Annotated in this window: 56 protein-coding genes (2 of these 56 running past the window's edge); 25 read left to right on the forward strand and 31 right to left on the reverse strand. The window is 50.8% G+C overall.

Features of this window, described 5'->3' with window-relative positions:
- Both gltB and gltD read left to right on the forward strand, forming a co-directional pair.
- Positions 1–1,808, forward strand: partial view of a glutamate synthase large subunit gene (gene gltB, locus A7Z06_RS05555; RefSeq protein WP_032226595.1) — the final stretch only. 2,653 nt of this gene lie to the left of the window's left edge; 1,808 of the gene's 4,461 nt are visible here — the last part of the coding sequence; the start codon falls outside the window, past its left edge; its stop codon occupies positions 1,806–1,808.
- A gap of 12 nt (positions 1,809–1,820) precedes the next feature.
- Entirely contained in the window at positions 1,821–3,239 is a 1,419-nt protein-coding gene (gene gltD, locus A7Z06_RS05560) for a glutamate synthase subunit GltD (RefSeq protein ID WP_000081675.1), read from the forward strand.
- Positions 3,240–3,306: 67 nt separating this feature from the next.
- Here the strand turns inward: gltD and nanQ are convergent, their stop codons facing one another.
- The 11 genes from nanQ to zapE all read right to left on the reverse strand — a co-directional run bounded on the left by nanQ (position 3,307) and on the right by zapE (position 12,610).
- Positions 3,307–3,771: an N-acetylneuraminate anomerase gene (gene nanQ / locus A7Z06_RS05565; protein WP_085460266.1), complete on the reverse strand. Its 465-nt coding sequence runs from the start codon at positions 3,769–3,771 to the stop codon at positions 3,307–3,309.
- Positions 3,768–4,643: an N-acetylmannosamine kinase gene (nanK, locus tag A7Z06_RS05570; RefSeq protein ID WP_000209043.1), complete on the reverse strand. Its 876-nt coding sequence runs from the start codon at positions 4,641–4,643 to the stop codon at positions 3,768–3,770. Before nanK ends, nanQ begins: the two co-directional genes overlap by 4 nt.
- Complete coding sequence (locus A7Z06_RS05575; RefSeq protein WP_000054234.1) at positions 4,640–5,329, reverse strand: N-acetylmannosamine-6-phosphate 2-epimerase; 690 nt, start codon at positions 5,327–5,329, stop codon at positions 4,640–4,642. The genes nanK and A7Z06_RS05575 overlap by 4 nt, the downstream gene beginning before the upstream one ends.
- A gap of 47 nt (positions 5,330–5,376) precedes the next feature.
- Positions 5,377–6,867, reverse strand: a complete 1,491-nt coding sequence (nanT, locus tag A7Z06_RS05580) for a sialic acid transporter NanT (RefSeq protein ID WP_000108483.1) — start codon at positions 6,865–6,867, stop codon at positions 5,377–5,379.
- 107 nt (positions 6,868–6,974) lie between these two features.
- Positions 6,975–7,868, reverse strand: a complete 894-nt coding sequence (nanA, locus tag A7Z06_RS05585; RefSeq protein WP_000224714.1) for an N-acetylneuraminate lyase — start codon at positions 7,866–7,868, stop codon at positions 6,975–6,977.
- A 123-nt stretch (positions 7,869–7,991) separates the two neighbouring features.
- Positions 7,992–8,774: a transcriptional regulator NanR gene (gene nanR / locus A7Z06_RS05590; RefSeq protein WP_000990910.1), complete on the reverse strand. Its 783-nt coding sequence runs from the start codon at positions 8,772–8,774 to the stop codon at positions 7,992–7,994.
- A 117-nt stretch (positions 8,775–8,891) separates the two neighbouring features.
- Positions 8,892–9,389: a ClpXP protease specificity-enhancing factor gene (gene sspB / locus A7Z06_RS05595; protein WP_000366123.1), complete on the reverse strand. Its 498-nt coding sequence runs from the start codon at positions 9,387–9,389 to the stop codon at positions 8,892–8,894.
- Between the two features lie 5 nt (positions 9,390–9,394).
- Positions 9,395–10,033: a stringent starvation protein SspA gene (sspA, locus tag A7Z06_RS05600; protein ID WP_000257293.1), complete on the reverse strand. Its 639-nt coding sequence runs from the start codon at positions 10,031–10,033 to the stop codon at positions 9,395–9,397.
- Positions 10,034–10,427: 394 nt separating this feature from the next.
- The gene (gene rpsI / locus A7Z06_RS05610; RefSeq protein ID WP_000829818.1) at positions 10,428–10,820 is read right to left on the reverse strand and encodes a 30S ribosomal protein S9; all 393 of its coding nucleotides are present in this window, start codon (positions 10,818–10,820) and stop codon (positions 10,428–10,430) included.
- Between the two features lie 15 nt (positions 10,821–10,835).
- Positions 10,836–11,264, reverse strand: a complete 429-nt coding sequence (rplM, locus tag A7Z06_RS05615) for a 50S ribosomal protein L13 (protein WP_001517180.1) — start codon at positions 11,262–11,264, stop codon at positions 10,836–10,838.
- Between the two features lie 218 nt (positions 11,265–11,482).
- Entirely contained in the window at positions 11,483–12,610 is a 1,128-nt protein-coding gene (zapE, locus tag A7Z06_RS05620; protein ID WP_001192359.1) for a cell division protein ZapE, read from the reverse strand.
- A 193-nt stretch (positions 12,611–12,803) separates the two neighbouring features.
- On the opposite strand from zapE, the gene zapG reads away from it, so the two are divergent.
- The 3 genes from zapG to degS all read left to right on the forward strand — a co-directional run bounded on the left by zapG (position 12,804) and on the right by degS (position 15,882).
- On the forward strand, positions 12,804–13,202 hold the full coding sequence (zapG, locus tag A7Z06_RS05625; protein WP_010345273.1) for a Z-ring associated protein ZapG: 399 nt from the start codon (positions 12,804–12,806) through the stop codon (positions 13,200–13,202).
- Between the two features lie 155 nt (positions 13,203–13,357).
- Positions 13,358–14,725, forward strand: a complete 1,368-nt coding sequence (gene degQ / locus A7Z06_RS05630; RefSeq protein WP_000745039.1) for a serine endoprotease DegQ — start codon at positions 13,358–13,360, stop codon at positions 14,723–14,725.
- A gap of 89 nt (positions 14,726–14,814) precedes the next feature.
- Positions 14,815–15,882 (forward strand): outer membrane-stress sensor serine endopeptidase DegS, encoded by a 1,068-nt coding sequence (degS, locus tag A7Z06_RS05635; RefSeq protein ID WP_000497715.1) that lies wholly within the window; start codon positions 14,815–14,817, stop codon positions 15,880–15,882.
- A gap of 61 nt (positions 15,883–15,943) precedes the next feature.
- Here degS and mdh read toward each other — a convergent pair whose 3' ends face one another.
- A complete protein-coding gene (gene mdh, locus A7Z06_RS05640) occupies positions 15,944–16,882 on the reverse strand; it encodes a malate dehydrogenase (RefSeq protein WP_001295272.1) in 939 nt (312 codons plus the stop codon).
- A 434-nt stretch (positions 16,883–17,316) separates the two neighbouring features.
- Between mdh and argR the strand changes: the two genes are divergently transcribed.
- Positions 17,317–17,787 carry a transcriptional regulator ArgR gene (gene argR / locus A7Z06_RS05645; protein ID WP_001257843.1) on the forward strand — a complete coding sequence of 157 codons (471 nt, stop codon included), beginning with the start codon at positions 17,317–17,319 and terminating at the stop codon, positions 17,785–17,787.
- Positions 17,788–18,151: 364 nt separating this feature from the next.
- Entirely contained in the window at positions 18,152–18,415 is a 264-nt protein-coding gene (yhcN, locus tag A7Z06_RS05650; RefSeq protein WP_010345287.1) for a peroxide/acid stress response protein YhcN, read from the forward strand.
- A gap of 55 nt (positions 18,416–18,470) precedes the next feature.
- Here the strand turns inward: yhcN and A7Z06_RS05655 are convergent, their stop codons facing one another.
- The 4 genes from A7Z06_RS05655 to aaeX form a co-directional block, all read right to left on the reverse strand.
- Positions 18,471–18,743, reverse strand: a complete 273-nt coding sequence (locus A7Z06_RS05655) for a barstar family protein (RefSeq protein WP_001029011.1) — start codon at positions 18,741–18,743, stop codon at positions 18,471–18,473.
- Positions 18,744–18,834: 91 nt separating this feature from the next.
- Positions 18,835–20,802 carry a p-hydroxybenzoic acid efflux pump subunit AaeB gene (gene aaeB, locus A7Z06_RS05660; RefSeq protein WP_000510937.1) on the reverse strand — a complete coding sequence of 656 codons (1,968 nt, stop codon included), beginning with the start codon at positions 20,800–20,802 and terminating at the stop codon, positions 18,835–18,837.
- A 5-nt stretch (positions 20,803–20,807) separates the two neighbouring features.
- A complete protein-coding gene (aaeA, locus tag A7Z06_RS05665; RefSeq protein ID WP_000854026.1) occupies positions 20,808–21,740 on the reverse strand; it encodes a p-hydroxybenzoic acid efflux pump subunit AaeA in 933 nt (310 codons plus the stop codon).
- Positions 21,741–21,747: 7 nt separating this feature from the next.
- A complete protein-coding gene (aaeX, locus tag A7Z06_RS05670) occupies positions 21,748–21,951 on the reverse strand; it encodes a p-hydroxybenzoic acid efflux pump operon protein AaeX (protein ID WP_000051841.1) in 204 nt (67 codons plus the stop codon).
- A 182-nt stretch (positions 21,952–22,133) separates the two neighbouring features.
- On the opposite strand from aaeX, the gene aaeR reads away from it, so the two are divergent.
- Entirely contained in the window at positions 22,134–23,063 is a 930-nt protein-coding gene (gene aaeR, locus A7Z06_RS05675) for an HTH-type transcriptional activator AaeR (RefSeq protein WP_000440317.1), read from the forward strand.
- A gap of 73 nt (positions 23,064–23,136) precedes the next feature.
- Here aaeR and tldD read toward each other — a convergent pair whose 3' ends face one another.
- The 7 genes from tldD to mreB all read right to left on the reverse strand — a co-directional run bounded on the left by tldD (position 23,137) and on the right by mreB (position 33,367).
- Positions 23,137–24,582, reverse strand: coding sequence for a metalloprotease TldD (tldD, locus tag A7Z06_RS05680; RefSeq protein ID WP_000055925.1), 1,446 nt, complete (start codon positions 24,580–24,582; stop codon positions 23,137–23,139).
- A 155-nt stretch (positions 24,583–24,737) separates the two neighbouring features.
- Positions 24,738–28,538 carry an AsmA2 domain-containing protein YhdP gene (gene yhdP, locus A7Z06_RS05685; protein WP_001253522.1) on the reverse strand — a complete coding sequence of 1,267 codons (3,801 nt, stop codon included), beginning with the start codon at positions 28,536–28,538 and terminating at the stop codon, positions 24,738–24,740.
- A gap of 67 nt (positions 28,539–28,605) precedes the next feature.
- Positions 28,606–30,075 (reverse strand): ribonuclease G, encoded by a 1,470-nt coding sequence (gene rng, locus A7Z06_RS05690; RefSeq protein WP_000123197.1) that lies wholly within the window; start codon positions 30,073–30,075, stop codon positions 28,606–28,608.
- Positions 30,065–30,658, reverse strand: a complete 594-nt coding sequence (yhdE, locus tag A7Z06_RS05695; RefSeq protein ID WP_000203083.1) for a nucleoside triphosphate pyrophosphatase YhdE — start codon at positions 30,656–30,658, stop codon at positions 30,065–30,067. Before yhdE ends, rng begins: the two co-directional genes overlap by 11 nt.
- A gap of 8 nt (positions 30,659–30,666) precedes the next feature.
- The gene (gene mreD, locus A7Z06_RS05700) at positions 30,667–31,155 is read right to left on the reverse strand and encodes a rod shape-determining protein MreD (RefSeq protein ID WP_000135265.1); all 489 of its coding nucleotides are present in this window, start codon (positions 31,153–31,155) and stop codon (positions 30,667–30,669) included.
- Positions 31,155–32,258, reverse strand: a complete 1,104-nt coding sequence (mreC, locus tag A7Z06_RS05705; protein ID WP_000802526.1) for a rod shape-determining protein MreC — start codon at positions 32,256–32,258, stop codon at positions 31,155–31,157. The genes mreD and mreC overlap by 1 nt, the downstream gene beginning before the upstream one ends.
- A gap of 65 nt (positions 32,259–32,323) precedes the next feature.
- The gene (gene mreB / locus A7Z06_RS05710) at positions 32,324–33,367 is read right to left on the reverse strand and encodes a rod shape-determining protein MreB (protein WP_000913396.1); all 1,044 of its coding nucleotides are present in this window, start codon (positions 33,365–33,367) and stop codon (positions 32,324–32,326) included.
- A 159-nt stretch (positions 33,368–33,526) separates the two neighbouring features.
- Between mreB and A7Z06_RS05720 the strand changes: the two genes are divergently transcribed.
- Positions 33,527–33,676, forward strand: a complete 150-nt coding sequence (locus A7Z06_RS05720) for a hypothetical protein (protein ID WP_016159494.1) — start codon at positions 33,527–33,529, stop codon at positions 33,674–33,676.
- Here A7Z06_RS05720 and csrD read toward each other — a convergent pair.
- Complete coding sequence (gene csrD / locus A7Z06_RS05725) at positions 33,673–35,613, reverse strand: RNase E specificity factor CsrD (RefSeq protein ID WP_001241425.1); 1,941 nt, start codon at positions 35,611–35,613, stop codon at positions 33,673–33,675. The two genes, A7Z06_RS05720 and csrD, sit on opposite strands and share 4 nt — an antisense overlap.
- A 151-nt stretch (positions 35,614–35,764) precedes the next feature.
- Here csrD and acuI point away from each other — a divergent pair, with 151 nt between their 5' ends.
- From acuI to accC, 5 genes are all read left to right on the forward strand, one after another.
- A complete protein-coding gene (gene acuI, locus A7Z06_RS05730) occupies positions 35,765–36,739 on the forward strand; it encodes an acrylyl-CoA reductase (NADPH) (protein ID WP_001148446.1) in 975 nt (324 codons plus the stop codon).
- Positions 36,740–36,836: 97 nt separating this feature from the next.
- Positions 36,837–37,841 (forward strand): protein-methionine-sulfoxide reductase catalytic subunit MsrP, encoded by a 1,005-nt coding sequence (msrP, locus tag A7Z06_RS05735; protein ID WP_000723882.1) that lies wholly within the window; start codon positions 36,837–36,839, stop codon positions 37,839–37,841.
- Positions 37,842–38,441, forward strand: coding sequence for a protein-methionine-sulfoxide reductase heme-binding subunit MsrQ (msrQ, locus tag A7Z06_RS05740; protein ID WP_001240072.1), 600 nt, complete (start codon positions 37,842–37,844; stop codon positions 38,439–38,441). It begins immediately after the preceding gene.
- A 395-nt stretch (positions 38,442–38,836) separates the two neighbouring features.
- Positions 38,837–39,307, forward strand: coding sequence for an acetyl-CoA carboxylase biotin carboxyl carrier protein (gene accB / locus A7Z06_RS05745; protein ID WP_000354618.1), 471 nt, complete (start codon positions 38,837–38,839; stop codon positions 39,305–39,307).
- 10 nt (positions 39,308–39,317) lie between these two features.
- Complete coding sequence (gene accC, locus A7Z06_RS05750) at positions 39,318–40,667, forward strand: acetyl-CoA carboxylase biotin carboxylase subunit (protein WP_000884623.1); 1,350 nt, start codon at positions 39,318–39,320, stop codon at positions 40,665–40,667.
- Positions 40,668–40,752: 85 nt separating this feature from the next.
- Here accC and A7Z06_RS05755 read toward each other — a convergent pair whose 3' ends face one another.
- The 6 genes from A7Z06_RS05755 to A7Z06_RS05780 are packed head-to-tail and all read right to left on the reverse strand — an operon-like array spanning position 40,753 to position 47,110.
- Positions 40,753–41,799, reverse strand: coding sequence for an aldose 1-epimerase family protein (locus tag A7Z06_RS05755; protein ID WP_001058382.1), 1,047 nt, complete (start codon positions 41,797–41,799; stop codon positions 40,753–40,755).
- Positions 41,796–42,758: a sugar kinase gene (locus tag A7Z06_RS05760; RefSeq protein ID WP_001045025.1), complete on the reverse strand. Its 963-nt coding sequence runs from the start codon at positions 42,756–42,758 to the stop codon at positions 41,796–41,798. Before A7Z06_RS05760 ends, A7Z06_RS05755 begins: the two co-directional genes overlap by 4 nt.
- A gap of 21 nt (positions 42,759–42,779) precedes the next feature.
- Positions 42,780–43,769, reverse strand: a complete 990-nt coding sequence (locus A7Z06_RS05765) for an ABC transporter permease (protein WP_000137066.1) — start codon at positions 43,767–43,769, stop codon at positions 42,780–42,782.
- The gene (locus A7Z06_RS05770; protein ID WP_085460261.1) at positions 43,770–45,269 is read right to left on the reverse strand and encodes a sugar ABC transporter ATP-binding protein; all 1,500 of its coding nucleotides are present in this window, start codon (positions 45,267–45,269) and stop codon (positions 43,770–43,772) included. It abuts the gene before it with no gap.
- Between the two features lie 60 nt (positions 45,270–45,329).
- Entirely contained in the window at positions 45,330–46,220 is an 891-nt protein-coding gene (locus tag A7Z06_RS05775) for a substrate-binding domain-containing protein (RefSeq protein WP_000789632.1), read from the reverse strand.
- Between the two features lie 35 nt (positions 46,221–46,255).
- Positions 46,256–47,110, reverse strand: coding sequence for a tagatose bisphosphate family class II aldolase (locus tag A7Z06_RS05780; RefSeq protein ID WP_000275527.1), 855 nt, complete (start codon positions 47,108–47,110; stop codon positions 46,256–46,258).
- A gap of 339 nt (positions 47,111–47,449) precedes the next feature.
- Here A7Z06_RS05780 and A7Z06_RS05785 point away from each other — a divergent pair, with 339 nt between their 5' ends.
- From A7Z06_RS05785 to A7Z06_RS05825, 9 genes are all read left to right on the forward strand, one after another.
- The gene (locus A7Z06_RS05785; RefSeq protein WP_000987962.1) at positions 47,450–48,280 is read left to right on the forward strand and encodes a DeoR/GlpR family DNA-binding transcription regulator; all 831 of its coding nucleotides are present in this window, start codon (positions 47,450–47,452) and stop codon (positions 48,278–48,280) included.
- A gap of 31 nt (positions 48,281–48,311) precedes the next feature.
- Positions 48,312–49,247 (forward strand): sugar kinase, encoded by a 936-nt coding sequence (locus tag A7Z06_RS05790; RefSeq protein ID WP_010345314.1) that lies wholly within the window; start codon positions 48,312–48,314, stop codon positions 49,245–49,247.
- 92 nt (positions 49,248–49,339) lie between these two features.
- Complete coding sequence (locus tag A7Z06_RS05795; protein WP_000381170.1) at positions 49,340–49,582, forward strand: YhdT family protein; 243 nt, start codon at positions 49,340–49,342, stop codon at positions 49,580–49,582.
- Positions 49,572–51,023, forward strand: a complete 1,452-nt coding sequence (gene panF, locus A7Z06_RS05800) for a sodium/pantothenate symporter (protein WP_001175702.1) — start codon at positions 49,572–49,574, stop codon at positions 51,021–51,023. The genes A7Z06_RS05795 and panF overlap by 11 nt, the downstream gene beginning before the upstream one ends.
- Positions 51,024–51,034: 11 nt before the next feature.
- Entirely contained in the window at positions 51,035–51,916 is an 882-nt protein-coding gene (prmA, locus tag A7Z06_RS05805; RefSeq protein WP_001145823.1) for a 50S ribosomal protein L11 methyltransferase, read from the forward strand.
- Positions 51,917–52,244: 328 nt separating this feature from the next.
- Positions 52,245–53,210: a tRNA dihydrouridine synthase DusB gene (gene dusB, locus A7Z06_RS05810; RefSeq protein WP_001219652.1), complete on the forward strand. Its 966-nt coding sequence runs from the start codon at positions 52,245–52,247 to the stop codon at positions 53,208–53,210.
- Positions 53,211–53,235: 25 nt separating this feature from the next.
- Positions 53,236–53,532 (forward strand): DNA-binding transcriptional regulator Fis, encoded by a 297-nt coding sequence (gene fis / locus A7Z06_RS05815; protein ID WP_000462905.1) that lies wholly within the window; start codon positions 53,236–53,238, stop codon positions 53,530–53,532.
- Between the two features lie 85 nt (positions 53,533–53,617).
- Positions 53,618–54,502: an adenine-specific DNA-methyltransferase gene (yhdJ, locus tag A7Z06_RS05820; protein WP_001258912.1), complete on the forward strand. Its 885-nt coding sequence runs from the start codon at positions 53,618–53,620 to the stop codon at positions 54,500–54,502.
- Between the two features lie 83 nt (positions 54,503–54,585).
- Positions 54,586–54,765: a DUF2556 family protein gene (locus A7Z06_RS05825; protein ID WP_010345321.1), complete on the forward strand. Its 180-nt coding sequence runs from the start codon at positions 54,586–54,588 to the stop codon at positions 54,763–54,765.
- Between the two features lie 2 nt (positions 54,766–54,767).
- On the opposite strand, the gene acrS is transcribed toward A7Z06_RS05825, so the two are convergent.
- Positions 54,768–55,430: a multidrug efflux transporter transcriptional repressor AcrS gene (acrS, locus tag A7Z06_RS05830; RefSeq protein WP_001129525.1), complete on the reverse strand. Its 663-nt coding sequence runs from the start codon at positions 55,428–55,430 to the stop codon at positions 54,768–54,770.
- 398 nt (positions 55,431–55,828) lie between these two features.
- Here acrS and acrE point away from each other — a divergent pair, with 398 nt between their 5' ends.
- The gene (gene acrE, locus A7Z06_RS05840; protein WP_000160374.1) at positions 55,829–56,986 is read left to right on the forward strand and encodes a multidrug efflux RND transporter periplasmic adaptor subunit AcrE; all 1,158 of its coding nucleotides are present in this window, start codon (positions 55,829–55,831) and stop codon (positions 56,984–56,986) included.
- Between the two features lie 11 nt (positions 56,987–56,997).
- Positions 56,998–57,671 carry the 5' end (the start) of a multidrug efflux RND transporter permease subunit AcrF gene (gene acrF / locus A7Z06_RS05845; protein ID WP_001273229.1) on the forward strand. The gene runs 2,431 nt beyond the window's last position, so only the first 674 of its 3,105 coding nucleotides appear in the window; it begins with the start codon at positions 56,998–57,000; its stop codon lies off the right edge, out of view.

The following is a 57,671-nucleotide window of genomic DNA, read 5'->3' on the forward strand; positions in this document are numbered from 1 at the left end:
GCAACTCCAACTCCGGTGAAGGGGGTGAAGATCCGGCGCGCTACGGCACCAACAAAGTCTCGCGCATTAAACAGGTCGCTTCCGGTCGCTTCGGCGTCACTCCGGCGTATCTGGTCAATGCCGACGTGATTCAGATTAAAGTCGCTCAGGGCGCGAAGCCGGGCGAAGGCGGTCAGTTGCCGGGCGATAAAGTCACTCCTTACATCGCCAAACTGCGCTATTCCGTACCCGGCGTAACGTTGATCTCCCCGCCACCGCACCACGATATCTACTCTATCGAGGACTTAGCGCAGCTTATTTTCGACCTGAAACAGGTTAACCCGAAAGCGATGATCTCCGTGAAGCTGGTGTCTGAGCCGGGCGTTGGCACTATCGCCACCGGCGTGGCGAAAGCCTATGCGGACTTGATCACCATCGCAGGCTATGACGGCGGCACTGGAGCAAGTCCACTTTCGTCGGTGAAATACGCAGGCTGCCCGTGGGAGCTGGGGCTTGTTGAAACCCAACAGGCGCTGGTTGCCAACGGCTTGCGTCATAAGATCCGTTTGCAGGTTGATGGCGGTCTGAAAACCGGCGTCGATATCATCAAAGCAGCCATCCTCGGCGCGGAAAGTTTCGGTTTCGGCACTGGCCCAATGGTGGCGCTCGGCTGTAAATATCTGCGTATTTGCCATCTGAACAACTGCGCCACCGGCGTGGCAACTCAGGACGAAAAACTGCGTAAAAATCACTACCACGGCCTGCCGTTCAAGGTGACGAATTACTTTGAATTTATCGCCCGTGAAACCCGCGAGCTGATGGCACAGCTGGGCGTGACGCGTCTGGTGGATCTGATTGGTCGCACCGACCTGCTGAAAGAGCTGGACGGTTTCACCGCTAAACAGCAAAAACTGGCGCTATCGAAGCTGCTGGAGACTGCCGAGCCGCATCCTGGCAAGGCGCTCTACTGCACCGAAAACAACCCGCCGTTCGATAACGGTCTGCTGAACGCGCAGTTGCTGCAACAGGCGAAACCGTTTGTCGATGAGCGTCAGAGTAAAACCTTCTGGTTCGATATTCGTAACACCGACCGTTCCGTGGGCGCATCGCTTTCAGGTTATATCGCCCAGACGCACGGCGATCAGGGGCTGGCTGCCGATCCGATTAAAGCGTACTTCAACGGCACCGCAGGCCAGAGTTTCGGCGTGTGGAACGCGGGCGGCGTGGAGCTGTATCTGACGGGCGATGCCAACGACTATGTCGGTAAAGGCATGGCGGGCGGCTTAATCGCCATTCGTCCTCCGGTTGGCTCGGCCTTCCGCAGCCACGAGGCGAGCATTATCGGCAACACTTGCCTGTATGGCGCGACCGGCGGTCGTCTGTATGCCGCTGGCCGCGCGGGTGAACGTTTTGGCGTGCGTAACTCCGGTGCGATTACCGTGGTAGAAGGCATTGGCGACAACGGCTGTGAATACATGACGGGTGGTATCGTCTGTATTCTGGGTAAAACCGGTGTTAACTTCGGTGCGGGCATGACCGGCGGCTTCGCTTACGTTCTCGACGAAAGTGGTGATTTCCGCAAACGCGTTAACCCGGAACTGGTCGAGGTCTTAAACGTTGACTCTCTGGCGATCCATGAAGAGCATCTGCGTGGTCTTATCACTGAGCATGTGCAGCATACCGGTTCTCAGCGTGGCGAAGAGATTCTGGCGAACTGGTCAATCTTCGCCACTAAATTTGCGCTGGTTAAACCGAAGTCCAGTGATGTAAAAGCACTGCTGGGGCACCGTAGTCGTAGCGCAGCAGAGTTGCGCGTGCAGGCGCAGTAAGGGGTAGCAACAATGAGTCAGAATGTTTATCAATTTATCGACCTGCAGCGCGTTGATCCGCCAAAGAAACCGCTGAAGATCCGCAAAATTGAGTTTGTTGAAATTTACGAGCCGTTTTCCGAAGGCCAGGCCAAAGCGCAGGCTGACCGCTGCCTGTCGTGCGGCAACCCATACTGCGAGTGGAAATGCCCGGTACACAACTACATCCCGAACTGGCTGAAGCTCGCCAACGAGGGACGTATTTTTGAAGCGGCAGAACTGTCGCATCAAACCAATACCCTGCCGGAAGTGTGTGGACGCGTTTGCCCGCAGGATCGTCTGTGCGAAGGTTCCTGTACCCTGAACGATGAGTTTGGCGCAGTGACCATCGGCAATATTGAGCGTTATATCAATGATAAAGCGTTCGAAATGGGCTGGCGTCCGGATATGTCCGGCGTGAAGCAGACGGGTAAAAAAGTGGCGATTATCGGCGCAGGCCCGGCAGGTCTGGCGTGTGCGGATGTGCTGACACGCAACGGTGTCAAAGCTGTCGTCTTCGACCGTCACCCGGAAATCGGCGGCTTGCTGACCTTCGGTATTCCGGCTTTCAAGCTGGAAAAAGAGGTAATGACGCGCCGCCGTGAAATCTTCACCGGCATGGGTATTGAATTCAAACTCAATACCGAAGTGGGCCGCGACGTACAGCTGGACGATCTGCTGAGTGATTACGATGCCGTGTTCCTTGGCGTCGGGACTTATCAGTCCATGCGCGGCGGATTAGAAAACGAAGATGCCGATGGCGTGTACGCGGCGCTGCCGTTCCTCATCGCCAACACCAAACAGTTGATGGGCTTTGGCGAAACCCGCGATGAACCGTTCGTCAGCATGGAAGGTAAACGCGTGGTGGTACTTGGCGGTGGCGATACCGCGATGGACTGCGTGCGGACTTCCGTGCGCCAGGGTGCTAAGCACGTTACCTGTGCCTATCGTCGTGATGAAGAGAACATGCCGGGTTCCCGCCGCGAAGTGAAAAACGCGCGGGAAGAAGGCGTAGAGTTCAAATTCAACGTCCAGCCGCTGGGTATTGAAGTAAATGGCAACGGTAAAGTCAGCGGCGTGAAAATGGTGCGCACCGAAATGGGCGAACCGGACGCTAAAGGCCGTCGCCGCGCGGAGATCGTGGCAGGTTCCGAACATATCGTTCCGGCAGATGCGGTGATCATGGCGTTTGGTTTCCGCCCGCACAGCATGGAATGGCTGGCAGAACACAGCGTTGAGCTGGATTCACAGGGTCGCATTATCGCTCCGGAAGGTAACGAAAACGCTTTCCAAACCAGCAATCCGAAAATCTTTGCCGGTGGTGACATCGTGCGTGGTTCGGATCTGGTGGTGACCGCCATTGCCGAAGGTCGTAAGGCGGCAGACGGCATTATGAACTGGCTGGAAGTTTAAGCGAGGTAACAATAAATTCGCCAGACAGTGTCTGGCGAATTTATAAAACGAGTTATCCAACTAAATTTTAAGCCATTAACTCGGCCTTAACCTTCACTACCACCTTTTTAATCTCACCAGGTTCGCCGACAACGCATCCCGGTTTATGCGGTTCTCCTGGCATAAACACGGCGAACATTCCCGGTTTCAGGATGATGGCTTGCTCGTTCTCAATGGCGCTGCAAAGCTGGTAATCATCTTCATGGTGGAACTCTTCACACTGGCGCGCAGTACCTGCCATACCAAACAGAATCCGCTCCTCGCCGTTTAATAACAGCTGGATGTCAATGTACTGCTGGTGCAATTCGGCTTTTTTCTCAACGGGCGATTGAGTGTTAAACGTCATGACATTCATAAAGATATTGTCGCCCTGCAATTCGTAACGACCCGGCGCTTTTTCCTGCGGCCTGGCAGCTAATGCCAGCGTTAACGCGTCCAGTAGTGCTGGATGTAAACCGGCAGATGGTAACGACTGTACTTCACCCATCATCATAATTTTTCTCCCTGAGCCAACAACGCAGCCCCAAGTAAACCTGCATCATGGCGGTAGTGCGCCGCCAGTAACTCAACATGAAATGCCGCTGGCTCCTTAGCCAGATTCGTTTCCACCAGCGCCAGATACCCTTCCGCCAGCCCAACACTGCCGCCGAGCACCACACACTGGCAATCAGTCGTGGCTTTAACATCGGCAATCAGTCTTGCCAGCGCATGTGCGGAGCGATGAATCAGTTGCTGCGCCTGCTCGTCACCCTGCCCGGCGCGCGTGAAAATGGTTTTCGCATCCGCGCCAGCCAGCTCACCCTGCGCTGCCGCTGCAATGCCGCGACCAGAAGCAATCGCTTCCACGCAACCTGTGCGTCCACAGCCACAGACTGGCCCCTGCGGATCGGCAAGCGTATGTCCGATGTGCCCCGCCAGACCACCTGGGCCGGTAAGCAGTTTGCCGCCGCTCACTACACCGCCGCCAACACCAGTGGAAACGGTGATAAACACCATATCGGTTATATCGCCTTCCAGCGCCTGATACTCCGCCCACGCTGCGGCCTGCGCATCGTTAATGGCAATGGTCGGCAAATCGGTAAGTTGTTCCAAAGTTTTGACTAACGGAAAATGTAGCAATCCACCGAGATTATGCGGATTCAGCGCCAGCAAGCTGCCATCGCGGATGATCCCGGTTGAAGCGATGGCAACCTGCTGCGCATGAGCTTGCAACGGGGAGACTAACGCGGCCAAGGCTTCACGCAAGGCTTCTGGTGTCTGGCTGGCAGGCGTAGGAAGTTCTCGGCGATCGCGGATCTGCCCATCAGCGCCAATCAGCGCGGCGGCAAGTTTAGTACCGCCGATATCAATCGCCAGTGTGGTCATAGCACCGCCTTTTTCATCGCTGTGTTGTACCACTGACAAATGTGTTCAAGACGCGTAATGGCAGAACCCACCGTTACCGCCCATGCGCCGTGGCGCATCGCATCCGCCGCCTGCGCTGGCGAGTTGTAACGTCCTTCGGCAATTACCCGACATCCGGCGTCGCTCAACGTTTTCACCAGCGCCAGATCCGGCTCTTCTGGCGTTACAGGCGTGGTATAGCCAGAAAGCGTAGTGCCAATAATTTCGGCTCCCAGCTTTTGGCATGCCAGGCCGTCTTCCGGCGTTGAGCAGTCGGTCATCGCCAGTAAACCGTGATGGTGAATACGTGCCAGCAGCGTTTCAACAGGCACCGGACGCGGTCGGTCGGTGCCGTCAATCGCGATAATGTCCGCGCCCGCCTGCGCCAGTGCATCAACATCTTCAATATAAGCTGTGATACGTACCGGAGAATCCTCCAGATCGCGTTTCACAATCCCGATAATCGGCACGCTCACCACCGCACGCGTGGCTTTCAGGTTTGCCACACCTTCTATGCGAATAGCAACCGCACCTGCCTGCTCTGCCGCTAATGCCATGGCAGCAACGATTTCGGGTTTATCGAGCGGGCTGTCCGGAACCGGCTGGCAGGAGACAATCAGTCCACCGTTAGCGGCGATTTTTTGATCCAGTTGTGCAAGTAACGACATACATCTTCCCTTAGCGAAAGACCCGGTACAGAGACCGGGCTACAGAATTAACTTTTGGTTTTGACTAAATCGTTTTTGGCGCTGCCAAACGGTACGGCACCGCTAAATGGTTTGCCGTCGATAGCGTCATGAGTCCGCAACGCTTCCGGGCGCAGCCAACGCTGAACGCGGGATGGCATATCCAGACCAATCAGCAAGATCACCACGAACGTCAGACTGAACGAGAGCGATCCCAGCGCAGTGCCCAGATCCAGACGTTGAGCGATCAACGCGCCGAGGATTGGAGCCAGTGCGCCGCCAAGTGCGCCGACGTTGTAGGTAAAGCCCAGCCCCGCTGCACGCTGGTCGGTATCGAAATAACCGCCGATCAGTTTCGGTAAGATCCCGGAGATGCCCTGACCAAGCATTTGCTGGAAGAACAGTAACAGACCGAGTACCCAGACGTTTGCGCCGCCAATCGCAAACACCGGAATAATCAGCAATTGTGAAGCTAACAGGCTACAAACGTAGGCTTTGCGCGTTCCCAGCCAGTCACCGAGGAAGCCACCGACGCAGCAACCCACCGCCGCACCAAAACCACTAAAGAACAACACATTGGCGACCGTATGTGGGTTATAAGCCAGCTCAGTTTTCAGATACGTCGGCAGCAGCGCCTGAATCGGCCATGAGTAGAGGAAAGCAAACAACACAACCACCATCAGCATCACACCGGTTGGCCAGCGTTTGCCCGTACTCTGTACCATAAAGCTGATAAAAATTGCGGCGCATAACAGCCCAAGAACAGCGACGATTGCGGCATTTTGCAGGTTGCCGGCAAAGCAGAACCACAGCGCAGTAGCTGCCGCCAGTGTCATCACGATATTGGCGATGCGATGTTCACCACGGTAAAGAATATCCACCATTGTGCGTACCGGTGCTTTACCCCCGTGTTTCTCTTTCCAGTCTTCCGCTTCCGGGATATTTTTACGCAGCCAGAGAGCAAAGATGATCGGTAAGATGCCGATAAAGAACAGCGCACGCCAGCCCCAGATCGGAACCACCAGGCTGTAAACCTGAGCGGCAACGACAGCACCCACAGAGAAACCGGAAATCAGAAAACCACTGGCTTTGTTACGTAGGTGTTTTGGCCAGCTTTCAATGACATAGGTGGCGCTGGAACCGTATTCTCCTGCCATCCCCATGCCGATCACCAGACGAGCGATAAACATAGTGATGTAGCCTGGCGCAAAGCCACAAGCCAGCGTCCCGACCGAGAAGAGAACGATACTGGTGACCATTGCCAGACGACGCCCGTAACGATCCCCCATAGCCCCAAGCATCAAGCCGCCGAACCAGCGTGAGATAAAGGCTGCGGAGATCAGACTTGCCGCCTGCACCGTCGTCAGCCCAAATTCACCTTGTACTTCGGTGAGTACCAGGGCAATTAAAACGAAATCAAAACCATCAAGTAGATATCCCAACCAGGCAGCGGAAAATGCTCGCCATTGTGCGCGGTTGAGATGGCGATACCACGGGATATTCTGGGTTGTAGTACTCATTGTGAGTCTCCCGCGATGGGCGTTGCCCACACGCTTTGGTATGAAAGTTGTAGGGTACAGATGCGTTTATTTCCCCTCACCCGGTAGGGGCGAGTGAGGGGAAAAACTCACCCGCGCTCTTGCATCAACTGCTGAGCCAGCGCCTTCAGTTCTGGCAGATATTTTTCATCCACCGGACCAAACGGTTTGCGGCACAGCGGAACGGACACCACATCCATATAGTGAAGAACTGTTTTCAGGCCACGGAATACGCCTGTTTTAATCAGCAAATCAATGACTTTGTTGCACTCGGTTTGCAGTTTCTGCGCGGTTTGAATATCGCCCTCTTTCAACGCCTTAACGATGCCCTGATAACGCCAGCCCATGATGTTGTAGGTACTACCGATACCACCATCAGCGCCCGCCAGCAGGCCGGAAGCAAAGATTTCGTCGTAACCGTTGTAGAGCACCAGATCAGGATGTTCACGACGGATCTGCTCCATCTGATAGAGATCGCCAGAGGTCTGTTTCAGCGCCCCGACACCCGGCAACGTAACCAGAGTGTTGATCTGATCCAGGGTCAGTTTAACGCCGCTTAACGCCGGAATGTTGTACACCACCATCGGCAAACCATCCGCTGAATCAATGATTGCCCGATAGTGATCGCAGTGTTCTTCAAAGCTAAAAGGATAGTAGAACGGCGTAACGGCAGAGACGGCATCAAAGCCATAACGTTTAGCGGATGCCGCAAGTTGTTGGCTTTCAGCAGTGCTGACGCAACCTACGTGAGCGATTAATTTAATCTTGCCTTTCGCCTCTTCCGCGACGATTTCCAGTACCTGTTCACGCTCGGAAAGGCTCTGCACAAAGGCTTCGCCGGTTGAACCACCTACGTATAAACCGTCGATGCCCTGCTGAATATTGAACTGAACCAGGCGGCGCAGACTCGCTTTATCCAGTGCTTGTTGTTGGTCAAAAGGAGTCAGGAGTGCGGCCATTACGCCACGTAAATTTGTTGCCATAAATACCTCTGAAGTGATGCTTGCCTGTTAAAAACGATATACCTTTATACCTGTTATACCAGATCAAATAAGCAACACATCATACAGAACGCTTATAATGCGATCTGCTTCACTAAAGTGGCATTATTTTTTTTTGTTAGTGGTTTGACCGAAGGCGTGCCAGGTGGCAGAAACGCTGTTGAGGTGCGATTGCAATGCGCGATCGGCTTCATCGGGATCGTGACGACGGATCGCATCAACGATCGCAATATGCTGCTGATAACTAACGTTGTTATGCTCGTGCAGCGCCTGATCGGCGACTGTCGGACGGGCGGCGATCAGCCAGTCGAGCAGAGCAACGTGGATCGCCATAAAGATCGGGTTCCCAGGGATCTCTGCCAGCACACGGTGGAAATCAACATCTGAACGAATAAACGCGGCGTTGTTATCCAGCGACTGACTGTTGATTTCCAGTGCTTTGGCCAGCAAATCAATTTGTTCATCGGTGGCATGTTCAGCCGCATAGCGCACCAGGCTGGACTCAAAGAACAGACGTAACTGTTCGAAATGGGCTATCCCACCAGGATGGGAAAGAAAATCTTTTGCCATGCCGGAAAGCTCGCCGATGATGGTGTCCGCAGAAGGACGCGAGACACGAGCGCGTTCACCATTATTAATTTGTACCAGACCTTTGCGCTTTAACGCCGCCAACGCTTCACGTACCGAAGGACGCCCAACGTTAAAGAACGCCATAAGTTCGCGTTCAGATGGCAGTTGCTCACCTTCGCCAAATTCACGACGGCGGATCATCTGCTCCAGCTCTTCCTCCACCATTTCGGAGAGTTTTTTGCGCGCCAGTGGACGACGACGCAAGTTACGACCGATAGTAGCCGGAGAATCTTCTGCTTGCGGATCAAATGCGTTCATAGAGCTCTTTCTGGGAAAATATGTTGACGGATAATAGCGAAGTTATCGTAACACAGTATTAAAATCAGGCGAAAAGAAGGTAGATAGCAAAACAGGCCACATGGGCCTGTTTATCATTTATTTCACAACCCGCAATGCCGGGCGTCCACCGCGTGGAGGCTGTGGCGGTTCATCGTCAGGATGATGGTCATCATCGTGATCGGGCTTATCGCCGTCAATGACCGACATAACGGTTTCATTATCTGCCGACGCTTCATCATCATTCATGATACTGGCATCTTCATCGTAGGCAGCTTCAGGCTCGAACATCGTGCCTGCGCCATTTTCGCGGGCGTAGATAGCCAGCACGGCAGCCAGCGGTACTGAAACCTGACGCGGAATGCCACCAAAGCGCGCGTTAAAACGCACTTCATCATTCGCCAGTTCCAGATTGCCAACCGCACGCGGCGCAATGTTGAGTACGATTTGCCCATCACGTGCATATTCCATAGGAACCTGCACGCCAGGGAGCGTCACATCCACCACCAGGTGCGGCGTGAGCTGGTTATCCAGCAACCACTCATAGAATGCACGCAGCAGATAGGGACGACGTGGTGTTAGCTGTGACAAATCCATACAGATTAACTCCGGCCCAGACGCATTTCACGTTCTGCTTCTGTTAAGGAAGCAAGGAAAGAGTCACGCTCAAAGACGCGGGTCATATAGCCTTTCAGCTCTTTCGCACCCGGGCCGCTAAACTCGATGCCCAGTTGCGGCAGACGCCACAGCAGCGGAGCAAGGTAGCAATCGACCAGGCTGAACTCATCGCTCAGGAAGTACGGCTTCTGACCGAAGACCGGCGCAATCGCCAGCAGTTCTTCGCGCAGTTGCTTACGTGCAGCATCGGCTTCAGAGGCTGAACCGTTGATGATGGTGTTCATCAGCGTGTACCAGTCTTTTTCGATACGGTGCATGTACAGACGGCTTTCACCGCGAGCTACCGGGTAAACAGGCATCAGTGGCGGATGCGGGAAACGCTCATCCAGATATTCCATAATGATGCGAGATTCCCACAGGGTCAGTTCACGATCCACCAGGGTCGGAACGCTCTGATTCGGGTTGAGGTCAATCAGATCCTGAGGCGGATTGTCCTTTTCCACGTGTTCGATCTCGAAACTTACACCTTTCTCAGCCAGCACAATGCGGACCTGATGGCTATAGATGTCAGTAGGACCGGAAAACAGCGTCATTACCGAACGTTTGTTGGCAGCGACAGCCATGAAAACCTCCAGGTATAGTCAGAATTTTTACTGCTACCAGCCACCAGGTGGCCAGTCAGAAGTTATGTTACCCAGTAAGGAACGACTCTCTTTGTTCGAAAATCAAACAAAAAATGAGCAATACCCGACATTTGGGCAGAAAATTGGATGATAGTTTACCAGATTTTGCGACCTTTGTGGTAAGTCGATACCAGAAATGGGGAAAAAGAGATGCGCTTTAGTCTGAAATGGTTGACTTAATCCCTTATCGGCGATGTTGTTTTTGTTTTACCTGCCTGTCAGGCGGTAGCAAAAAGCACCTTTCCATTTTTACGCTGATTCAGATTTTAGCCATAAAAAAACCCGCCGAAGCGGGTTTTTTTCGCAAATTGTATTCTGCCGGAGCAGAAAGCAATTAACGTTTGGAGAACTGCGGACGACGACGTGCTTTACGCAGACCGACTTTCTTACGTTCAACCTGACGAGCGTCACGAGTAACGAAGCCAGCTTTACGCAGTTCAGAACGCAGGGACTCGTCGTACTCCATCAGAGCGCGGGTGATACCGTGACGGATCGCACCAGCCTGACCAGAGATACCACCACCTTTAACGGTGATGTACAGATCCAGTTTCTCAACCATGTCGACCAGTTCCAGCGGCTGACGAACTACCATGCGGGCAGTTTCACGACCGAAGTACTGTTCCAGAGAACGTTGGTTGATAACGATTTTGCCGTTGCCCGGTTTGATGAAAACGCGAGCTGCGGAACTTTTGCGGCGACCAGTGCCGTAGTATTGATTTTCAGCCATTGCCTATAATCCCGATTAGATGTCAAGAACTTGCGGTTGCTGTGCCGCGTGGTTGTGCTCGTTACCCGCGTAAACTTTCAGTTTACGGAACATAGCACGACCCAGCGGGCCTTTTGGCAACATGCCTTTAACCGCGATTTCAATCACACGCTCAGGACGGCGAGCAATCATCTCTTCAAAGGTCGCTTGTTTGATACCACCGATGTGACCGGTGTGATGATAGTACACTTTGTCAGTACGCTTGTTGCCGGTTACAGCAACTTTGTCAGCGTTCAGAACGATGATGTAATCACCAGTATCTACGTGCGGAGTGTATTCCGCTTTATGCTTACCGCGCAGGCGCAGAGCCAGTTCGGAAGCCAGACGGCCCAGAGTTTTACCGGTCGCGTCAACAACATACCAGTCGCGTTTTACGGTTTCTGGTTTAGCTGTAAAAGTTTTCATTAAAAGCTTACCCAATAAATAGTTACACGTTGGTGAACACCCAAACGTCTTCAATTGTTGAGGTTCACACGACAAAGTCCGGCAAACCTACCCCTTCGAATAGCCTATGCCAGCACACAAAAAGTTTTGGGAAAAAAACTTTCTTGTAACGTGGGGTCGCAAGATTATAGAGAAGTCGGGGTCAAAGATCGACCCCTTTTTGTGATTTGTGACAGGTTTTAACCCGCCAAATGCTCGCGCTTCAAATACTCTTCGCTTTGCATCTCTTGCAGACGTGACAGGCAACGCTGGAACTCAAACTTCAGCCGCTCGCCCTGATAAATCTCATACAAAGGTACTTCCGCGCTCACCACCAGCTTGACATGGCGCTCGTAAAATTCATCCACCAGCGCAATGAAACGCCGCGCTTCACTCTCCATCAACCGCGTCATGACGGGCACATCAAACAACATCACCGTGTGAAACAGACGTGAGAGCGCAATATAGTCATGCTGGCTGCGGGCATCAACGCACAGCGTGGTAAATGACACCGCCAGCGTCTGGTTTTCTACGCCCATCGTCGCCAGCGGTCGATGATTGATTTCCAGCGTAGGGGCTTGTTCTCGTTTTGCACCTGCCAGCGCCAGCCACAGCTTATCCATCTGCTCACGCGTTTCATCATTAAGCGGCGACAGCCACAGATGCGCCTGAGTAAGGGTACGCAGCCGATAATCAACACCGGCGTCCACGTTCATAACATCACAATACTGTTTAATGGCATCAATTGCAGGAAGAAAACGCGCACGTTGCAGGCCATTGCGATAAAGCTCATCCGGTGGAATATTTGACGTCGCCACCAGCGTTATGCCGCGAGCAAACAATGCTTTCATCAGGCCACCCAGCAGCATGGCGTCGGTAATATCAGAAACAAAAAATTCGTCAAAACAGAGCACGTCAGTTTCGGCTTTAAAGCGATCGGCAATAATTTCCAGCGGATCGCTCTGCCCTTGCAATGCGGTTAATTCTTCATGCACCCGCAGCATAAAACGGTGAAAATGCAGCCGCTGTTTTCGCTCTCCCGGCAAGCTTTGATAGAAAAGATCCATCAACCAGGTTTTTCCGCGCCCTACACCGCCCCACATATATAAGCCACGCACCGGCGCGTTGCTTGTATCTTCGCGCTTACCCCACAGCTTACCGACCCGTGCCATTAACCCGCTAGCCCTGGCGACTGGCGGCGTGCTGTTGATTAATTCCTGGTAGATAATCTCCAGCCGACTGACGGCCTCTTTTTGTACGTCGTCGGGTTGATGGCTGCCTTCATTGAGCGCCTTCAGGTATTGCGATGTCGGGGTAACGCTTTGCATGATGTTCTTGTTATTCCTTGAATAATCGGTGTGCCGTTGTTCACGGTTGACGAAAAAAAGGCCGTTCTACACTACGCGATATGCAGTCGGGATTCCACTTCTGTGGAATTAACGGTTATAGTGGCATAATCAGCCGCAGGCATGGAGCCTGAAGCCAACACCCTACGGAAACAAAAGACAACGGGAGATGTTCATGACCTGGGAATATGCGCTAATTGGGTTAGTCGTCGGCATCATTATTGGTGCTGTGGCCATGCGTTTTGGTAATCGTAAACTGCGCCAGCAACAGGCGTTGCAGTACGAACTTGAAAAGAATAAAGCTGAACTGGACGAGTATCGCGAAGAGCTGGTTAACCACTTTGCCCGCAGCGCGGAATTACTGGATACTATGGCGCACGACTATCGCCAGCTGTATCAACACATGGCGAAAAGCTCCAGCAGCCTGCTGCCGGAACTGTCTGCTGAAGCCAACCCGTTCCGCAATCGTCTGGCAGAATCTGAAGCCAGCAACGATCAGGCTCCGGTGCAGATGCCGCGTGACTATTCTGAAGGCGCATCCGGCCTGTTACGTACCGGCGCGAAGCGCGACTAATTTATTTTGCGGGCGCAGCCATTGCGCCCTCCTCTTCTCTTCTTCCCCCGACTATCATTTAATCTGGTGTCTCATTGTTTACCATCTGAAAATTCAATAACATCAAACTGTTTTGAATCTCTTTTTCTTATCATTCAGGTACGAGAGCAGGAATAATGAAAAAGCAAACCCAGCTGTTGAGTGCATTAGCGTTAAGTGTCGGGTTAACTCTCTCGGCGCCGTTTCAGGCCATCGCATCGATTCCCGGCCAGGTTGCCGGTCAAGCGCCACTGCCCAGTCTGGCGCCGATGCTGGAAAAAGTGCTTCCCGCAGTGGTCAGTGTTCGAGTCGAAGGAACCGCCAGCCAGGAGCAGAAAATTCCGGAAGAATTCAAAAAGTTTTTTGGTGATGATTTACCGGATCAGCCTGCGCAACCTTTCGAAGGTTTAGGTTCCGGCGTCATAATCAATGCCAATAAAGGTTATGTGCTGACCAACAATCACGTCATTAATCAGGCACAGAAAATCAGTATTCAGCTCAATGACGGGCGTGAGTTTGATGCGAAGCTGATTGGCGGTGATGAGCAGAGCGATATTGCCCTGTTGCAAATTCAGAATCCCGGCAAATTAACGCAAATTGCCATTGCCGACTCCGATAAACTGCGCGTCGGTGATTTTGCCGTCGCGGTCGGCAACCCGTTTGGTCTTGGGCAAACCGCCACCTCCGGGATTGTTTCCGCATTAGGCCGCAGCGGGTTAAATCTCGAAGGTCTGGAAAACTTTATTCAGACCGATGCCTCTATTAACCGTGGTAACTCCGGCGGTGCACTGTTAAACCTTAACGGTGAATTAATTGGCATCAACACCGCAATCCTTGCCCCGGGCGGCGGTAGCGTAGGAATTGGTTTTGCCATTCCGAGTAATATGGCGCGTACCCTGGCGCAGCAACTTATCGACTTTGGTGAAATCAAACGCGGCCTGTTAGGCATTAAAGGCACCGAAATGAGTGCCGATATCGCCAAAGCATTTAATTTAGACGTTCAGCGCGGCGCGTTTGTCAGCGAAGTGCTGCCAGGTTCTGGCTCGGCAAAAGCAGGCGTGAAAGCAGGCGATATTATTACCAGTCTCAACGGCAAACCGCTGAATAGCTTTGCTGAGTTGCGTTCCCGTATCGCGACCACCGAGCCGGGCACGAAAGTGAAACTCGGCCTGCTGCGTAACGGCAAACCGCTGGAAGTAGAAGTGACGCTCGATACCAGCACCTCATCGTCAGCCAGTGCCGAGATGATCACACCTGCGCTGGAAGGCGCGACGTTGAGTGACGGTCAGCTAAAAGATGGCGGCAAAGGTATTAAGATCGATGAGGTTGTCAAAGGAAGCCCCGCCGCTCAGGCTGGCTTGCAAAAAGATGATGTGATCATTGGCGTCAACCGCGATCGGGTGAATTCGATCGCTGAAATGCGCAAAGTGCTGGCGACAAAACCGGCCATCATCGCCCTGCAGATCGTACGTGGCAATGAGAGCATTTACCTGCTAATGCGTTAATGTCGTAAACCGGGCATCAGGCTGACGTGTGATGTCCGGTTAACTCGTGGTATGCTGCTGCCGTTCCCTTTTTTAATGACGCCTCCATCATGTTTGTGAAGCTCTTACGTTCCGTTGCGATTGGATTAATTGTCGGCGCTATTCTGCTGGTTGCCATGCCTTCGCTGCGCAGCATTAACCCGCTTTCCACACCGCAATTCGACAGTACCGATGAGACGCCTGCCAGCTATAATCTGGCGGTTCGCCGCGCCGCGCCAGCGGTAGTCAACGTTTATAACCGTGGTTTGAACACCGCCTCACACAACCAGCTTGAGATCCGTACACTGGGATCTGGCGTGATCATGGATCAACGCGGTTATATCATCACCAATAAACACGTGATCAACGACGCCGATCAGATCATCGTCGCCTTACAGGATGGTCGTGTTTTTGAAGCATTACTGGTGGGATCTGACTCTCTAACCGATCTGGCGGTGCTTAAAATTAATGCCACTGGTGGTTTACCCACTATTCCTATCAATTCACGACGCGTACCGCACATTGGCGATGTGGTGCTGGCGATCGGTAACCCGTATAACCTTGGGCAGACCATTACCCAGGGCATTATCAGTGCCACAGGTCGAATCGGCCTGAACCCGACCGGGCGGCAAAACTTCCTGCAAACCGATGCTTCCATTAACCACGGTAACTCCGGCGGCGCGCTGGTGAACTCGCTGGGAGAACTGATGGGTATCAACACGCTGTCGTTTGATAAGAGTAACGATGGCGAAACGCCGGAAGGTATCGGCTTTGCGATTCCTTTCCAGTTAGCAACCAAAATTATGGATAAGCTGATCCGCGATGGTCGCGTGATCCGTGGATACATTGGCATTGGTGGACGAGAAATCGCACCTTTGCACGCGCAGGGCGGCGGCATCGATCAACTGCAAGGGATTGTGGTTAACGAAGTGTCACCTGATGGTCCGGCGGCTAACGCGGGTATCCAGGTCAACGATCTGATTATCTCTGTGGATAACAAACCAGCCATCTCCGCACTGGAGACGATGGATCAGGTTGCGGAAATCCGACCTGGCTCAGTGATCCCAGTTGTAGTGATGCGTGACGATAAGCAGCTAACGTTGCAGGTCACCATTCAGGAATATCCAGCGACTAATTAAGTCGTGCGCTCAAAACAAAAAACCGGAGTCTGTGCTCCGGTTTTTATTATCCGCTAATCAATTACTTATTAACGAACTCTTCGCCCAGGGCGATATCTTTCTTCAGCGTATCCAGCATACCTTCCAGCGCGTTCTGTTCAAATGCGCTCAGGGTGCCGATAGATTTACGCTCTTCCACGCCGTTTTTACCCAGCAGCAGCGGTTGAGAGAAGAAACGTGCGTACTGACCGTCGCCTTCAACGTAGGCACATTCTACAACGCCTTGTTCGCCCTGCAGTGCGCGAACCAGAGACAGACCAAAACGTGCAGCGGCCTGGCCCATAGACAGGGTTGCAGACCCGCCACCGGCTTTCGCTTCAACCACTTCAGTACCCGCGTTCTGGATACGTTTGGTCAAATCAGCCACTTCTTGTTCGGTGAAGCTTACGCCAGGAACCTGAGACAGCAGCGGCAGAATGGTAACACCAGAGTGACCGCCAATAACCGGCACTTCAACTTCGCCCGGCTGTTTGCCTTTCAGTTCCGCAACAAAGGTGTTGGAACGAATGATATCCAGCGTGGTAACGCCGAACAGTTTGTTTTTGTCATAAACACCGGCTTTTTTCAGCACTTCTGCAGCGATAGCCACAGTGGTGTTCACCGGGTTAGTGATAATACCAATGCACGCTTTCGGGCAAGTTTTCGCAACTTGCTGTACCAGGTTTTTCACGATACCGGCGTTAACGTTAAACAGGTCAGAACGATCCATACCCGGTTTACGCGCAACACCTGCAGAAATAAGAACGACATCTGCGCCTTCCAGAGCAGGGGTCGCATCTTCACCAGAAAAACCTTTGATTTTCACAGCAGTAGGGATATGGCTCAGGTCGACGGCCACACCGGGAGTGACTGGAGCGATATCATACAGGGAGAGTTCTGAACCTGAAGGCAGTTGGGTTTTTAACAGTAGTGCAAGCGCCTGGCCGATACCACCAGCAGCGCCGAGGACTGCGACTTTCATCCTAAACTCCTTATTATATTGATAAACTAAGATATGTTGCTCCGCTGCCGCGACCTTAATCCACAAATTCCCTGTTTACAATGACCACTTCTCAAGAATGTGTAGTCACGCAAATTTGGCGTTTATGCATTTAATTGACGTAATCAGGGAGCTAACTTACGTAATTAACAGTCGCTTATGCATTAGGGCAACATTCCAACAGGTGGTGACAATATACCCTACCGTTCAGCCAAAACAACATCATTTTGATAACAATTAATTTACTTTTAAGCGAAATTTACATGCCGTGACGCAGGCATGTTTCTCAATAACGAAATTTGATAAAATCCCGCTCTTTCATAACATTATTTCAGCCTTCTCCAGGGCAGACTGTTTGCATAAAAATTCATCTGTATGCACAATAATGTTGTATCAACCACCATATCGGGTGACTTATGCGAAGCTCGGCTAAGCAAGAAGAATTAGTTAAAGCGTTTAAAGCGTTACTTAAAGAAGAGAAATTTAGCTCCCAGGGCGAAATTGTCGCCGCATTGCAGGAGCAAGGCTTTGACAATATTAACCAGTCTAAAGTCTCGCGGATGTTAACCAAGTTTGGTGCTGTACGTACCCGCAATGCCAAGATGGAAATGGTTTACTGCCTGCCAGCTGAACTGGGCGTACCAACCACCTCCAGTCCGCTGAAAAATCTGGTGCTGGATATCGACTACAATGACGCTGTTGTGGTGATTCATACCAGCCCTGGCGCGGCACAATTAATTGCGCGTCTGCTGGACTCTCTGGGCAAAGCAGAAGGTATTCTTGGCACCATTGCCGGTGATGACACCATCTTTACCACCCCTGCTAAAGGTTTTACCGTCAAAGACCTGTACGAAGCGATTTTAGAGCTGTTCGACCAGGAGCTTTAATCTCTACCCCGCCGCTTCTGGCGGCGGGAAAAATGCTGCATTCTCCTCTTATCCCCCTGCTTTCCCCTGTCATCTATTAACGAATAGTGCGCTTTGCTGCGACAAAACATTCACATATCGAATACATAGGGTAATAATCGCACATTATGCAAAAAACGATATCATATTGAAATTAATGACATTTATAATGGTGCCCTATGTTTTTAATTCCACTTTGTTATAAAAATTAATATTTTTAACACTTTAAATCCAATAGAAACAGTTAGCGTGGTATTAATTAGCTAAATAATTAGTGTATACTTGATTTTGTGATATGGGTCACGAAACAAAGGCCCAGCTAAAAGATTATGTCGAGGTAAAAATCATGAAAATCAAAACCACTGTTGCTGTATTAAGCGTACTTTCTGTTCTCTCTTTCGGTGCCTTCGCTGCCGATTCCATTAATGCTGCACAAGCGCAAAACCGTGAAGCTATCGGTACAGTGTCCGTCAGCGGGGTGGCGTCTTCGCCGATGGATATGCGTGAAATGTTGAATAAAAAAGCGGAAGAAAAAGGCGCAACGGCCTACCAGATTACTGAAGCTCGTAGCGGTGACACCTGGCACGCTACGGCTGAACTGTACAAATAAACCCTCATCGTCTTGTCCGACGATATTGCCCCCGGTTCGGGGGCTTTTTTTTGCGCTAATGACGAACATTAAAACGCAAATGCCCTTCCAGCTCTTCCTCTGCCTCATCAAACAGCAATATTAACGCGCCAAAACGGCGACGCATTTTCTCTCCCAGATGAACGAATTCGATCTCCAGCGGTAGCGGCAGGACATCATTCATTAACACATCCCATAGAGAGTCGAGATCGCGTACCTTATCTTTCGCCAGGCCAAAGGTTTGGCTAAAGTCGCGATAAAAATCCTCCTGACTCTCAATCTCATCAAAATCAAATGTATAGATATTCATCTGTTGCCACCGTCACGTTTCGCGGCGAGTTCTGCCGTTCATCGCTAAGTATAGACATGAAAAAACCGACGCTTTTGGCGTCGGTTTTAACTTAACTATCGGTCAGCGCATGTTGATACTTATGGAGCATACCGGTAAGCCGATGCACCGGTTCCGTCACCTGCGGTGGCGCTTGCCAGATGCGTAGCTTTTCCTGGTAGATTTCCAGTTCTTCCAGCAACTGCCCAAAGTACCGACGACGTTTATCATCGCTACGGGCAGATATCACATGGTCTGCTGTGCGGCGCATTTGTCGGTGAAACGCCGATAAATCCTCGTTAACCGGGATCGGCGCATCACGCAGGCGCTGGTGCGCGATAATCATCGTCAGCGCCAGGCGAAATTTCGGCAAATCTCCGGGAAATTTATTCATCAGCAAAAACAACTGCTGATAAAGTGCCGGAAGATGGTTCTCTTTACGACGCGCGACATTGGTGGTCATCGCGGAAACAGCAGCAGAAACAAATTGATTAAGCAATACGCGTCCGGTTCTGTCGCGTGATTTATCCCGCACTAACAGAATAACAATAAACGCCAATACACAGCCAACGATTTGCCCTAATGCGCTGTCGAGAAACTGACTGAAATGGAACGTCATCGGGTTATCCAGCACGATAATATTGATGGTGCTGGCCAGCGCCCCCATTGAACCCAGTCGCCGTTTCTGTACTTCAATGCCAAGGAAGAATCCCAGCACGGCAAGGCTGATACACAGCAGCAACATACTCTGTTGGGTATTTGGGATAATCACCAAAAAGTAGAGCAGCCCTAACGGCAACGCCGCCAGCGTCCCGTAGATAAAGTCGATCGCCACCATGCGTGGATTCGGCAAACGCATCGCCAGTGACGTCACTACCGCAATCATCACCATTGCGCCACTGCCGGAAGTCCAACCCGTCCACAGCCAGAAAAGCGTGCCCAGAATGCAGGAAAGTGTGGTTCGCCAGAAGTTAACCATCGCATGATGACGTTCGGCTGACTCTACTTTTACTTCCGGCTCGCCTTGCAGGATCTCTTCTTCGGTGGCGTTGATTTTTGTATTACTGATAACACCGCGTTTGAGCAATTGATAACGTGTTGCCGCCGCGACCCAGCTATAAATGGTGACAGGTGTTTCCCGTTCCCCGGTCCAGGTAATAACTCTTCGCAGGCGTTTGAGCTGCTTGTGGACGTCCTGCGCGGTTTCTACCGGCGTGTCAAAAAATTCGCGGAAAGTATCAGTGATCAATTCCGGGCGCGAATTCTGAATCAAATAGGTTTCGCAGGACTGGGTAATCAGCGTCAGCGATAGCGTATTAATCGCTTTTAAACGTCGATTAGCTCGCGCCCAACGGGAAGATTCCATATTCAGGTTGCTGCGCATACCTTGTAGCGCCGTGGTGCGTCGAACCAGGTCGCCCCAGGCCTTATCGACAACTTCACCATCGCCATGCTTGATACAGAGTTGCATTAATTGATATTGCGCGACCAACAAACTTTCCAGCTCCCGATCCACTTCTTGTTTGATCGATCGCGGAGAAAAGAGCAGATCCGCCATAATCGCACACACAATACCGATAACGATCTCACTACAACGTTCGACGGCAAACTGCGGCGTCAGCAACGGTTCCGGCTGAATGGTGATCACAATGATCAGCGCGGTATAACCAGCCAGTCCCCACGCATAGGAGTTCTCTATTCGTACCAGTGAAGAAATCCAGGTACAAAAACCGGCCCAGATACAGCACACCAGAATCATCAGCAAAGGGGCGCGGATCATCGCAATAATGATCACCAGCCCGGCAATACAGCCGATAAATGTGCCGATGATGCGTAAAAAGCCACGATAGCGAATAGCGCCAGAATACGGTTCGCCACCTGCTGCAAAGGCCGGGCCGGCGGCAACAATCGCCGCTGTCAGTACCGCCCAGCGTGGCGTTTCCAGCTGAAAGTGAAAGCCAACAAACAGCGCCAGCACAATGGCGGTCGCCAGTTTTACCGCAAAGCGAATATGTTGGTTAGCAATGGAGAAAATACCCATCGTGATTAACCAAACTCACGCAGGCGATGAGCCATTTTACGGAAGAACGAATCCTGGCTTTCGTCACGATCCTGTTTGCCAGTGACCACCACCGTCGCGGTGGTGCCCGCAGGCCAGATGTTCTCTTGCTGATTATCGAGACGAATACGTACCGGAACTCGTTGCGCCAGACGCACCCACTCCAGGTTAGAGTCGATAGTCGCCATTCCTTTATCATCGCGCGTACTGCTGGCGTTGGTGACCCCGGCAGCGACGCTATCAACCGTACCTTTCAGCACTTTGTTGCTGCCAAGCGGCGTGATCTCTGCGCGATACCCAGGGCGCACCCCTTCCAGCTTGGTTTCTTCCATATAGGCCAGCACATAGAAGGAGTTCTGTTTCACCAGCGCAACCGCCGTTGAGCCACGGGTAATAAACTCACCGGTATAGACGTTGAGGTTGGTCACCCAGCCATCCGCCGGTGCGCGGATCACCGTGCGTTCAAGATCCAGTTTTGCCAGATCGCGGGTCGCCTGCGCTTTCGCTAACTGATGCAGAACTGTTTGTAGTACGTTGTTGGCCTGGTCTATCTCTTCGCGAGACATCGCCTGTATGCCGAGACGGTTACGACGTCCGGCCTCCTGGCGTTTTTCCTGTGCCAGCACCTGATAATAAGCAACATCGGCTTGCGCTTCCTCGAGCGCCTTTTGATAGCGCGGCTGATCGATGGTGAACAGTACCTGTCCTTTTTTCACCAGCTGGTTATCATGAACATTTACCTGAGTAATGAGTCCGGATACGTCCGGCGCGATCGCAACGACGTCGGCGCTAAAGCGTGCGTCACGCGTCCACGGGGATTCGGTGTAATAGACCCAGGCATTAAAAATTGCGATGAAGGCCAGAATGACTAATACGACCGTGATGGCCGTACGGGAGAATTTTCTTATTAGTGTTTTCACTTCAACCTCAAACGAACAGTCGCGATATCAAATAAAACAAGCAGCAATAGAGCGCAGTGTTGAACAACGCCGGATGCCAGACAAAGTCGTAGATACCTGTTGGCACAAGTACCCGGCGCACCAGCCAGAAAATCGCCAGTGATAAAAGCAATTCGAAAAATATCGGTGGGAAGGACAGCCCAAACACCACGATAACGGGAAACAGACTCATGTTGACCTTGGTTGTATAGAGAGAGCAGGCGTTATTATTTTCAGCATCTGTCGCCGCAGAGAAGGGCATGGAAAGCCGGGCGAGAGCAACATTGCTGTAGATTGATATTTAATATATTAGCGTAACTGTTATGCTGTTATCTATATTATGTGATCTAAATCACTTTTAAGTCAGAGTGAATAATGGAACGACTAAAACGTATGTCGGTGTTTGCCAAAGTAGTTGAATTTGGCTCTTTTACCGCCGCCGCCAGACAGCTACAGATGAGCGTTTCGTCCATCAGTCAGACGGTGTCAAAACTGGAAGATGAGTTGCAGGTAAAGCTGTTAAACCGCAGCACACGCAGCATTGGCTTGACTGAAGCCGGTAGAATTTACTACCAGGGCTGCCGTCGGATGCTCCATGAAGTGCAGGATGTCCATGAGCAATTGTATGCCTTCAATAACACCCCCATCGGGACGCTGCGCATTGGCTGTTCTTCAACTATGGCACAAAATGTTCTCGCCGGGCTGACAGCAAAAATGCTGAAAGAGTACCCAGGTCTGAGCGTGAATCTGGTCACAGGTATACCTGCACCCGACCTGATCGCTGATGGTCTGGATGTGGTGATCCGCGTCGGCGCATTGCAGGATTCCAGCCTGTTTTCCCGCCGTCTGGGCGCGATGCCAATGGTGGTGTGCGCAGCTAAAAGCTATCTCACACAATACGGCATACCGGAAAAACCCGCCGATTTAAGTAGTCATTCATGGCTGGAATACAGCGTGCGCCCGGACAATGAATTTGAACTGATCGCGCCAGAAGGGATCTCAACACGACTGATCCCGCAAGGACGGTTTGTCACAAATGATCCGATGACGCTGGTGCGCTGGCTGACGGCAGGCGCCGGCATCGCCTACGTGCCGCTGATGTGGGTGATCAACGAGATCAATCGCGGGGAACTGGAGATCCTGCTGCCGCGTTACCAGTCAGATCCACGCCCGGTTTATGCGTTATATACCGAAAAAGATAAGCTGCCACTGAAGGTGCAGGTCGTGATCAACTCACTGACAGATTATTTTGTTGAGGTCGGTAAGCTGTTTCAGGAGATGCACGGGCGCGGGAAAGAAAAGTAATTTATGTGCGTAAGTCGGTAAGCGCCGCATCCGGCAACCAATGCCTGATGCGACGCTTACCGGCCAGGATAGATTACGCAGTACCGCCAACGGTCAGGTTATCGACTTTAAGCGTCGGCTGACCCACGCCAACCGGCAAACTCTGCCCTTCTTTGCCGCAGACACCCACGCCGTTATCCAGTTTCAGGTCGTTGCCCACCATCGAAATCTGCTGCATGGTTTCGATGCCGGAACCAATCAACGTTGCGCCTTTCACTGGCTTCGTTACTTTACCGTTTTCAATCAGATACGCTTCTGAGGTGGAGAAGACAAATTTGCCGGAGGTGATATCCACCTGGCCGCCACCGAAGTTCGGCGCATAGATGCCATACTCAACGGATTCAATAATTTCCTGCGGGGTCGATTTACCCGGCAGCATGTAGGTGTTGGTCATACGCGGCATGGGCAGGTGAGCGTACGATTCACGGCGACCATTGCCAGTCGGCTTCATACCCATTAAGCGCGCGTTGAGTTTATCCTGCATGTAACCTTTCAGGATGCCGTTCTCAATCAGCACATTGTACTGACCTGGCGTACCTTCATCATCAATCGCTACCGAACCACGGCGATCGACCATCGTGCCATCATCAACCACGGTACACAGTTCAGAAGCCACCAGCTCCCCGACCTGTCCACTAAAGACTGAAGTACCACGGCGGTTGAAGTCGCCTTCCAGGCCATGACCGACCGCTTCATGCAACAGCACGCCGGGCCAGCCAGCGCCGAGAACTACCGGCATGGTGCCCGCAGGTGCGGCAACAGCAGAAAGATTGACCAGCGCCATACGCACGGCTTCTTTTGCCCATGCATCCGCACGGACTTCGCCATCGAGATCGGCAAGGAAGAACTCATAACCAAAACGACCGCCGCCGCCACTGGCGCCGCGTTCGCGTTTGCCATCTTCTTCGACCAGAACGCTCACAGAAAGACGCACCAGAGGGCGCACATCCGCTGCCAGCGTGCCGTCGGTGGCCGCAACCAGAATTAATTCATAGACGCCACTGAGGCTGGCAGTCACTTCCTGTACGCGCTTGTCCGCTTCGCGAGCAACCTTATCGACACGACGCAGGATATCCAGCTTCTCTTCACGGCTCATGCTTTGCAGCGGGTCAACCGAGGTATACAGCGGGCTATGCTCTACCGCGCCCAGCGTCTGTACTTTGCCATCGCCGTTGTCACGCACAATGGTACGCGCCGCTTGCGCACTTTGTTCCAGCGCCAGCAGGCTGATTTGGTCAGCGTAAGCAAATCCGGTCTTTTCACCGCTGATTGCACGCACGCCAACGCCCTGATCGATGTTGTAAGAACCATCTTTAATAATGCGGTCTTCTAAAACCCAGGATTCGTGATAGCTCGACTGAAAATAGAGATCGCCATAATCAAGGCGACGTTCGGTCAGTTGACCGAGGATCGCGAACAAGTCCTGATGTTTCAGGCCATTCGCCGCTAGCAATTGTTCACTTACCAGGTTCAGACTCATCGTTTTTGCTACTCGTTAGTTACTGCGGTAGAGGATTTTTTACGGCTGCCGGATGCGGCGTGAACGCCTTATCCGACCTACGGTTATGTTCCGGCTCGTTGGCCTTTGGCAACGATTATCATAAGAGATTGGGGCAATTACGCGCCCTCGTCAAATCATTGCGCTTTTTCTTTACGCGGTTGGCGCAATACTTCGTTGATTTGCGGATCGTCCAGCGGACCAGAAATGTGATAGCGCAAAATGGAGACTTTGCTCCATAGCGGCCCCAGCACTTTACTGGCGGCAAACACCGCAGCGCCGACAATGGGGTTAACCGCAAAGGCCGCAGCCACCCCCACCGTCGCGGAAATTTCCGGCGCGACAACCGCTTCCATATTCAGATCGCGACGCACCAGATTCACCGACCCTTTCATGGCGATATCCGCTTCCAGGCCATCCACCAGCGTGTCATCGGTGTGCATAACGCCGTCTTTAATCCACGCGGTGCTGCGAATGGAGTCAAAATAGAACCCTTCGCCAAAGGTGTCTCTGAAATCAAAACGCAGCTTACGCATCAGGGCATCAACGCTCAATAAGCGCAGCAATTGCCCGGCATGTCCGGTGCTGATTTCGGTAATTTCGCCTTTGCCCAGTTGGGTATGAATGATGCCATTCAACGTCGCTTCATCCGGCTGCCACGGTGCTTTACGCCAGTGTAAATCGTAATCCACATTAAATGACGACTGGCGTATTGGCGTCGTGACACCAAAAAATTCTGCGGCGGCATCAATTTTCTGGCCGCGCAGTTTTCCTTTCAGCGAGGTGCGTTCATTCCCCGGATTGTTAACCCATTCACCATCGGCAGTGAGTCGCGAGAAACCAGTATCAATCAGTCCATTGGTCAGCGTTAACGTATCGCCGGAAATGGTGATATCGCTGTCGATGCGACCGAATTTTTGCCCCCAGAACCAGCACTCTGCGCAACGTATTTGTGCGTCCGGCCAGCCACGGAAGCTGATGCGCTCCGTGGTCGGGAAAGGTGATGAATTCGTTGATTCACCACCGGTTTTCGTCACGTTCGGGTTGTAATAGAGATATTTAATATTCGCCAGCCACGGCGCGTTATTACGCATCGCCAGCGTAGCGTTGATTTCACGCCCTTGCGCCTCAACCTGCGTACCGTTTGCCATCGGCTGCGAGACGATGCTCAGGTTATTCCACTGCTGATTCCCCAATGACAACGCCGGTGTACGCAACGTAATGTGCTGAGGGAAACTCGCCGCGCTGCCAACCTTTTCCGTCGCGCCTTTCTGGAATAGCGCCAGCCACTCGGCGCCGTCCATTGGCGGCATATTTAACTCAACACCACTCTGTTCCGGTAACGGTGGAAGCGTTTTGCTGTCTGCCGCCCAGATGGCGCGATCGAGCGTCAGCTTTTGACCGAGCAACCAGCGGCTGTTGAAATGGTTATCCGCACCAGCCTGTCCGGTTAATTCAAAGCTATTGAGGCTGCCATCGACCTTAATGTTAACCGGCAGCGATTCGCCAGCGGGTTTGGCTAACGGCGAAGGTAAGTGACTACTCACATTCTTCAGATCGCCGTTCAGCTCTACGTTATAGGTCGCGCCAGCATGATAAGGCAGCTCAATGCCCACTTTACCATCCCAGGCCACGCTGCCGCTTAACGCTTCGTTCACCGCTTCAGGCAGAACGCCGGTTTTCGCCGGTTGCCAGTTGCCGTTGAGATTCACCGCAACCTGGTAGGCTTTCGCCCCTTCTTTGGTGGAAAAATCCACGTTCAGTGGCTGGTTAAACCAGCTTGCGGTCAGTGGTTCACTTTGCAGATCACCATTGATAAAGCTGAATTTACCGCTCAAATTTTTCAGGGTGCTGTCGAGGGGTTTGATAAACAGGCTGTTGTTGCGCAGCGCCACTTCACCTTTCGCTGTAACCAGTTCGCCATTCAGCGGGATATCGAGATGTAAGCGAGCATTCACATCGCCGTCGAGCTGGAGTTCTTGCAGGGTCGCCCCCAGCGAATCCTTCAGCGGCGTCTCATCAAAGTAAGGACCAACGGCTTTACCCGAACCTTTAATGTCAGCGTCAATAAGCAACATTTCTTTCGAGTAGTCAGGGATCACCGCAGTGAGGTTACTGGCGCGCACACCGCCCAGATTAACGCCATCGGTTTTCATCCATAAACCGTCGTTAATAAAGTCCAGTTCAATATCAAGGTTAGTTAATGCAGGCCAGTCCGGCTGGAAGGCAAACTTCGCGTTACGCAGCGGCACCAGCACTTCAAACTGACCTTCGTTGTGTTTGTAAGGGAAAAGATGTGGATTGCCGCCATAAACCAGCGTCGCGTTATCCGCTTTACCGCCCTGAATTGCGCCACTTAGATAATCGACTAACTCTTTCCCCATCAGGTTTTCCGGGAAATAGCGCCAGGCTTGTGAACCATCATCGGTACTGATGCCAGCCAGAATCCCCAGCCAGGGTTCATCGTTAGCAGGTTGCAGGTAACGAAAACCGCCGTGCGCATGGACGGCTTTGGCTTTAACGTCGATGTTACGCCCATCCAGCTGGAAACCTTTATCATTATTCAACCAGCTTATGGTTGCCTTACCGTCGGCAATTTCCAGCGGTGCGCGAAATACCGTTTCATAAGGCATTTTCGCCTGCTTCATGGAAGCCGTCAGCAAACCATTTTCTACGCTTCCTGAAAGCGTCCCGGAGAAATGTTCCGCACCCGGCAGTAATTTCCATTGTTTCCAGGCCAAATTGCTCCACGACGCCTGAAAGCGGGTTTTCTCTGCCGCCTGAAGCGGGATATCCAGCGCCAGCGTGTTGATCTTGCCGCTCGGCTGGGTTGAACGCCAGATATCACCCAGCGCAGGTGAAAGTTTCGCTGCTAATGGGCGTATGCCTTCCAGCCCCGCCAGCTCCAGATTGCTGGCGCGAATCCGTAGTTCGTCACTACGTTTATTGTTTTTGCCGCCAACGTCCTGTTCTGGTATCCAGGCCAGCGTCAAAGCTCCACTCGGCCAGGGTTTGCCGTCCATGGTGATCCGCGTATCAGGAATGGAAAACTGCCAGCCCGAATGTTCGCGCGTTATGTGCGCAGTCAGATTATCCACCGACAGCGAATGCGTTTTTTTCTCGCCCAACCAGCTTGCACCGCCCTGTTTCAGCCAGACGTCGCCTCCGATCACATCGCCTTTGTCGATGGTCATCCAGCCTTCAAGGGAGAACTGTGCCGTTTCCAGCGCAATATTGTCCTGCATCCATTTACCGAGCCACGGCTTCAGGTCAATGTCATCAGCCTGAAGCCAGACGCGACCATTGCTTAACAGTCCCTCATCATCACGCAGATCCATGCGCACCTGCATCACGCCGTGTTGTCCGGTCAGACTGGAGAGACTTACCTGACCTTCCGCACGGTGTCTACGTGGATCGTTAAGCCAGGTGAGTTGCGGGATCGCCAGTTCAGCGCGCTGACCGGATGGTGTCAGGAAGCTGATTTCGCTATCGCGGAGATCGAAGTGATCGAACTGACGAAGAAACAGATCGCTGATATGGCTGGCTTCCAGGCTATCATTGCTACCACCACTGGTGATGGGTGTATTGGTGCGAAAGCGCAGTTGCCAGAAAGTGAGGTCACGAAACTGCCAGCGCATATGCAGCAGGCTCTGCCAGACATCCAGCGCCAGGGTGACGCGTTTAACTGAAAATTCACCGCCATCTTTCAACTCAGCGCGGATGTCGTGCGCTTCGAGTGTTGGGCCAAAATTTTGCCAACTGGCGGAGAGCTGACTGGCTGCCACCGGCATACCCGTCGCGGATTCAATTTTGTTAAGGATTTCCGGGCGCCAGGCGTCGAGGTGCGGTAAAGCAATACGCAGGCCGCTGACCAGCAGCGCAGCGATCACTACGAGCGCGGCTCCAGTAAGCAGTAAAATCCCCGGCAATCGCCTCACCCGTCACTCCTTGTCTGCTAAAAATGTGACTCAAAAACCCTTTGCCGGATGGCGGCCCAGCATCTGTTTACATCATTACGACGTCAAACTGCTCCTGGTTGTAGAGCGGTTCAATTTGTACTTTAACCTGTTTGCCAACGAAAATTTCCACTTCCGCCAGCGAGTGCGATTCTTCGCCTTTCAAGGCTTCAGCTACTGCCGGGGAAGCATAGACCAGGAAACGGTCAGAGTCGTAAGCATGGTGCACGCGAACGATCTCACGCATGATTTCATAGCATACGGTTTCCACGGTTTTCACCGTTCCGCGACCGTGACAGGTTGGGCATTCATTACACAGTACGTGCTCAATGCTTTCGCGGGTGCGTTTACGCGTCATCTCCACCAGCCCCAGCGCCGAAAAACCATTAACGCTGGTTTTCACCCGGTCTTTGCTCAACGCCTGTTCCAGCGAATGCAGTACGCGGCGACGGTGATCTTCATTATTCATGTCGATGAAATCAATAATGATAATCCCGCCCAGATTACGCAACCGTAACTGGCGAGCGATAGCCTGCGTCGCTTCAATATTGGTATTGAAGATGGTGTCGTCCAGATTGCGATGACCAACAAACGCCCCGGTATTGATGTCCACGGTGGTCATTGCTTCGGTCTGGTCGATAATCAGATAGCCGCCGGATTTCAGTTCTACTTTGCGTTCCAGCGCCCGCTGGATTTCGTTTTCGACATCAAAGAGATCGAAAATTGGCTGGCGTCCGGTGTAATGTTCCAGCTTACTGGTCATCTCGGGAATGTATTCCGAAGTGAACTCAAGCAACGCTTCGTAAGTCAGGCGCGAGTCAACGCGAATACGATCCAGCTCAGCGTCGGCGAAATCACGCAGAACACGCTGCGCCAGCGCCAGTTCGCCGTACAGTTGATAACGGGTCTGTGGACGCTTTTTACGTTCCATCACTTTGGTCCAGACGCGTTTCAGGTAGGCAGCATCGGAGGCCAGCTCCGCTTCGCCAACCCCTTCCGCCGCAGTACGGATGATAAATCCGCCCTGCTCGTCGCAATACTCTGCGACCACTTTTTTCAGGCGTTCACGTTCAGATTCACTTTCAATGCGTTGGGAAACCCCAACGTGAGAAGCCCCTGGCATAAACACCAGATAGCGAGACGGCAGCGTGATATCGGTGGTCAGACGCGCACCTTTGGTGCCAAGCGGATCTTTCACCACCTGCACCATCAGATCTTGTCCCTGACGCACCAGCTCCGAAATATCGCGCACCGTGAACTGCTTTTGTTCTTCACCCGCCACACATTCGGTGTGTGGCATGATGTCGGATGCATGAAGAAACGCGGCTTTATCCAGCCCAATATCTACAAAAGCCGCCTGCATACCCGGAAGTACACGACTTACACGACCCTTGTAGATATTGCCTACTATTCCGCGTCGCGCCTCACGTTCAATATGAATTTCCTGCAGAATACCGCCATCAATATACGCCACTCGTGTTTCCGAAGGCGTTACGTTTACCAACAATTCAGCCGTCATGTTTATCCCTTTTGTCACGCAGTGCGTTAAAATTACTTAATAATTCATACGTTTCAACCAGCGGTAAGCCGACTACGGCGTGATAGCTGCCATTTATCTTCCTGACAAAACAACCACCCAGCCCCTGAATACCGTATGCACCTGCTTTATCTAACGGTTCACCGCTGGCAACATAGCCCGCGATGTCTTCGTCTGTTAACGTTCTGAACGTCACATCGGTGACCACCAGACAATCGAGAATGTACTGGCTGTCTGCCAGCGCCACCGCCGTCATTACCTGATGAGTCTGTCCCGATAATTTGCGCAACATCTGCGCCGCATGTTCTGCATCGCGCGGTTTCTCTAACACTTCCCCATTCAGGACAACAATGGTATCCGCTCCCAGTACTGGGAGATCCTGCGCAGTATGAGCAACACCTGCTTGTGCTTTCTCACGCGCCAGACGCATAACATACTGCTGCGCGCTCTCCTGCGGATGGCGCTGTTCCTCAATGCCCGTAACAATACGTTCAAAGGTCACGCCAAGTTGCGCAAGTAACTCCTGACGACGCGGAGAACCGGAAGCTAAATACAGAGAAGTCATAGAAACCTTTATTGCACTGCAAACTGCTGACGGATTTTGCGCATCAGCAAGAAAATCCACGGCCAGAGCACACCATTGACTACACTACTCCAGAACACTTCGGGTCTGAAAGAGACGTTGATCACTAAAAACTCTGCCCAGAAAACAATAATATCCACTACCAGCGAAAGCAACATGACGACCAGCGCCTGCTGCCATAATGCCAGGTTGCGGAAAAGCTGGAATTTCAGTGCTACCAGATAAGCAATGATACTCATCGACAACGCCCGGACACCGAGCGTAGAGCCACTGATCAGATCCAGTATGGCACCCATCACAAAACCTGTGCCCACATTTACGCGATGGGGCAAGGCCAGGATCCAATACAGCAAGATGAGCAATACCCAGTTTGGCCGGAAAACGATGAGATTATCCGGCCAGGGCATAATTTGTAGTAACAAGGCGATGAGGAAAGAGAGCCAGATAACCCAGCGCCCCTGGCTACGATATCTCGCCACTATTGCCCTCCTGGCGCACGTGCAGGCGGTTGAGCACCACTTTGCGGCGGCGTAGCCCTTTGTGGAGAGCGGTTAGCAGCGGGCTGTGTCGGCGCAGCAGGCGCAGTAGCTGCATTTCCTGTCGTCGGTTGCTGCGGAGTCGGCTGAGCGATCCCCGTTGCCGGTTCAGGTAACTTTGGCCCCATCGCGTCTGGCGAAGGCAATACCTGCGGCATCATCTGCATCAGACGTTCATTAGCAACGCGATGCACCTCTTCCGGCGTCATCGGGTTAGCGCCGTTACGATCTGCGCCCCACAGCAGCAGCAGATAACGCAAACGTTGCAGTCCCGCAGTCGGACGCGCCTGGATCACGGTATAAGCGCGCTGGGTATCGAGTTTCACAGAAGAGACGACCGCCACCGGATAACCTTCCGGGAAGCGTCCACCAAGACCAGATGTCACCAATACATCACCAACACGAATATCAGTATTCGCTGGCAGGTGCTCAAGTTGTAAATCATCAGTACAACCGTTACCCGCAGCAATTACGCGGATATCATTACGGAGAACCTGAATTGGCAGTGCATGGGTCGCGTCGCAAATCAGCAACACGCGGCTGGTCAGTTTGGCGACCGCCACCACCTGGCCAACAACACCTTTGTCGCTGATGACCGGCTGGCCTTCATAAACTCCGTTAACGCTGCCTTTGTCGATAACGACTTGATCGCTATACGGATCGTTAACCGTAGAGATAACCTGGGTCACCATCTTTTGCTCATCCTGGCGCAACGGAGAACCCAGCAGCTCGCGCAGGCGCGCGTTCTCCTGTTTGTATTGTCCAAGCATCAGCAGTTCGCTGTTTTTCAACAGCAATTCCTGACGTAACGCCCGGTTTTCAAGTTCTAGTTGATCACGCGAGGCCAGCGTCTGTGATACGCCATCCAGCAATTCTCGAGGAGCATTGGAAACAAAGTAGAAAGGACTGACGGCGGTATCCATATAGGTACGGATTTGACTAAACATCCCCAGGCGACTGTCGGCAATAATAACGCCGAGCGCCACCAGCACCGCCAGAATAAGGCGAATCTGTAGCGACGGGCCACGGCTAAAAATTGGCTTCATAAGTTATGCGTATTCTCGTATCAGACCAGGCAGGGTAAACAGATGTTCCCCCTGCCTGCATCCGATTACTCTTCGCTGAACAGGTCGCCGCCGTGCATGTCGATCATTTCCAGTGCTTTGCCGCCACCGCGTGCCACACAGGTCAGCGGGTCTTCAGCAACAACAACTGGAATGCCGGTTTCTTCCATTAACAAACGGTCAAGGTTACGCAGCAGCGCACCACCGCCAGTGAGCACCATTCCGCGCTCGGAAATGTCGGAAGCGAGTTCCGGCGGGCACTGCTCCAGCGCAACCATCACCGCGCTAACGATGCCGGTCAGCGGTTCTTGCAGCGCTTCGAGGATTTCGTTGGAATTCAATGTAAAGCCGCGTGGCACGCCTTCTGCCAGGTTACGGCCACGAACTTCGATTTCACGGACTTCATCGCCCGGATAAGCAGAACCGATTTCGTGTTTGATACGTTCTGCAGTCGCTTCACCGATCAGAGAACCGTAGTTACGACGAACGTAGTTGATGATCGCTTCGTCGAAGCGGTCACCGCCAATACGTACAGAAGAGGAGTAAACTACACCGTTCAGAGAGATAACGGCAACTTCAGTAGTACCACCACCGATATCAACCACCATGGAGCCGGTTGCTTCAGATACCGGCAAGCCGGCACCGATTGCTGCTGCCATCGGCTCTTCAATCAGGAATACTTCGCGGGCGCCTGCGCCCTGCGCGGATTCACGAATAGCACGACGCTCAACCTGGGTAGCGCCAACCGGCACACAAACCAGAACTCGCGGGCTTGGACGCATAAAGCTGTTGCTGTGCACTTGTTTGATAAAGTGCTGGAGCATCTTTTCAGTCACGAAGAAATCAGCGATAACGCCATCTTTCATTGGGCGAATGGCAGCAATATTGCCCGGCGTACGGCCCAGCATCTGCTTCGCGTCATGACCTACTGCAGCTACGCTTTTCGGTGAACCGGCACGATCCTGACGAATAGCCACCACAGAAGGCTCATTCAATACGATGCCTTGTCCTTTTACATAAATGAGGGTATTCGCAGTACCCAGGTCAATGGACAAGTCATTGGAAAACATGCCACGAAATTTTTTCAACATACTAAGGGATAATCCTGAAAGCTGGGGCGGAAAAGAAAATCCGCTTACTTTACCAACCACACGCAGCAGCGACAAGGCGCAAAAATCATCTGCTACGGTGAAAATTAGTGCAGTTTGTTTCCTTTGTTACAAATCTCTACCTGAGTCCAGAGAGGCTAAATGCATCAGCATGCATTCCTCGCCTGTTTGCAACTGCGTAAGGTCATTAATCTGCATATGTGCTGCAACAATCTGGCGAACAGACAAGCACGCTCCCGTGAAACGCAGCGCGCGTTATTCTACGTGAAAACGGATCAAACGGCAGGTTAAACCGAGTATCTTTGTGAATATTTTTTCACGTTAGTATCAAGTGGCTGTGAGGACGCAAAAAAATCTCCCTGCCCACCCAAAACCCCACGCTGAATCAGGGTCTGCCACTCGCTTCGCGAACGTACACCAGTAGCGTAAACCTGGGTGTTGGTCCCGGAACACGCTTCTACCATGCTCTGAACCAACAATTGATTCTCTGTTCGCTTCTCAATGTTTCTTACCAGCCCCGGATGGAGCTTGAGTAATTCAACATTAAGTTCTTTGATCCAACGGGTACTTACCAGCGTCAAACCAGCCTGGTTGACGGCGACCCGAGCCCCTAAAGCATTCATCAAACGAATGACAGGTTGCAAGCGACCGATATGTTGACCAACATCAGCCTCTGCAAGTTCAATAATTATGCGTTTTCGCTGTGATTTTTCACACTGCATCAGCGTATCACGTAGCCAACGCTGGAAACGCGGTCGAATCAACGACTCAACGGTGACCTGAATCGCCAGATTTTCTTGTGGCCAATAGCGTAACAGCGGGATGAGGCGACTGACTTGCAGACGGTCATACTCTTCCGATAAGCCAAACTGCAACACCATCGGCATATATTCCGCCGAACTGACCTCTTCGTTACCATCAAAGATACGACACATCAGTTCGCGATGATGAACCAGCCCTTCACGAGTAACCGCCGGTTTTTGATAAAGACGCGGGCCTCCGCGACTCAGCATTTGCTCGATGAGCGTCCGCCAGCGAACGTTACCGCGTCCTTTTTCAGGTAACGAGTCATCGTAAATAGCCCAGCTATTGCCGCCCTGTAATCCCGCATTGCGCGTGGCGGATTCCGCATGTTCCATCACCTGTTCGGTATCCTGCCCGCTACGCCAGGCACAGATGCCGATGTGAATCATATCATCACGATCGAGCATTTTATTCGTCGGTAAGGTATCGACCGCCTTGATCAATTGCCCGGCAATGCTCTCCGCCTCTTTTAATGTCCGATGTGGCAACAGCACGGCGAAATCGCTACGGTGATAACGCGCCAATAGCGCCCCGGGATAACGCATCATAAATGTCGATAACAGATTTGTCAGGGTGAAGAGTTGTTCTTCAACCTGGCTGTGCCCCCAAGTGTCGCTCAACATATTGAAATCCGGCAGGCGGATCATCATCACGATCCCGTGAGTCCCCACTTTCTCCTGATCTTCCAGTAACGTTGCTAACTGATTATCGAAAAAAAGTCGGTTATTGAGACCGGTTTTGATGTCCTGAGCAGCATAGGAGCGGATCAGTGTATCAAGACGACTGTGCTGTTCGCGTGCGTTCTGAATTTCACAAAGCAGCGTATCCAGCGCACTGCTGGTTCTGGGCGGCCATTCATAGATGGTTCCCAACACATTCGAGCCACGCTCGCCATTTAAAATACGTGTGGCGCGGGTTTCCAGCAATTCTTGCCCGGCAAGTTGTCGTTGTAACCAGCGTACTGCCAGGAAGAGCATAATAATGATAAATCCAATCGCACCGGTGAGCGGTGCGGTGGTCATCAACGAGTGGAAATAGTTGCCCATCGGGTCCTGATAAACCAAACGCAGCGACATCCCCGGATGTTTAATCAACGGCACAGTCAGTTCGCGAAACAGATCGCTGGTTCCCACCGGACGGTAACTACCATTGCGGGACTGGGTATAAACCTGTTTTTTATCGTGCAAAAGATCCACGCGAACGATATCCGCAGACATCATCAGTTCGCTGATTTGTGGCCTCAACGTGCTGAAGTCATTCGACACAAGGTGGGTATCGATCGCCGTCGCCACTGCCTGAACACGATGACTAAACTTATACTGAATGGCGTTATAGAAACTAAGCGAGCAGCCCAGCAGGGTCACAAAAATTGTTAACCCGGTGAGCAGCGTGACAAAGGCCGAAAATTTCGTCGTTAATCTCATCCTTGTGTTAACTCCGATAGTGAGGACGCGGGCATACTAGCAAATCAGATTTATCTCGCAATTTATTGCGCTTCATCGGCTTTGCTTTTCCATTAGCGAGTATAGTCTTCAGAAATTATTTTCCAATCCATCATGCACATGAGGATCTCTTATGCAGGCGTTACTTTTAGAACAGCAGGACGGTAAAACCCTCGCATCTGTACAGACTCTGGACGCAAGTCGCCTGCCGGAAGGCGATGTGACGGTCGATGTCCACTGGTCGAGTCTGAATTATAAAGATGCGCTGGCGATTACCGGTAAAGGAAAAATCATCCGTAATTTTCCGATGATTCCTGGTATTGACTTTGCCGGAACTGTACGCGCCAGTGAAGATCCTCGTTTTCATGCCGGTCAGGAAGTGTTACTGACGGGTTGGGGCGTCGGTGAAAACCACTGGGGCGGGCTGGCACAACAGGCGCGCGTAAAAGGTGACTGGCTGGTTGCGATGCCACAGGGTCTGGACGCGCGTAAAGCGATGGTTATCGGTACTGCCGGGTTTACCGCCATGCTGTGCGTACTGGCACTGGAAGATGCCGGTATTCGTCCGCAGGATGGCGAGATTGTGGTGACGGGCGCCAGCGGCGGCGTCGGCAGTACGGCTGTGGCGCTGCTGCATAAGTTAGGTTATCAGGTCGTTGCTGTATCTGGTCGCGAAAGTACCCATGAATATCTGAAAAGTTTAGGAGCCAGCCGTATTCTGCCCCGCGATGAGTTTGCTGAGTCCCGTCCCCTGGAAAAACAACTCTGGGCAGGCGCAATTGACACTGTTGGTGACAAAGTACTGGCGAAAGTGCTGGCACAAATGAACTACGGCGGCTGCGTGGCGGCTTGTGGTCTGGCGGGTGGCTTTGCTCTGCCAACCACGGTAATGCCGTTTATTCTGCGCAACGTTCGTCTGCAAGGAGTGGATTCAGTCATGACGCCACCAGCTCGTCGGGCGCAGGCCTGGCAGCGTCTGGTCGCCGATCTACCGGAATCATTCTATTCACAAGCAGCAAAAGAAATCTCACTGACAGAGGCACCGAAGTTTGCCGAAGCCATTATTAATAACCAGGTGCAGGGGCGCACTCTGGTAAAAATAAGTTAAGATTTCGTACAAAATAATTTACATATAACTAACGAATTTTAGCAGCACTTTGACATTCTCCCTGCCATAGTAATCAGGAGCATACCGGGAGTCTGTTATGAAAAAAATTCGTCAATTTACAGAAGCCGATGTCACTGCCGAATCGGCTTTTTTTATGCAACGTCGGCAGATTCTGAAAACGTTAGGCATCAGCGCAGCTGCACTTTCTCTGCCAACCACTACACATGCCGACCTGCTTAGCTGGTTTAAGGGCAACGATCGTCCGCCCGCGCCAGCCGGGAAGCCGCTGGAGTTTAGTAAACCTGCCGCCTGGCAAAATAACCTGCCGCTCACGCCGGAAGATAAAGTTTCCGGCTATAACAACTACTATGAGTTCGGGCTGGATAAAGCGGATCCAGCGGCAAATGCCGGCAGCCTGAAAACCGATCCGTGGACGTTGAAAATCAGTGGTGAAGTCGCCAAACCATTAACGCTCGACCATGACGCCTTAACCCATCGTTTCCCGCTGGAAGAGCGGATTTACCGTATGCGCTGTGTGGAAGCGTGGTCGATGGTAGTACCGTGGATTGGTTTCCCGCTGCACAAATTACTGGCACTGGCGGAACCAACCAGTAACGCGAAATACGTCGCCTTCGAAACCATTTATGCGCCGGAACAGATGCCAGGCCAGCAGGATCGGTTTATTGGCGGCGGCCTGAAATATCCTTATATAGAAGGATTACGTCTCGACGAAGCGATGCATCCACTCACGCTGATGACCGTCGGTGTCTATGGCAAGGCGCTACCGCCACAAAATGGCGCACCGGTGCGACTGATTGTGCCGTGGAAATATGGCTTTAAAGGGATTAAATCGATTGTCAGTATTAAGCTGACCCGTGAACGTCCGCCAACCACCTGGAATCTGGCAGCGCCCAATGAATATGGCTTTTACGCCAACGTCAATCCGCATGTTGATCATCCCCGCTGGTCGCAGGCTACCGAACGTTTGATTGGTTCAGGCGGCATTCTGGATGTACAACGCCAGCCAACGCTGCTGTTTAACGGATACGCCGATCAAGTGGCGTCGCTCTATCGTGGCCTGGATTTACGGGAGAATTTTTAAGTGCGACTGACAGCAAAACAAGTGACATGGCTGAAAGTTTGCCTGCATCTTGCCGGATTTTTGCCGTTTGTCTGGCTGGTATGGGCCATCAATCATGGTGGATTAAGCGCCGACCCGGTGAAAGATATCCAGCATTTTACCGGTCGGACTGCGCTGAAATTCTTGCTGGCAACCTTATTAATTACGCCACTAGCGCGCTATGCTAAACAGCCCTTATTGATACGCACCCGCCGCCTGCTGGGTTTATGGTGTTTCGTCTGGGCAACGCTGCACTTAACCAGTTATGCCTTACTGGAACTGGGCGTGAATAATCTGACGTTATTCGGTCAGGAATTAATCACCCGACCTTATTTAACGCTCGGAATTGTCAGTTGGCTGATTTTACTGGCTTTAGCATTGACTTCCACGCAGGCGATGCAGCGAAAATTAGGCAAACGCTGGCAACAGTTGCATAACTTCGTCTATCTGGTCGCGATCCTGGCTCCCATACATTATCTGTGGTCAGTGAAGATTATCTCACCACAGCCGGTTATCTACGCCGGGCTGGCTTTATTACTTTTAGCCTTACGTTTTAAGAAGTTCCGTCAATGGTGGCGCTAATTTCATGAACTGTGCGGCTTGTTGCAAAATGCGCGGCGTTGAAAGTTATTTACATGTTAGCTGTTGATTATCTTCCCTGATAAGACCAGTATTTAGCTGCCAATTGCTACGAAATCGTTATAATGTGCGACTTCGTTCTCCCTAACGCGGTTTTTAAGCTGCGGAAAAGGTGACAATGGCGCAACGAAGGTATATTTTGTTTTTTGCCGGAGGATAGCAGCAGATCGCTGCACAATGTCCGTCAAGTCTCACATTGACGCTCTGGGGCAAAATAGACCGGCGTCCCGGTCAGCTGGAATTTATCGCTATGCATACAGCTGTCGGGGCATACGCTTTACAGACGGCGGTGAAACGCCTGTCACAATCACACTAAACAAAGAGTACGGAACCCACTCATGGATATTCGTAAGATTAAAAAACTGATCGAGCTGGTTGAAGAATCAGGCATCTCTGAACTGGAAATTTCTGAAGGCGAAGAGTCAGTACGCATCAGCCGTGCAGCACCTGCCGCTAGTTTCCCGATGATGCAACAAGCTTACGCTGCACCGATGATGCAGCAGCCAGCTCAATCTAACGCAGCCGCTCCGGCGACCGTTCCTTCCATGGAAGCGCCAGCAGCAGCGGAAATCAGTGGTCACATCGTACGTTCCCCAATGGTTGGTACTTTCTATCGCACCCCAAGCCCGGACGCGAAAGCGTTCATCGAAGTGGGTCAGAAAGTGAACGTGGGCGATACCCTGTGCATCGTTGAAGCCATGAAAATGATGAACCAGATCGAAGCAGACAAATCCGGTACTGTGAAAGCAATTCTGGTCGAAAGTGGACAACCGGTAGAATTTGACGAGCCGCTGGTCGTCATCGAGTAACGAGGCGAACATGCTGGATAAAATTGTTATTGCCAACCGTGGCGAGATTGCATTGCGTATTCTTCGTGCCTGTAAAGAACTGGGCATTAAGACTGTCGCTGTGCACTCCAGCGCGGATCGCGATTTAAAACACGTATTACTGGCAGATGAAACGGTCTGTATTGGCCCGGCTCCGTCAGTAAAAAGTTATCTGAACATCCCGGCTATCATCAGCGCCGCTGAAATCACCGGCGCAGTAGCAATCCATCCGGGTTACGGCTTCCTTTCCGAAAACGCCAATTTTGCCGAGCAGGTTGAACGCTCTGGCTTTATCTTCATCGGCCCGAAAGCAGACACTATTCGCCTGATGGGCGACAAAGTGTCTGCAATTGCAGCAATGAAAAAAGCTGGCGTTCCTTGCGTACCGGGTTCTGACGGCCCGCTGGGCGACGATATGGATAAAAACCGCGCCATTGCAAAACGCATTGGTTATCCGGTGATTATCAAAGCCTCCGGTGGCGGCGGCGGTCGCGGTATGCGCGTTGTGCGCAGCGACGCTGAACTGGCGCAGTCTATCTCCATGACCCGTGCGGAAGCAAAAGCTGCTTTTAGCAATGATATGGTTTACATGGAGAAATACCTGGAAAATCCTCGCCACGTCGAGATCCAGGTACTGGCGGACGGTCAGGGCAATGCTATCTATCTGGCGGAACGTGACTGCTCCATGCAGCGCCGCCACCAGAAAGTGGTCGAAGAAGCACCAGCACCGGGCATTACCCCAGAACTGCGTCGTTACATCGGCGAACGTTGCGCTAAAGCGTGTGTTGATATCGGCTATCGCGGTGCAGGTACTTTCGAGTTCCTGTTCGAAAACGGCGAGTTCTATTTCATCGAAATGAACACCCGTATTCAGGTAGAACACCCGGTTACTGAAATGATCACCGGCGTTGACCTGATCAAAGAACAGCTGCGTATCGCGGCAGGTCAACCGCTGTCGATCAAGCAAGAAGAAGTTCACGTTCGCGGCCATGCGGTGGAATGCCGTATCAACGCCGAAGATCCGAATACCTTCCTGCCAAGCCCGGGCAAAATCACCCGTTTCCACGCACCTGGCGGTTTTGGCGTGCGTTGGGAGTCTCATATCTACGCTGGCTACACCGTGCCGCCGTACTATGACTCAATGATCGGTAAACTGATTTGCTACGGTGAAAACCGTGACGTGGCGATTGCTCGCATGAAGAATGCGCTGCAGGAGCTGATCATCGACGGTATCAAAACCAACGTTGATCTGCAGATCCGCATCATGAACGACGAGAACTTCCAGCATGGTGGCACTAACATCCACTATCTGGAGAAAAAACTCGGTCTTCAGGAAAAATAATTGTGATGCGCGGTGCTTTCATCGCGTTTAACAATGAATGCATTCACACCGGGCCTGTTAACACTGCCCGGTGTTTTTATTGCCGCTAACGGTAGCCTGCAATTTCCGTTTTTAACGCAGTAATTTCAGCATCGCCTTCGACAATCCCCAGTTCGAAAAAATATATCTTCGTTTCACCAGGCTGAATAAACGGCAAACGCCCCTGTGCTCGCTCGTTATCGCGCCCATCAGGGAAACTGTTGCTCACTTCCAGTCCCATAACATATTCGCCTGCACCTAAATTTTTCCACTGGATAAAATTGGGTAGCTGCCGGGTGTCGAATTTTTCGTAAATTCCCCATCCCAGTTCGGCATTCACTAGCGCAACCTTACTCATTCCGTCATCGTCGCTATTTAACGTGAGATAGTAAACCTGCTCGTCAAAACCTGGCTGCGGGGCACAAATCTCCAGATGGTTGGCTAACCCTTCCGCCGCGCGCGGAGTCCGTGGCGTCACGCTTTTCGCTGACAGCAATATTTCTGCCCGTGGCGATAATAAAGGCCAGCCGTAATTAAAGTGATAGAGAATTTGTAGCGGCTGGCGGGTGAAACCTTGATTAGTAACCCTATCTTCAATGCGCAGCACATTTTCGCCATAGCGGCAGCAAATGGTTCTCTCAAGTGTCAAATTTTCACCGAACAGCCGCGTTTCCCGCACTTTGCCATTGATGATAAATTCAATACCGTCGTAGGTTCGTTCTGTGCGATACCCCACCTCTTCAGCTGGTGTCGCAGCCAGGCGCCCATGTAATCCTAACGTTTCGCCATTATCTTCACAGGGCGTACCGATGTAGCTTAACCCGCAGGTGGTTAATAATCCCGCATAGAAGCTACGCAAAAAACCGTTGCCATGCGGCTCAAAAAAAGCTGGCGCGACGATGCCGTTGGGGGTGATGAAAGAAAGCGCCGTGTCTTTATAGCTGGCCCAGGCAATGTCCAGCGCACGATCTTTTACCACCGTAAACGCCAGCCCCGCACCTGTGCGGACATCAAACGCTTCCGTGCCCTTTGCTCTGCCACTACGTAATTCATAGTGTTTAATCCCGGCAACCTGCGAGAGCTCGCCTATCCACGGCCATATTTCATTATTCATTGCGCGGCTTCCCGAATAGTCATGCTATGGCACTGGATAAACGCTTCGATCTCCGCCAACCGGGAAGTCCCTTCCATCGGGCCGCGTCGGGTTACCGCCAGTGCACCGCAGGCGTTGGCGTATTGCAATGCCCGATGGGCATCAAACCCTAGCTGGCGGCAGGCAATCCACGCACCACCAAAGCAGTCTCCCGCACCGGTTGGGTCGACTTCTTCCACCGGATAGCTCTCAACATGAAACTGCTCATTCTCGGAGTAGTAACTGGCACCTTGATTGCCGCGCTTCACAATCACCTCTTTAACACCTTCTTCAAGAAAACCAGCGATTGCACGCTCCGGCGTCGAATGTGGCGACAAGAGCAACACTTCGCCCTCGCTGGGCATATAGACATCCGTTAACTCAAGAACAAAGTGGAGGGCGTCGCGCATTTCTGGAATATCGAGCATCTCTTTCCGAATATTAGGGTCGAAAGAAATAACACCACCATTTGCTTTAACGATGGTTACTGCTTTTTTTACTGCGTCTACCATATGAAATGAAAACAGGGATGAGCCCATAATATGAAAATGGGTACAGTCCTTCAGAATATTTTCATCAACATGCTGCGCTGATAATTTACCGCACGCGGCATTCTTAATGTTAAAAATAAAATCACGGTCGCCTGACTTATGATACGTCACAAAAGCACTACCGGTAGCCTCCAGAGGTAAGATGGAAATCCCTCGAATATCAACACCATCAGCCGCCAGGCGATGAATATTAATATCGCCAAAACCATCATTCCCCACACAGCTAATGATACCGCATGGAACCCCCAGACGTGTTACCTGGTCAATAAAAATAGCAGGCGCGCCACTGGGATAAGGGCCGTTCCAGACACCCGGTTGGTCAAATGGCTGGCCGATTTTACTCGCCATAATTTCAACCAGAATTTCTCCAATTGTGAAGACCTTATTCATATGATTAATTCCTTGAAATAATTAGCTGCGTTTTCTTTTATTTCTTACGTCAAAATAAACGGCTACCAGAATGACTAATCCTTTAACCACCATCTGGTAGAAATAAGGAACGTTCATTAAGTTCATACCATTATTAATAATGCCTATGGTTAATGCGCCGATCACCGTACCCACCACCGTGCCATAACCACCGTTGAGACTGGTGCCCCCCAATACGGCAGCAGCAATGGCATCCAACTCGTAGCTAAGTGCGGAATTCGGCTGCCCTGAGTAAAGGCGCGAGGCGAGGATCATCCCACTAATGCCTGCCAACACCGCCGTAATCATAAAGACTTTAATTTTTAGGCGAGTTACATTAATACCCGAATAGATTGCCGCTTCTTTATTACCGCCGGTAATATATATTTTCCGACCAAAGGTTGTTTTAGTAAGAATAAAATGATTAACCAGCAATAAGATGATTAATATCCAGATAGGAATAGGTATATAGAGAAATTCACCGTTCCCCAGCGCCAGAAAGGCATCATCTTTAATCATGACAGGCATACCGTCAGTGACAATATAAGCAATGCCTCGAAATATTCCCATGGTAGCAACAGTAACAATAAACGAAGGGATACCCGCTATAGCCGTCAAGCCACCATTTATCATCCCCAGAGCCAGTGCTGCAATAATGGATAATGGAACCAATAAAATAAATGGAATTCCCCATGAAGCCCCAAGCGCAGCAAATGTACCAATCAATGCAATAGTTGAACCGACCGATAAATCAATATCGCCAAGTAAAAGAACATAAGTCATTCCATAGGCGGTAATTGCAATTATCGACACCTGAAGAATGATGTTGGTGATGTTATTGGTGGTAAAAAAACTGTCATTAATAAAACTGAACAGAATGATTAACACCACCATTCCACTGAGGATACCGCCATATTGCCTGAAGACTTTTTTAAAGCTATTTGCGATGGAAATTTCAGAACGTTTTGGACTGGAGAGAGTTTTCTCTGTCATTTAGCGCACTCCTGTTGCAGCGGTCATTACTTGCGTCTGCGTTAAATTTTCACATGAATAAATATCGGCAATTGTTTTATTACGCATCACCACCAGACGATCGCTTAGCGCCATAACCTCTGGCAGTTCAGAAGACACCAGAATAATGGCCGTCCCCGCCGCCGCCAGTTGGCGTATCACGTTATAAATTTCAAATTTTGCGCCGACATCCACACCGCGCGTTGGCTCATCAAGCAATAAAATTCGCGGGGTTTTCTCCAGCCATTTCGATAACACGATTTTTTGTTGATTGCCGCCGCTCAGCGCCCCCACAGCCTGATGTACGGAACTCACTTTTGTGTTCATTCTGGCGACAGATTTAACCGTTCTCGCCTCTTCTTGCCGGTGATTAATGAGTCCCATCCGCGAAGCGTTATATTGAAACGCCACATGGTGCGTGTTCATATTGACGTCGTGCATCAGCACCAACCCTTCTTCCTTGCGGTTTTCCGTTACGAAAGCAATTCCATGATCAATGGCCTGTTTGGGATTAGCGATCCTGACCTCTTTGCCATCAATCAACACTGTTCCGTGGTACGGAATAAGGCCAAACAGCGCCTTCATAACATCAGAACGCCCGGCACCTACAAGGCCAAAAAATCCCAGCACTTCCCCCGGGCGAACAGCAAAATTAACCTCCTTAAAGAGCGAAGGATGGGAAAGATTTTTTACTTCCAGTTTTGCAGGAACATTTTCATCCGGCTTTTCCCCAAGACGTGCTGGCCAGATATTTTTCATTTCCCGCCCAACCATCTGGGCAATCAAATGCTGGATATCACTGTTTTTCTTTTCATGCGTTGCAATATATTCACCATCGCGGATCACTGAAATATCATCCGAAATCCGCATAATTTCATCCATGCGGTGAGAGATATAAATAACCGCACATCCTCGCTGTTTTAACTTTTCAATAATATTAAACAAAATCTCTGCTTCGTTATCACTGAGCGAAGATGTCGGCTCATCCATAATCACGACATCCGCCGCGTAGCTTAATGCTTTGGCGATTTCTACCAGTTGACGATGCGCCATCGACATATTGCCGACCATTTCCAGCGGATCCAGTGGGATGCCCAGTTCCGCGAGCAGACTCTGGCAATCTGCGAGCATTTTTTTATCGTTAATAATGCCAAAACGGCGTGGTTCATTATTGGCATAAATGTTTTCCGCCACTGTCATATTGTTGCTCAGGCTTAATTCCTGAAAAATAATAGCAATCCCTAACTGGCGTGAATGTTGTGGATTATTAATGGTGATGGTTTCACCACGTAGTTTTATCGTTCCCTGAGTTGGCGGATAAACTCCAGCGAGTATTTTCATTAATGTCGACTTACCCGCTCCATTCTCGCCTAATAAAGTATGCACCCGCCCTTTGCGTAAGGAGAGTGTAATATCTTTTAACGCCTGAACATGACCAAATGTCTTCGCAATATGCGAAACATCAAGAATAACATCCGTCATAATGACCTCGGTGTCACAACAAAACGCCGATGACGTTTTGTTGTGAGTTGAAGATGTTTATTATTTACCTGTATAAACGCCGGGTTGTACCGGGATCATTTTTTCTACCGGTTTACCATTGAGATGATCCACAGCGGCATCAATCGCTTTAGCGCCCATTTGATCCGGGTATTGTCGAATCACTGCGGCAAAGGTTTTTTCACTGTCTACGGCATCGCGCGCTTCTTTCATGCCATCAAAACCGATAATTTTGATATTGTCGTTATGCGCAGATTTCGCCGCTATAACCGCTGCCAGTGCGGCATCATCACCAAAACCAAACAGCCCATTCAGGTTGGCGTTTGCCTGCATAATATTTTGTGCCGTCGTTAACGCTTCAGCACGCGTAATACCCGGTTGCTCAGCAACAATTTTAATCTCCGGTGTATCGCTTAACCCTTTTTTAAAGCCATCGACGCGCGCAACTACCGATTGCAGTGCCGGGTAAGAAATAATGGCTACAGTCCCCTTACCGTTCAATAGTTTTCCCATTAACTTGCCCGCTTCAACACCTCCCGCGTAGTTATCGGTCGCAACATGCGATACTACCGGAACACCTTCCGCAGCAACATCAACAGTGATAACAGGGATACCAGCTTTGTCGGCTTTAATTATCGCAGCCTGTACACCTTTAGAGTCCACTGGAGATATAATAATGGCATCCACTTTTTTAGTAATAAAATCTTCGACATCTGAAAGTTGCTTATTTAAATCCTGGTTGGCAATAGAAACGCTTAAATTGACATTATCTTTTTTAGCTTCTTCTTTCATTGCATTCGCAAGATCGATATAAAAAGGATGTTGTTGCGTTAATAATGATGCACCAATTTTATACTCTTTTGCTAATGAGCTTTGTGAGAACAACGCCAGACTCACCAACATTGCCGAGCCAAGTAATTTAATATTTTTCATAAACAGTCCTCATTGTTTTTGTAGGGTACAACGTATTAAATTTTTCCTTCACTGCCGCAAACGCCGATAATGCGCGTAACGACTTCCTTCATAGCGGCTTTTGCTGGCTGCATATAATGGCGAGGATCATTCGCCGCCGGATTGTTGTAGAAATATCCTTTTAACGCATCGGCAAAAGCAATTTTCAGTTCTGTCGCAACATTCACTTTGCAGATACCGCTGCGGATACAGTGCTGAATGTCCTGTTCCGATAACCCCGAAGCGCCATGCAACACCAACGGAACATCCACTAACTGACGAATTTGTTCCAGCCGGGCAAAATCCAGACGTGGTTCATTCGCATACAAGCCATGTGCAGTGCCTATTGCTACCGCCAGGGAGTCAATTTGTGTGCGTTGTACAAACTCTGCGGCTGCAACAGGTGAGGTATAAGCCGAATCTTTTTCATCCACCAGCAGATCATCCTCCTGCCCGCCAAGGCGGCCCAGTTCAGCCTCGACGCTGACATCAAGGCTGTGGCAAAACGTAGTGACTTCTTTCACCCGCGCTATATTTTCTTCAAACGGCAGATGAGAACCATCAATCATGACTGAACGAATCCCTGCGCGTACTTTGTTAAAAATATCATCGCGCTCTTCATGGTGGTCGAGATGCAGGACTAATGGCAGGCGGTACTCATGAGCCAGAGATTGTACTAACGAAATTAAACTTCCCACTCCGCCATAACGATAAGTACCGGGTGTTCCCGCCAGCATAACGGGAGAGCGAAGTTGTGCGGCGCTCTCAACGACAACCTGTAATGTTTCAAGGTTATGAATATTGAAAGCGGGGACGGCATATTCCTCTGACTGGGCTTTTTTCAGCATATTTTTGCTTGAAATGATGTACATCACGGCTCCTGTTTTTCGGCGTTCTTCTTACAAAACGAAGAAATAGAATTATTACTTTCATTTTGAAAGCAAAATAGCACAGCAAAAGCGCCAAAAAGCGTGATGCATGTCGAATATCGTCAAAATAACTTACAAGATATAACTAAAATTGGTTTTTACTTTATAAACGAAACCATCACAAAATATCTCAATAAAAATATTTCTTATTAATTTCAATAAATTAAATACATTGCGTTGCTGTTTTTTTATCCAGTATTTTGTTTTCAAAATGTAGATAACGTTGAAGGGTAACTTTCAAAGAAAAATACAAGGGGCTATAGTGTTACGCATTAAAGGCCAATGATGAGTGTTAACGTGCCGAGAAAATCATCTAACCTACTGAAACGAAGATTAAAAATTGCAGAAATTGTTGCTACCCAGGGTGAAATCAAAGTTGATGACTTATCTGCTCAACTTGGCGTCTCTGGCGTGACAATCCGTGGCGATCTCAGTTATCTGGAGCAACAGGGGTATTTAAAGCGTTCTTTTGGTGGTGCCATTGCGACACCACTCGCCCCTGAACCTGAATCGGCACCACCCATTACGATATTGTCTCTGACCCAACAAATGGAAATTGCGCGGCATTGTGCCCGCCTTATCAGCGATCGTGACACGCTATTTCTTGGACATGGAACAATCTGCCGCAAGATCATTCCATTACTCAGCGAAGTAAAAAAACTGCGTCTGATCACTAACGATCCCGAACATGCGCTGCTGGCAAATCAGTTTATTGATGGCGAAATAATTCTGGCTGGCAGTGAAATGCTGCGCCCTGACACCGCACTGGCGGGAAAACCGCTCGAACAGGCGCTTCAGCATTTCACCATTACCCATAGCATTCTGGAAATCAGTCATCTGGATGCAGATGGTACTCTGAATATCAATACCCCCAGAGTTGCCGCCGCCTGGCAACTCTGTTTTGACAATGCCCAGAATAAGACAGTAATCGTCACTGCCAATACCGATTCATCGACGGCTGCTATCGGACATCTTCATCAGGCAGAAAATGTGATTGTCAGTCGCAGCATGAACGAACGATATCAGCAGCAATTGCAGTCTGCTGATTTCGTTATTCTTTATACCAGCAATGACTGCTTTACCTGGTCCAATCGCGAAAGGCTTCAGGAATAAGAGGGGTTTTGTGACAATAACCATCTGCGCTATGGGAGAATTGCTGGCCGAGTTTTTGTCCCGCAACCCACAACAAAAATTCACTCAGCCAGGGGAGTTTATCGGGCCATTTCCCAGCGGCGCACCAGCAATCTTTGCTGCACAGGTAGCAAAATTGTCCCGGCGGGCTATTTTCTTCGGTTGCGTTGGTAACGATGATTTTGGCCGTCTCATTATTGAACGCCTGCGTCATGAAGGTGTCATTACCGATGGTATCCACATAATGAACAATGCTGTAACAGGCACAGCGTTTGTCAGTTATCAAAATCCGCAGAAACGGGATTTCGTCTTTAATATTCCTAATAGTGCCTGCGGTTTGTTTACTGCCGGGCACATTGATAAGGATTTGCTAAGACAGTGTAATCATCTGCACATTGTGGGTTCATCACTGTTCTCATTTCGTATGATCGATGTCATGCGCAAAGCGATAACAACGATCAAATCTGCTGGCGGCACCGTCTCTTTCGACCCCAATATTCGCAAAGAGATGCTGAGTATTCCCGAAATGGCGCAGGCTCTCGATTATTTAATTGAATATACAGATATCTTTATCCCAAGCGAAAGCGAACTCCCTTTCTTCGCCCGTCACAAAAATCTGTCAGAAGAACAGATTGTTAGCGATCTTCTCCACGGCGGCGTAAAACATGTGGCGATAAAACGCGCCCAGCGTGGAGCCAGCTATTACCAACTAAAAAACGGGACATTACACGCCCAGCATATTGCAGGCCACGATAGCGAAATCATCGATCCAACCGGTGCTGGCGACTGCTTTGGCGCTACTTTTGTCACTCTTTTCTTGTCGGGTTTCCCGGCACACAAGGCGTTACAATATGCTAACGCCAGCGGCGCACTCGCCGTAATGCAGCAAGGCCCGATGGAAGGGATATCCTCACTGGCTGACATTGAAGACTTTTTGCAACGGCACTGAACGGCAATTTTCTGTCAGATTGTTTTCCCTGCCTGAAGACTTGCCGTAGAATTGCCCGTTTCTCGTATCCCCCCATGAGGAGGACCCCTTCCGTGGACACTCGTTTTGTTCAGGCCCATAAAGAGGCGCGCTGGGCGCTGGGGCTGACCCTTTTGTATCTGGCAGTATGGTTAGTAGCCGCTTACTTACCTGGCGTTGCCCCCGGTTTTACCGGCTTTCCGCGCTGGTTTGAGATGGCCTGCATCCTGACGCCGCTGCTGTTTATTGGACTGTGCTGGGCGATGGTAAAATTTATCTATCGCGATATCCCGCTGGAGGATGACGATGCAGCTTGAAGTAATTCTACCGCTGGTCGCCTATCTGGTGGTGGTGTTCGGGATCTCTGTCTACGCAATGCGTAAACGGAGCGCGGGCACGTTCCTTAATGAGTATTTCCTCGGCAGCCGTTCTATGGGCGGTATTGTGCTGGCGATGACGCTCACCGCAACCTATATCAGTGCCAGTTCGTTTATCGGCGGGCCAGGTGCTGCTTATAAATACGGGCTGGGCTGGGTGTTGCTGGCGATGATCCAGTTGCCTGCGGTATGGCTTTCACTCGGTATTCTTGGCAAAAAGTTCGCGATTCTCGCGCGCCGCTACAATGCGGTGACGCTGAACGATATGCTGTTTGCCCGCTACCAGAGCCGTCTTCTGGTGTGGCTGGCGAGTTTGAGTTTGCTGGTTGCGTTCGTTGGTGCAATGACCGTGCAGTTTATCGGCGGTGCGCGCCTGCTGGAAACCGCTGCGGGTATTCCTTATGAAACCGGGCTGCTGATTTTCGGTATTAGTATTGCGTTGTATACCGCCTTTGGCGGCTTTCGCGCCAGCGTGCTGAACGACACCATGCAAGGACTGGTGATGCTGATTGGCACCATTGTGCTGCTGGTCGGCGTGGTTCATGCTGCTGGCGGCTTAAGCAACGCAGTAGAGACGCTGCAAACCATCGATCCACAACTGGTTACGCCACAAGGTGCTGACGATATTCTGTCACCTGCCTTTATGACGTCGTTCTGGGTGCTGGTGTGCTTTGGCGTGATTGGTCTGCCACATACTGCGGTACGCTGCATCTCTTATAAAGACAGTAAAGCAGTACATCGTGGGATCATCATTGGTACGGTTGTAGTGGCGATCCTGATGTTTGGAATGCACCTTGCCGGAGCGTTAGGTCGTGCAGTGATCCCCGATCTCACCGTGCCGGATCTGGTGATCCCGACGCTGATGGTAAAAGTGCTGCCACCGTTTGCTGCCGGGATCTTCCTTGCTGCACCAATGGCTGCGATCATGTCAACAATCAACGCCCAATTGCTGCAAAGTTCCGCTACGATCATTAAAGATCTCTATCTGAATATCCGTCCGGATCAAATGCAAAATGAGACGCGTCTGAAGCGGATGTCGGCAGTAATTACGTTAGTTCTCGGCGCGTTGCTGCTGCTTGCCGCCTGGAAGCCGCCAGAAATGATCATCTGGCTGAATTTGCTGGCCTTCGGTGGACTGGAAGCCGTTTTCCTGTGGCCGCTGGTGCTAGGTCTTTATTGGGAACGCGCCAACGCCAAAGGCGCGCTAAGTGCGATGATCGTCGGCGGCGTGCTGTATGCCGTACTTGCGACGCTGAATATTCAGTACCTGGGCTTCCACCCTATCGTGCCCTCGTTACTGCTAAGTTTGCTGGCTTTCCTGGTCGGAAACCGTTTCGGTACATCCGTCCCGCAAGTTACCGTTTTGACTACTGATAAATAAAGAGTTTTGCCATGCCTTGGATCCAACTGAAACTGAACACCACCGGCGCGAACGCAGAAGATCTTAGCGATGCGCTGATGGAAGCAGGTGCCGTTTCTATCACTTTTCAGGACACCCACGATACGCCGGTGTTTGAGCCTCTGCCTGGCGAAACTCGCCTGTGGGGCGATACCGATGTGATAGGTCTGTTCGACGCTGAAACCGATATGAACGACGTGGTGGCGATTCTGGAAAACCATCCGCTGCTCGGCGCAGGCTTCGCGCATAAAATCGAACAACTGGAAGATAAAGACTGGGAGCGCGAATGGATGGATAATTTCCACCCGATGCGCTTTGGTGAACGTCTGTGGATCTGCCCAAGCTGGCGTGATGTGCCGGACGAAAATGCGGTTAACGTGATGTTAGACCCAGGGCTGGCGTTTGGTACAGGGACTCATCCAACAACCTCTCTGTGCCTGCAATGGCTCGACAGCCTCGATTTAACCGGTAAAACAGTCATCGACTTTGGTTGTGGTTCCGGCATTCTGGCTATCGCGGCGCTGAAGCTGGGTGCAGCAAAAGCCATTGGTATTGATATCGATCCGCAGGCGATTCAGGCCAGCCGCGACAACGCCGAACGTAATGGCGTTTCTGACCGTCTGGAACTCTATCTCCCGAAAGATCAGCCAGAAGAAATGAAAGCCGACGTGGTGGTCGCTAATATCCTGGCAGGCCCATTACGTGAACTGGCACCGTTAATCAGTGTCCTGCCGGTTTCAGGCGGTTTGCTGGGCCTTTCCGGTATTCTGGCAAGCCAGGCAGAGAGCGTTTGTGAGGCTTATGCAGCTAACTTCACGCTCGACCCGGTTGTGGAAAAAGAAGAGTGGTGTCGCATTACCGGTCGTAAGAATTAACCTTCGCATCACCGCATGGTGATGCAGAGCAAAGTGCGAGCAAGGTCACAAAAGGCACGTAAATTTGCTGATTATTTACGCAATTTTGCGTGCCAAAATTTTCATTCATAAAGAAAAATTGAGAACTTACTCAAATTTCTTGGAGTGTAAATTTTAGTCACTATTTTCTAATATGATGATTTTTATGAGTAATTATCGCGCCACGCTCATTTTAAATGCAATTCTTTGATCCATCTCAGAGGATTGGTCAAAGTTTGGCCTTTCATCTCGTGCAAAAAATGCGTAATATACGCCGCCTTGCAGTCACAGTATGGTCATTTCTTAACTCATGCGCATCGGACAATATCAGCTCAGAAATCGCCTGATCGCAGCGCCCATGGCTGGCATTACAGACAGACCTTTTCGGACGTTGTGCTACGAGATGGGAGCCGGATTGACAGTATCCGAGATGATGTCTTCTAACCCTCAGGTTTGGGAAAGCGACAAATCTCGTTTACGGATGGTGCACATTGATGAACCCGGTATTCGTACCGTGCAAATTGCCGGTAGCGATCCGAAAGAAATGGCAGATGCAGCACGTATTAACGTGGAAAGCGGTGCCCAGATTATTGATATCAATATGGGTTGCCCGGCTAAAAAAGTGAATCGCAAGCTCGCAGGTTCAGCCCTCTTGCAGTACCCGGATGTCGTTAAATCGATCCTTACCGAGGTCGTCAATGCAGTGGACGTTCCTGTTACCCTGAAGATTCGCACCGGCTGGGCGCCGGAACACCGTAACTGTGAAGAGATTGCCCAACTGGCTGAAGACTGTGGCATTCAGGCTCTGACCATTCATGGCCGTACACGCGCCTGTTTGTTCAATGGAGAAGCTGAGTACGACAGTATTCGGGCAGTTAAGCAGAAAGTTTCCATTCCGGTTATCGCGAATGGCGACATTACTGACCCGCTTAAAGCCAGAGCTGTGCTCGACTATACAGGGGCGGATGCTCTGATGATAGGCCGTGCAGCTCAGGGAAGACCCTGGATCTTTCGGGAAATCCAGCATTATCTGGACACTGGGGAGTTGCTGCCCCCGCTGCCTTTGGCAGAGGTTAAGCGCTTGCTTTGCGCGCACGTTCGGGAACTGCATGACTTTTATGGTCCGGCAAAAGGATACCGAATTGCACGTAAACACGTTTCCTGGTATCTCCAGGAACACGCTCCAAATGACCAGTTTCGGCGCACATTCAACGCCATTGAGGATGCCAGCGAACAGCTGGAGGCGTTGGAGGCATACTTCGAAAATTTTGCGTAAACAGAAATAAAGAGCTGACAGAACTATGTTCGAACAACGCGTAAATTCTGACGTACTGACCGTTTCTACCGTTAACTCTCAGGATCAGGTAACCCAAAAACCCCTGCGTGACTCGGTTAAACAGGCACTGAAGAACTATTTTGCTCAACTGAATGGTCAGGATGTGAATGACCTCTATGAGCTGGTACTGGCTGAAGTAGAACAGCCCCTGTTGGACATGGTGATGCAATACACCCGTGGTAACCAGACCCGTGCTGCGCTGATGATGGGCATCAACCGTGGTACGCTGCGTAAAAAATTGAAAAAGTACGGCATGAACTAATTCAGGTTAGCTAAATGCTTGATTAAAAAGGCGCTACTCGGCATGGGGAAGCGCCTTTTTTATAGGTGTCACAAAGGGAGTGACCATGAGAACAGGATGTGAACCGACCCGGTTTGGTAATGAAGCTAAGACCATTATTCACGGTGATGCGCTTGCCGAGCTTAAAAAACTACCCACCGAAAGCATCGATCTGATCTTTGCCGACCCACCTTATAACATCGGTAAAAATTTTGATGGTCTGATCGAAGCCTGGAAAGAAGATCTGTTTATCGACTGGCTGTTTGAAGTGATTGCAGAGTGCCACCGCGTTCTGAAAAAACAGGGCAGCATGTACATCATGAACAGCACGGAAAACATGCCCTTTATCGATATCCAGTGCCGCAAGTTCTTTACCATCAAAAGTCGCATCGTCTGGTCATATGACAGTTCTGGGGTGCAGGCGAAGAAACACTATGGCTCCATGTACGAACCCATCCTGATGATGGTGAAAGACGCAAAGAACTACACGTTCAACGGTGATGCTATTCTGGTTGAAGCTAAAACCGGTGCGCAACGCGCGTTGATCGATTATCGCAAAAATCCTCCACAGCCTTACAATCACCAAAAAGTACCGGGTAATGTCTGGGATTTTCCGCGCGTGCGTTATTTGATGGATGAATATGAAAACCATCCGACGCAAAAACCGGAAGCATTACTGAAGCGCATTATTCTCGCCTCTTCCAACCCTGGCGATGTCGTTCTCGACCCGTTTGCCGGTAGCTTTACTACCGGTGCCGTAGCCGTCGCCAGCGGGCGAAAATTCATTGGTATTGAGATTAACAGCGAGTACATCAAGATGGGACTTCGACGGCTGGATGTCGTGTCACATTACTCCGTGGAAGATCTGGCGAAAGTGAAAAAAAGAAAGACCGGCAACCTGTCAAAACGAAGCCGGATCAGCGAAGTTGACCCCGATCTCATTGCAAAGTAAAGGAAGTGTAAGCCTGGTTTTCAGATTATTCATTTCGTGTATATTTCCTGCCAGACTTGGTTAAACATGCACAGGCTCAGGTAATGATTCGCAAGTATTGGTGGCTCGTCGTTTTCGCTGTCTCCGTTTTTCTGTTTGATACCTTACTGATGCAGTGGATTGAACTACTGGCAACAGAAACAGACAAATGTCGCAATATGAACTCGGTTAATCCGCTAAAACTGGTTAACTGTGACGAACTGGATTTTCACAATAGAATGTAACTTTATACGATACCTAATTCATTTGTTTTATGAATTAATTTCGTTGTGTTTTCATCTGGCATAAACATTCTTAATACATTATCGACTAATGCGGGTGCTTGTTTATAAAGATCGTAACCCGCTATATTCATTAACCAGTTTTGAACAATACCGCTGAAGGCACCATCAATAATAATCATTACGACGTCTAAGTCGAGGCTTTTAGCTACATACCCTTGTTGCTGACATGATTGCAATACTTCGCGCAGAGTCTGCGGATTAAAGCCCATCTTCTCGCGTATTACTGCCTCTGCCAGCATCTCATCATTAAATTCACATTTGTGATATAAGATTTGTAGTAATGCCTGTTGACGGGGAATTTTGGCAATATATTGCAAGCCGACAATCAATTTTTCACGCAATTGTTGAAACGGGTCATGCTCTAATCCAGCCGTCAAGTGTTCCTGGATTAACTCCCGCAATGAAGGCTGTTGCAACCACATCTCATTAAACAGTTGGGTCTTGTTTTCGAAGTGCCAGTAGATAGCGCCACGTGTGACGTTAGCGGCGTCGGCAATGTCGTTGAGTGTCGTCTTGCTTACACCATGCTGCGCAAACTGGGCGATGGCAGTTTCAATCAGTTCTTGCCGGGTCTTCAGGGCTTCGGCTTTGGTTCTTTTTGCCATGATTAATTATTCAGAAAATAAATATATTCGACACAGGGTGAGAAAATAGCGAAGGGTAATCTATCACCTAACGCATATTTATACGAGAGGCTAATATTGAGTTGCTATAAATCGTCAAATAATTCAAACCTATCATTTAGCCAATATGCATTCATTTGATGAATGCATATTTCATTTTAAGTGAAAGTAATTCATCTCATTTCAATTAACGGCAAAACAAAACATTAGAATATTAATCTTTTTTTGTGTTTATGTGCCTTAGACGCCAGTATTCATAACTATTCCTTACATCGACGAATGATAATTTGTAGGATAGCGAACTGTATTTTTTCTTTCTGCGAGTTAACGCGTTGCCTTTTCGGGTAAATAACGCGCTTTTGGTTTTTTGAGGAATAGTAATGACGAAACATGCCAGGTTTTTCCTCCTGCCCTCCTCTATTCTGATCTCCGCTGCTTTAATCGCGGGTTGTAACGATAAGGGAGAAGAGAAAGCTCACGTCGGTGAACCGCAGGTTACCGTTCATGTTGTGAAAACGGCCCCGCTAGAAGTTAAGACTGAATTACCAGGCCGCACCAACGCTTTCCGTATCGCTGAAGTTCGCCCACAGGTTAGTGGGATCGTACTGAATCGTAATTTCACTGAAGGTAGCGATGTGCTGGCAGGACAGTCCCTGTACCAGATCGATCCAGCGACCTATCAGGCAAGTTATGACAGCGCGAAGGGCGAACTGGCGAAAAGTGAAGCCGCCGCCGCCATCGCGCATTTGACGGTAAAACGTTACGTTCCACTCGTGGGAACGAAATACATTAGTCAGCAGGAGTACGATCAAGCCATTGCTGATGCTCGCCAGGCCGATGCCGCCGTGATTGCGGCAAAAGCCACCGTCGAAAGCGCCCGAATCAATCTCGCTTATACCAAAGTGACTGCGCCAATTAGCGGACGTATCGGCAAATCTACTGTGACCGAAGGTGCGCTCGTCACTAACGGGCAAACGACCGAACTGGCAACTGTCCAGCAGCTCGATCCTATCTACGTCGATGTTACCCAATCCAGCAACGATTTTATGAGGCTGAAGCAGTCCGTAGTGCAAGGGAATTTGCATAAGGAAAACGCCACCAGCAACGTAGAGTTGGTCATGGAAAACGGTCAAACCTATCCCCTGAAAGGCACACTGCAATTCTCCGATGTGACCGTTGATGAAAGCACCGGCTCCATAACCCTACGTGCCGTCTTCCCTAACCCACAACATACGCTTTTGCCGGGTATGTTTGTGCGCGCACGGATTAATGAAGGTGTACAACCCGATGCCATTCTTATCCCGCAACAAGGCGTTAGCCGCACACCGCGTGGTGACGCAACCGTGCTGATTGTTAACGATAAAAGTCAGGTTGAAGCGCGTCCTGTCGTTGCCAGCCAGGCGATTGGCGATAAATGGTTGATTAGCGAAGGGCTGAAATCTGGCGATCAAGTCATTGTCAGCGGCCTGCAAAAAGCGCGCCCGGGAGAGCAGGTTAAAGCCACTACCGATACCCCCGCAGATACTGCATCGAAGTAAGGCAATCTGACATGGCAAACTTTTTTATTCGACGACCGATATTTGCATGGGTGCTGGCCATTATTCTGATGATGGCGGGCGCACTGGCGATCCTACAATTGCCCGTCGCCCAGTACCCAACCATTGCGCCGCCTGCGGTTTCTGTTTCGGCAAACTATCCGGGCGCTGATGCGCAGACCGTACAGGATACGGTGACGCAGGTTATCGAACAGAATATGAATGGTATCGATAACCTGATGTATATGTCCTCGACCAGCGATTCCGCCGGTAGCGTGACAATTACCCTCACCTTCCAGTCCGGAACCGATCCAGATATCGCGCAAGTGCAGGTGCAGAACAAACTCCAGCTCGCTACGCCGTTGCTGCCGCAGGAAGTTCAACAGCAGGGGATCAGCGTTGAAAAATCCAGTAGCAGCTATCTAATGGTGGCGGGCTTTGTCTCTGATAACCCAGACACCACACAGGACGATATCTCGGACTATGTGGCCTCTAACGTTAAAGATACGCTTAGCCGCCTGAATGGCGTTGGTGACGTGCAACTCTTTGGCGCACAGTATGCGATGCGTATCTGGCTGGACGCCGATCTGCTGAACAAATATAAGCTGACACCGGTTGATGTAATTAACCAGTTGAAAGTGCAGAACGATCAGATTGCTGCCGGACAGTTGGGCGGAACACCTGCTTT

Source organism: Escherichia sp. MOD1-EC6819 (assembly GCF_002965765.1).
Classification (GTDB): Bacteria; Pseudomonadota; Gammaproteobacteria; order Enterobacterales; family Enterobacteriaceae; genus Escherichia; species Escherichia ruysiae.

Excerpts from the sequence above, each read along its gene's own strand:
- yhdJ (WP_001258912.1), top strand. The coding sequence starts at position 53,618 with ATGAGAACAGGATGTGAACCGACCCGGTTTGGTAATGAAGCTAAGACC.
- nanT (WP_000108483.1), bottom strand. The coding sequence starts at position 6,867 with ATGAGTACTACAACCCAGAATATCCCGTGGTATCGCCATCTCAACCGC.
- sspB (WP_000366123.1), bottom strand. The coding sequence starts at position 9,389 with ATGGATTTGTCACAGCTAACACCACGTCGTCCCTATCTGCTGCGTGCA.
- A7Z06_RS05770 (WP_085460261.1), bottom strand. The coding sequence starts at position 45,269 with ATGACGGATGTTATTCTTGATGTTTCGCATATTGCGAAGACATTTGGT.
- A7Z06_RS05775 (WP_000789632.1), bottom strand. The coding sequence starts at position 46,220 with ATGAAAAATATTAAATTACTTGGCTCGGCAATGTTGGTGAGTCTGGCG.
- acuI (WP_001148446.1), top strand. The coding sequence starts at position 35,765 with ATGCAGGCGTTACTTTTAGAACAGCAGGACGGTAAAACCCTCGCATCT.
- A7Z06_RS05780 (WP_000275527.1), bottom strand. The coding sequence starts at position 47,110 with ATGTACATCATTTCAAGCAAAAATATGCTGAAAAAAGCCCAGTCAGAG.
- zapE (WP_001192359.1), bottom strand. The coding sequence starts at position 12,610 with ATGCAAAGCGTTACCCCGACATCGCAATACCTGAAGGCGCTCAATGAA.
- aaeR (WP_000440317.1), top strand. The coding sequence starts at position 22,134 with ATGGAACGACTAAAACGTATGTCGGTGTTTGCCAAAGTAGTTGAATTT.
- A7Z06_RS05825 (WP_010345321.1), top strand. The coding sequence starts at position 54,586 with ATGATTCGCAAGTATTGGTGGCTCGTCGTTTTCGCTGTCTCCGTTTTT.
- A7Z06_RS05765 (WP_000137066.1), bottom strand. The coding sequence starts at position 43,769 with ATGACAGAGAAAACTCTCTCCAGTCCAAAACGTTCTGAAATTTCCATC.
- A7Z06_RS05655 (WP_001029011.1), bottom strand. The coding sequence starts at position 18,743 with ATGAATATCTATACATTTGATTTTGATGAGATTGAGAGTCAGGAGGAT.
- tldD (WP_000055925.1), bottom strand. The coding sequence starts at position 24,582 with ATGAGTCTGAACCTGGTAAGTGAACAATTGCTAGCGGCGAATGGCCTG.
- nanK (WP_000209043.1), bottom strand. The coding sequence starts at position 4,643 with ATGACCACACTGGCGATTGATATCGGCGGTACTAAACTTGCCGCCGCG.
- zapG (WP_010345273.1), top strand. The coding sequence starts at position 12,804 with ATGACCTGGGAATATGCGCTAATTGGGTTAGTCGTCGGCATCATTATT.
- msrP (WP_000723882.1), top strand. The coding sequence starts at position 36,837 with ATGAAAAAAATTCGTCAATTTACAGAAGCCGATGTCACTGCCGAATCG.
- argR (WP_001257843.1), top strand. The coding sequence starts at position 17,317 with ATGCGAAGCTCGGCTAAGCAAGAAGAATTAGTTAAAGCGTTTAAAGCG.
- accC (WP_000884623.1), top strand. The coding sequence starts at position 39,318 with ATGCTGGATAAAATTGTTATTGCCAACCGTGGCGAGATTGCATTGCGT.
- rplM (WP_001517180.1), bottom strand. The coding sequence starts at position 11,264 with ATGAAAACTTTTACAGCTAAACCAGAAACCGTAAAACGCGACTGGTAT.
- mdh (WP_001295272.1), bottom strand. The coding sequence starts at position 16,882 with ATGAAAGTCGCAGTCCTCGGCGCTGCTGGTGGTATCGGCCAGGCGCTT.
- A7Z06_RS05755 (WP_001058382.1), bottom strand. The coding sequence starts at position 41,799 with ATGAATAATGAAATATGGCCGTGGATAGGCGAGCTCTCGCAGGTTGCC.
- acrS (WP_001129525.1), bottom strand. The coding sequence starts at position 55,430 with ATGGCAAAAAGAACCAAAGCCGAAGCCCTGAAGACCCGGCAAGAACTG.
- aaeX (WP_000051841.1), bottom strand. The coding sequence starts at position 21,951 with ATGAGTCTGTTTCCCGTTATCGTGGTGTTTGGGCTGTCCTTCCCACCG.
- fis (WP_000462905.1), top strand. The coding sequence starts at position 53,236 with ATGTTCGAACAACGCGTAAATTCTGACGTACTGACCGTTTCTACCGTT.
- yhdE (WP_000203083.1), bottom strand. The coding sequence starts at position 30,658 with ATGACTTCTCTGTATTTAGCTTCCGGTTCTCCGCGTCGTCAGGAGTTA.
- yhcN (WP_010345287.1), top strand. The coding sequence starts at position 18,152 with ATGAAAATCAAAACCACTGTTGCTGTATTAAGCGTACTTTCTGTTCTC.
- gltD (WP_000081675.1), top strand. The coding sequence starts at position 1,821 with ATGAGTCAGAATGTTTATCAATTTATCGACCTGCAGCGCGTTGATCCG.
- A7Z06_RS05785 (WP_000987962.1), top strand. The coding sequence starts at position 47,450 with ATGATGAGTGTTAACGTGCCGAGAAAATCATCTAACCTACTGAAACGA.
- degS (WP_000497715.1), top strand. The coding sequence starts at position 14,815 with ATGTTTGTGAAGCTCTTACGTTCCGTTGCGATTGGATTAATTGTCGGC.
- sspA (WP_000257293.1), bottom strand. The coding sequence starts at position 10,033 with ATGGCTGTCGCTGCCAACAAACGTTCGGTAATGACGCTGTTTTCCGGT.
- dusB (WP_001219652.1), top strand. The coding sequence starts at position 52,245 with ATGCGCATCGGACAATATCAGCTCAGAAATCGCCTGATCGCAGCGCCC.
- rng (WP_000123197.1), bottom strand. The coding sequence starts at position 30,075 with ATGACGGCTGAATTGTTGGTAAACGTAACGCCTTCGGAAACACGAGTG.
- aaeB (WP_000510937.1), bottom strand. The coding sequence starts at position 20,802 with ATGGGTATTTTCTCCATTGCTAACCAACATATTCGCTTTGCGGTAAAA.
- panF (WP_001175702.1), top strand. The coding sequence starts at position 49,572 with ATGCAGCTTGAAGTAATTCTACCGCTGGTCGCCTATCTGGTGGTGGTG.
- mreB (WP_000913396.1), bottom strand. The coding sequence starts at position 33,367 with ATGTTGAAAAAATTTCGTGGCATGTTTTCCAATGACTTGTCCATTGAC.
- A7Z06_RS05790 (WP_010345314.1), top strand. The coding sequence starts at position 48,312 with ATGGGAGAATTGCTGGCCGAGTTTTTGTCCCGCAACCCACAACAAAAA.
- acrE (WP_000160374.1), top strand. The coding sequence starts at position 55,829 with ATGACGAAACATGCCAGGTTTTTCCTCCTGCCCTCCTCTATTCTGATC.
- A7Z06_RS05720 (WP_016159494.1), top strand. The coding sequence starts at position 33,527 with ATGCATCAGCATGCATTCCTCGCCTGTTTGCAACTGCGTAAGGTCATT.
- nanR (WP_000990910.1), bottom strand. The coding sequence starts at position 8,774 with ATGAACGCATTTGATCCGCAAGCAGAAGATTCTCCGGCTACTATCGGT.
- prmA (WP_001145823.1), top strand. The coding sequence starts at position 51,035 with ATGCCTTGGATCCAACTGAAACTGAACACCACCGGCGCGAACGCAGAA.
- rpsI (WP_000829818.1), bottom strand. The coding sequence starts at position 10,820 with ATGGCTGAAAATCAATACTACGGCACTGGTCGCCGCAAAAGTTCCGCA.
- mreC (WP_000802526.1), bottom strand. The coding sequence starts at position 32,258 with ATGAAGCCAATTTTTAGCCGTGGCCCGTCGCTACAGATTCGCCTTATT.
- A7Z06_RS05575 (WP_000054234.1), bottom strand. The coding sequence starts at position 5,329 with ATGTCGTTACTTGCACAACTGGATCAAAAAATCGCCGCTAACGGTGGA.
- nanQ (WP_085460266.1), bottom strand. The coding sequence starts at position 3,771 with ATGATGATGGGTGAAGTACAGTCGTTACCATCTGCCGGTTTACATCCA.
- A7Z06_RS05760 (WP_001045025.1), bottom strand. The coding sequence starts at position 42,758 with ATGAATAAGGTCTTCACAATTGGAGAAATTCTGGTTGAAATTATGGCG.
- csrD (WP_001241425.1), bottom strand. The coding sequence starts at position 35,613 with ATGAGATTAACGACGAAATTTTCGGCCTTTGTCACGCTGCTCACCGGG.
- degQ (WP_000745039.1), top strand. The coding sequence starts at position 13,358 with ATGAAAAAGCAAACCCAGCTGTTGAGTGCATTAGCGTTAAGTGTCGGG.
- accB (WP_000354618.1), top strand. The coding sequence starts at position 38,837 with ATGGATATTCGTAAGATTAAAAAACTGATCGAGCTGGTTGAAGAATCA.
- nanA (WP_000224714.1), bottom strand. The coding sequence starts at position 7,868 with ATGGCAACAAATTTACGTGGCGTAATGGCCGCACTCCTGACTCCTTTT.